This window comes from Streptomyces thermoalcalitolerans (assembly GCF_039525155.1).
In the GTDB taxonomy this organism is placed as follows: Bacteria; Actinomycetota; Actinomycetes; order Streptomycetales; family Streptomycetaceae; genus Streptomyces; species Streptomyces thermovulgaris.
In genome coordinates, this window is sequence record NZ_BAAAHG010000001.1 from 57,672 (window position 1) to 115,342 (window position 57,671).

The window sequence follows — 57,671 nt, forward strand, 5'->3', positions numbered from 1 at the left end:
CACGGTCGTGCGGGCCGGTGCGGGAGGAGTCCGGATCCCGCAACGGCACGGCTTCGGTATCCACTTCCCGTGTCCGGGGCAGAAGACACCGCACGACCGGCGCGGCGTGGATCACGGAAACGTGGATCACGGAAAAGATCACGGAAAAAGGGTCGGTGCGGCGGCCTGCCCGGCCCGGGAGGCCGGAAGAACCGAAAAGAAGAACCGAAAAGAAGAACCGAAGAACCTGCACAGGGGCGCCGTGGACCGACGACAAGGGGACGGGCCCCGAACGGGCCCGTCCCCAGGCGGCGGGTGCGGTCAGGTCCGGCCGCCGCCACCGCCGCCGAAGGATCCGCTGCTGCCGGGGGACCAGCGGAGCCGGTGCTGCTCGTGGCTGCGCCGGGTCCCACTGGCGTGCAGCTCGTACGGCATGAGCCGCACCCCGTCCTCGGGACGCACCTCGTCCGGTTCCCGGATCTCCCTGATCTCATGAACGGCCCCGGTGACCGGCAGGTGCGGCTGCTCGGCCTCGGTCGGCCGGCTCGACTCCCGGCGCATCACACCGATACCGGCCAGGACGGCCGCCACCAGGCCTCCCGCGATCACGAGCCCGCCGACGAAGGCTCCGAAGGTCCCCCAGAACCCCGGAGCCGCGATCAGTACGGCAGAGGAGGCTGTGCTCATGTCTTCCACCCGCCTCACTGAGAGAGCAGAGAGTGCCCGCGGCGACACCAATGCCGCCTATGTCCACTATTGTCCCCCACAAGGGGGACATCTCAAAGTGGTGCACCGGACACCCACCGCGCCCAAGGGCAGGCAGGACGACGCCCTCGGGCGCGGCGGGCTGCTCATCCGGCGCCCCGCGCGTCACGGGCGCGGGCCCCTCCGCATCCGGGTCACGCACCGGCACCGCCGGCCGGCGCGTTCGCCGCGTGCCGGTCCTTTGCCGGTCCTCCGGCGGCCCTCCGTCAGTCCTCGGCGGGGATCAGGCGCAGGGAGATGGAGTTGATGCAGTACCGCTGATCGGTCGGGGTCGGATAACCCTCGCCCTCGAAGACATGCCCGAGGTGCGACCCGCAGCGGGCGCACCGGACCTCGGTGCGCACCATTCCGTGGGAGCGGTCCTCCAGGAGTTCCACGGCGTCGCTGTCCTTCGGGTCGTAGAAGGACGGCCAGCCGCAGTGGGACTCGAACTTGGTGTCCGAGGTGAACAGTTCGGCGCCGCAGGCCCGGCAGGTGTACACCCCCTTGGTCCTGGTGTCGGTGTACTCACCGGTGAAGGCGGGCTCCGTACCGCCCTGGCGCAGCACCGCGTACTCGGCCGGGGTCAGCTCCGCGCGCCACTGTTCGTCCGGCTTCTCGACCTCGTACGGCATGAGCCCTCAGCCCCTCACTTCGACAGACGGTCCAGGATACGCGGCCCGAGGTCGGTGACATCGCCCGCGCCCATGGTGAGAACGAGGTCGCCGGCCTTCGCCATTCCCGCGATCACCTCCGGCACCTCGGCCTTGTCGTGCACGGCCGTGACGTCGGCTCCCGCCGTCCGGGCCGCCTCGACGACCAGTTCGCTGGTGACGCCGGGGAGCGGGTCCTCGCGGGCCGGGTAGATGTCCAGGACGACCGAGGCGTCGGCCAGGGCGAGGGCCTGGCCCATCTCCTTGCCCAGCTCCTGGGTGCGGGAGAACAGATGCGGCTGGAAGACGACCAGGATCCGGGCGTCGCCGACGGCCTGGCGCATCGCCTCCAGGTCGGCGGTCATCTCGGTGGGGTGATGGGCGTAGGAGTCGATCACCTGGACCCCGGCGGCCTCGCCCTTGAGCTGCAGGCGCCGCTTGACCCCGGTGTACGCGGCGAGCGCGGGGGCGAGCTCGGCGGCCGGGATGCCGAGGGCGGTGCCGGCGGTCAGCGCGGCGACGGCGTTGTGCGCGTAGTGGCGGCCGGGGACGGAGACCGTGAAGGTCAGCTCGGTGCCGTCCAGCACCACGGTGACCTCGCTCTTCAGCCCCCGCGGCACGATGGACAGGATCCGTACGTCGGCGTCCTCGGCCTCGCCGTACGTCACCGTGCGCACGGAACCGGCCAGGCGCCGGGTGAGCTCGCGTGCCCCCTCGTGGTCGGCGGAGATCACCAGCGTGCCGCCGGGGACGATACGGCCCGCGAAGGTCTCGAAGGACTCGTGGATCTCCTCCATCGAGGCGTAGTTGGCGTGGTGGTCGAGCTCGACGTTGAGGACGACGGCGACCTCGGGCGCGTATTTGTGGAAGCTGCGGTCCGACTCGTCCGCCTCGGCGACGAAGATCTCGCCCTCGCCGTGCAGGGCGTTGGAGCCGGGGGCGTCCAGGTCGCCGCCGATGGCGTACGACGGCTTCAGGCCCAGCTCGGTGAGGGACACCGCCAGCATGGAGGTGGTGGTGGTCTTGCCGTGGGTGCCGGCCACGGCCAGCGGCCGCAGGCCCTCCATCAGGGCGGCCAGGGCGTCGGAGCGGTGGACGACCGGAATGCCCAGTTCGGCCGCACGGGCCAGCTCCGGGTTGTCCTCGCGGATCGCGGAGGAGACGACGACGCAGCTCGCGTCCTCGGCGAGGTGCTCGGCGGCGTGCCCGATGTGCACGGTGGCGCCCAGGGCGCGCAGTGCCTCGACGGTCGCCGACTCCTTGGCGTCGCTGCCGGCCACCTTGGCACCGCGCTGCGCGAGGATCTTGGCGATGCCCGACATCCCGGCGCCGCCGATGCCGATGAAGTGCGGTCGTTCCATGGCGGTGGGAAGGCCGGGTGCCATACGTTCTACTCCCCAGGTGTGACGACGGGCGGTACGACGGTGCGTGCGCCGCTCGCGCGGGCGCCGCCCCAGCCTATGCCTTGCTGTGGGAGAAGAGTTTCAGGACCGGTACCCCGACCTTGTGACGGGCCCGCGAGGCCCAGTCGCGGTGGAAGAACTCCTCCACGTAGTGCGGATCGGTCAGGACGATGACCTCGTCGGCGTCGACCTCGGTGACCAGGGTCTTCAGGGCGTCCATCGGATGGTCCTCGATCAGCTGCCCCTCGGCCTCGGCACCGGCCGCGCGCAGCGCCCGGAGGGACACGTCCAGGGCCCGCGCCCCTTCGCTCCTCGCGGCCTCGCCCTCGGGGGTCTCGCCCTCGCGCGCCGCCTCGTCGAGCTCGCCCAGCGCGATGTCGTCGATGGCCCGCAGCAGCCGGTCCGCCTGTTTGCCGCGGGGCTGGAGCAGCACGTGGAAGAAGACCGGCTCCTCGCCGTGCAAGGTGGTGACGAACTCCACGTCGGCGGACGTCAGGGCCTTCTCGATCATCAATACGCTTGTGAACATCAGGCGCCCTTTCTCCTCCGAGGGCCCACAGCCCCTCCGTCTGCCTCCACGGGCCGTGTCCGCCCCCCGCCGAAACCATCCTGCCCTGCGATCGCGCAGGTATCGCGATATTTCCCCCACCCGCGATGCGCGGACCGGCGCCCGGTCCCGCTTCACTGCTCCGGCCCCGCTCCGGGCGGCCACCGCCCGGGCCGCCCGCGGGCCCGCCCCGTCACTCCCGCCGGTACCGGCTGAACAGGAAACCGTCCTCCTCCAGCAGGGAGACCAGGGTGAAACGCCGGGGAACCGTGACGGCGGGACCTCCTGCGATGCGCTGGGCGTCGCCGGCGGTGAGCATCGGGGAGACGGTCAGGCACAGTTCGTCGAGGACGCCGGCCGCCACCATCTGGCCGAGCAGACGGGGGCCGCCCTCGGTGAGCAGACGGGTGTGGCCGAGTTCGGCGAGGGCCCGGACCGCGCGGGCGGGGTCGATGCCCGCGCCGTCGCCGGCGATCACCACCCGTGCGCCCGCCTCCTCCGCCGCCGCGATCCGCTCGGGGGGCGCCGCGGCACCCGTGAGGACCAGCGTGGGCACCAGGGGCGAGGTGAACAGCGGCAGCGAGAAGTCCAGCTCCAGGCTCGCGCTGACCACCGCGATCGCCGGGGCCGGCTCCTGCCCGGCCGCCTTCCGCAGCTCCGCGAACTCCGCCCGCGCCCGCGCCGGGCGGTACCCCTCCCGGCGCACCGTCTCCGCTCCGACCACCACGACGTCGGCCAGGGCCCGCAGCGTGCCGAAGATCCGCATGTCGGCGGCGCTGGAGATGGGCTGCGAACGGCCCTCGTGCTGGGCGGCCCCGTCCAGCGTGGTCACCATGTTGGCGCGCAGCCACGGCTCCCGGCCCGCGCTCCCGCGCTCGGGGTAGGCGTAGGCGGCCGCCAGCTCGGCGAGAGTCCACTCCCGGTCCTCGAGGGCGCCGGGCACGCTCGCACCACCGGCCCCGGGGGTCCGGGCCGCTGTCTCGTCGATCACAGGGAACAGGCGTCGCATGCCGTGCAGTGTTCCACGCCGCTTACCATGGGGGATCGTGTCCTCCTCCACAGCCCCTTCCGGGCTCAGCTCCCCCACCGGCACGGCTCCGCTGTCCCTGTGCGCCCGTGAGCCGCACGTCCCGGCCGACCGGCTGGTCGCCGAGATGGTGCCGCCGCCGCGCTTCGACGCGGTGCGCTTCGCGACGTACCTCCCCGACCCGAAGCAGCCCAGCCAGGCCGAGGCCGTGCGGGTCCTGGAGGACTTCGCCGCCGGTCTCGGCGACGCGTCCCCGGCCGGCTCCGCCAGGCGCGGCTTCCTCGGTTTCGGCAGGGGCCGGGGCAACGGCAGGAGGAGGGCCGCGAAGGGCGGGGGCTCCTCCGGTCCCCGCGGCATCTACCTCGACGGCGGCTACGGCGTCGGCAAGACCCATCTGCTGGCCTCCCTGTGGCACGCCACCGACGCCGAACCCTCCCGCAAGGCGTTCGGCACGTTCGTGGAGCTGACCAACCTCGTCGGCGCCCTCGGCTTCCAAAAGACGGTCGAGACCCTCTCCGGCCACCGGCTGCTGTGCATCGACGAGTTCGAGCTGGACGACCCCGGTGACACCGTGCTGGTCTCCACGCTGCTCGGCCGGCTCGTCGACGAGGGCGTCGCGCTCGCCGCGACCTCCAACACGCTGCCGGGCAAGCTCGGCGAGGGCCGCTTCGCCGCCGCGGACTTCCTGCGCGAGATCCAGGGCCTGGCCGCGCACTTCCGCACGCTGCGCATCGACGGCGAGGACTACCGCCACCGCGGCCTGCCCGAGGCACCGGCGCCGTACTCCGACGAGCAGGTGACCGCGGCGGCGCACGCCACCGCCAACGTCTCCCTCGACGACTTCTCCCAGCTCCTCGAGCACCTGGCCAGGGTGCACCCCAGCCGCTACGGCGCCCTGACCGACGGCGTGGCGGCCGTGTGCCTGACCGGGGTGCGGCCGGTGCCCGACCAGTCGACCGCGCTGCGGCTCGTGGTGCTCGCGGACCGGCTCTACGACCGCGAGGTGCCCGTGCTGGCCTCGGGGCTGCCCTTCGACCGGCTGTTCAGCGAGGAGATGCTGAAGGGCGGCTACCGCAAGAAGTACTTCCGCGCGATATCCCGCCTCACCGCCCTCGCCCGGGACGCCAAGGGACTCGTCGAGGCGGATTGACCCCGAGCGGGGACGGGGTGCCTCGCAGCGGTACGACGCAGACGCAGGTGTCGCGTGATCCTCCGGACCGGCCCGGGTCCGCCCACGCGGCTCCTGCGCGGCAACACGCCCGTGCGTCCGGGCACCGACCGGCGACCGGCGGACGGCGGACGGCCGACTGGGCACGACGGGCGGCCGGACCTGTGCGTCCGGTCCTGTGCGATGCACACCGGCATGGCGCTCGCGTCCTCTCCGCGCACCGACCCCTCTCGCTCCTCCCCCGCTCTTCTCCCTTCTCCCTCCTTTTCTCCCTCCTCTCCGCGCACCGGCTTCTTCGCCGCACTGCACGCCCCACAAACCGAACATTTTTTCTCTATCGGTCTTATCGTGGAAGAAGGCGCACAAGGCGCAGACAGCCGTCCGTCCGAGGAGTCGGCATGATGCAGGAACTGGTGACCGCCGCGATCGCCGTGGGCTGCGCGGGCCTCGTGTATCTCGCCTCGGCGGTGCGGATCATCAAGCAGTACGAACGCGGAGTGGTGTTCCGGTTCGGACGGCTGCTCGGTGCACCGCGTCTGCCGGGCCTGACGTTGATCATCCCGGTCATAGACCGGCTCCACAAGCTCAACATGCAGATCGTCACGCTGCCGGTCCCCTCGCAGGAGGGCATCACCCGGGACAACGTGACCGTACGCGTGGACGCGGTCGTCTACTTCAAGGTGGTCGACCCGACGAGCGCGCTCATCCGGGTGGAGGACTACCGGTTCGCGGTCTCGCAGATGGCCCAGACGTCGCTGCGTTCGATCATCGGCAAGAGCGACCTGGACGACCTGCTGTCCAACCGCGAGAAGCTCAACCAGGGGCTGGAGCTGATGATCGACAGCCCGGCCGTCGGGTGGGGCGTGCAGATCGACCGTGTGGAGATCAAGGACGTGTCCCTGCCGGACACGATGAAGCGGTCCATGGCCCGGCAAGCGGAGGCCGACCGGGACCGGCGGGCCCGCATCATCAACGCGGACGCGGAGCTCCAGGCGTCCAAGAAGCTGGCCGAGGCGGCGCAGCAGATGGCCCACACACCCTCCGCGCTGCAACTGCGGCTGCTGCAGACGATCACGACGGTCGCCGCGGAGAAGAACTCCACGCTCGTCCTGCCCTTCCCCGTGGAGCTCCTCCGCTTCCTGGAAAGGGCCCAGCAGCATCCGAAGCCGGAGCCGGAGCCGCAGGGGTCCTTCGACCAGGCTCCGCCCGCCCCGCTCACTCCCCTCCGCACCACCGCCGACGCGGCCACTGCCGCCACGGCCGCTCCCGAACCTCCCGTCCCGGAGAGCGTCGGGGCCCCACCGCAGGCGGCTCAGCCCTAAGTGTGCTGTTCGGACAGGTTGGTGAAGGTCCCCGATCCGTTCGGCGCCCCGACCGGCCGCCGCGCCTGATCCGTCGTACCCGCCCCGCCGCACCCGACGTGCCGCCCGGCGGTCCTACGCTGGATCCATGGGCGACGACGGCACCGGCAAGACCGACGGCATCGACGAGACCGGCGGCTACTGCCTGATCGGCGCACCCAGGCCGCCCCGGGCGGCAGGGGAGGACGGCCCGCCGTACGCGGAGTGCGTGCTGTGCCGCGAGCCGACCGAGTACCCGGAGTCGTACAAGGGGATCACGCTCTGCCCCGTCTGCGAGTGGCAGGAGGCGCAGCGCACGGCCTGCTCGGGCTGAGCGGGCCGGGACCGATCATGCGCCTGGCAGACTGGGGGCCGTGAGCACCGACGAGACCATCACGGCTGCTTTCTCCGAGGACAGCCCGTTCCGGCCCGGTCCCGGCGCGCAGGAGCAGACGCGGCAGTTCGTGCTGCCCCTGGTGGTGCGGATCGAGCGGACCGCCCCTCCGGCCCGTACCGACGCGCTGCAGACCGCGGCCCGCGCGGTGCTGGTGCTGCTCAGCGACGAACGCTCCGTCGGGGACGGTCCGTGGGCGCAGGCCGTACGGGACTGGCAGGACACCCGGATCCGCAAGGTGGTCCGGCGGGCACGCGGCGCCGAGTGGCGGCGCGCGGAGGCCCTGCCCGGCATCACGGTCACCGGGGAGACGGCCGAGGTACGGGTCTACCCGCCCGTACCGCTCGACGGCTGGCCCAAGGACCTGGCCAGGCTCCAGGTCTCCGGCACCGACCTCGACGACCCGGAACCCCCTGCCGGGCCGGACCCGGATCTTCCCGTCCTGTGGCTCAACCCCCACCTGGAGATGTCCGCGGGCAAGGCGATGGCCCAGGTGGGCCACGGCGCCCAACTGACCTGGTGGGAGCTGTCGGACGCGCAGCGCGCCGCCTGGCGCGACGCCGGCTTCCCCCTCGCCGTCCGCACCGCCGACCCCGCCCGCTGGGACGCCCTGGCCTCCGCGGGGCTGCCGTTGGTGCGCGACGCGGGTTACACGGAGATCGCCCCGGGGTCCTGCACGGTGGTCGCCGACCATCCGGCGCTGCGCCGGGGGCGCGCCCGGCCCTGACGTCAGGCGGTCGGCGTCCCCTGGTGGAAGTACAGGCGCCAGCCCGACCGCGTCAGCCGCCACAGGGAGCTCCGCAGGGCCCGGCGCCCCTGGTGGTCGGTGCGGTACGTCAGGTGGACGACGCCCGGTGCGAGGACCTTCCCCGACATCTCGCCGACCTCGACCGGAGCCTCCGGCGACACCGCCCCGGAGCTCGTCACCGTGAGGATCGACTGCGCGTCCCAGGTGCGGCCCGAGGCTCCGATCTCGGTGAACTCCGGGTCCAGCAGCTCCGCGACCAGGGCCGGGGACGCGCGCACCTCGGGGTCGAGAAGCCGCAGTTCGCCGTCGACGGCCGCCCGCACGGCCTTGTCGTTCTCGTTGTTCTCGTCGTTCTCGTGGTGCCCGTCGCTCTCGTTCTTCTCATCCGCCATACGCGGACCCTATGGACCTCCCCCTGCCTCCGCCCAGCGAATATCGCCGGATCCCGCCCCCCTCGAATGCCGCACCTCAAATGTTGCTCTGAACGTGCGGGGCCCGGGGTTCGCGGCCGGGCGCCGGGGCCATACCCCCTTCACATACCCGGACACGGAGGCAGGAAGGGGCGAGGGGACCGTGGAGCGGCTCGGGGTGGGGATCGGGTGGCGGCCGGAAATCGCGGAGGCCGTGGAGAGGATGCCGGGTGTCGACTGGGTCGAGATCGTGTCCGAGAACGTGTGCCCCGGCCATCTGCCCGAGTCGCTGCGGCGCCTGCGGGAGCGGGGGACGACCGTCGTGCCGCACGGTGTCTCGCTCGGCCTCGGCGGGGCCGAGCGGCCCGACGAGCGCCGGCTGAAGGCACTCGCCGAACGGGCGGAGGCGCTCGGCTCGCCGCTGGTGAGCGAGCACATCGCGTTTGTGCGGGCCGGTGGCGCGCCGACCGGCTCGCCCCGGCTGGAGGCGGGGCATCTGCTGCCCGTGCCGCGCACCCGTGACGCCCTCGACGTGCTGTGCGAGAACGTCCGCATCGCGCAGGAGGCACTGCCCGTGCCGCTCGCCCTCGAGAACATCGCCGCGCTGCTGACGTGGCCCGACGAGGAACTGACCGAGGGGCAGTTCCTGTACGAGCTGGCCGACCGCACAGGGGTGCGGCTGCTGATCGACGTGGCCAATCTGCACACCAACCACGTCAACCGGGGCGAGGACCCGGCCAGGGCGCTGGCCGAACTCCCCCTGGAGGCCATCGCGTACGTCCATGTGGCGGGCGGCTTCGAACGGGACGGGGTCTGGCACGACAGCCATGCCCACCCGGTTCCGCAGCCGGTCCTCGGCATCCTGGCCGACCTCGCCTCCCGGGTGTCCCCGCCGGGAGTGCTGCTGGAACGCGACGAGAACTTCCCCGAGCCCGCCGAGCTGGAGCGGGAGCTGGGCGCGATCCGGAAGGTGGTGGAGCCGGGTCGTCCGCCCGCCGTGCGGGAGCCGTACGAGGCCGTCCGCGCACCGGGGGCGGCCGACGCGCACGCCACCGGGCCCGCCCGGCAGCGGCTCGCCCTCGCGCAGACCGCTCTGCTGTCGGCGCTCGTCGCCGGGACGCCCGTGCCGGAGGGGTTCGACCGGGCGCGGATGGGGGTGCAGGCGCGGGCGCTGGCGGCCAAGCGGGCGGATGTCGTGGCCAAGGTGGCGCCGGAGCTGCCGGTGCTGCTCGGCGCGGGCTACCGGGCCGCGTTCCTCGCGTATGCGCGGACCCGTCCGATGAGCGGCGGCCACCGGCAGGACGCCCTGGACTTCGTGGCGTCCCTGCTGCGCGCCGGGCGACCGGACGACCCGGCGGTCCGGCGGGCGCTGCGGGAGTGGTGGCTCGAGCGGTCGGGGCCGGCCCCGCGGTCCGGCGGACCCGCGGCGCGGGTGGCCCGCGCCGCCCGGAAAGTGCTGCTGCGGCGCTGAGGGCAGGACTCCCCCGTGCGTGATCCCGCCGGACCGCCGGACGGTGCGTGATCCCGCCGGCGGCGTCCGGCACGGCGGTGCCGGTCCATGCCGGTCCCTGGAAGTGCGGCGGCACACCTGAGACGCCGTGCCGGCGGCTGAAACCGTGCCGACGGCCGTCCCCCGGTGCCGGGAAGCGACCGGGACATGGGCGCGCACGGCACCGCGGGCGGGCCGGCCCCGGGCGTCGGCCGGTGCCCGGGCGCCCCGGGCGCCGGGCCGTTCCAGGGGCGGCTCCCGGGGCGGCAGGCGGTCCGCGCCCCGCTCCGAGAGCCGTGACGGACGGCCCGCCGCCGGAAGGCGCTCAGGCCGACGAGGTGCTCAGGCCAGCCCCGCGACCAGCTCCGCGATGTCCTTGCGGCGGCCGGTGAAGAAGGGGATCTCCTCGCGCACGTGCAGACGGGCCTTCGCGCCGCGCAGGTGACGCATGAGGTCGACGATGCGGTGCAGCTCGTCGGCCTCGAAGGCGAGGAGCCACTCGTAGTCGCCGAGGGCGAAGGACGCGACCGTGTTGGCGCGCACGTCCGGGAAGCCGCGGGCCATCTGGCCGTGCTCGGCGAGCATGTGGCGGCGCTCCTCCTCGGGCAGCAGGTACCAGTCGTAGGAGCGGACGAACGGGTAGACGCAGACGTAGGCGCGCGGCGTCTCGTCGGCGAGGAACGCCGGGATGTGCGAGCGGTTGAACTCGGCGGGACGGTGCAGCGCCATGTTCGACCACACCGGCGTGAGGGCACGGCCGAGCCTGGTGCGACGGAAGAGGTTGTACGCCTCCTGCAGCTGGTCGCTGGTGTCGGCGTGCCACCAGATCATCAGGTCGGCGTCGGCACGCATGCCCGAGACGTCGTACGTGCCGCGAATGGTCACGCCCTTGGCGTCGAGCTGGCCGAACAGCTCCTGGACCTCCTCCGCGTAACCCGCACGGTCCTCGGGCAGGACGTCCTTCAGCTTGAAGACGGACCACAGGGTGTAGCGGATGACCTCGTTGAGGTCCTTGGCCAGCTTGCCCTTGTTCGGAATCCTGGCGGGCTCGGGGGTGGGGGCGTCAGCACTCATGGGGCTATTCTCCCGCTTCGCCCTGCGGACCCCGCACCGGGGTCCCGGTGGGGTCCTGCACCTCGTGAAGAACACCGCCGATCCGGTCCACGGCGGCGTACGCGCTCGCGATGCACGCCGGGATGCCCACGCCGTCGTACACCGCGCCGCACACCGCGAGGCCCGGGAGCTTGCCGATGTGCTCGTGGATGCGGGCCACGCGCGCGTGGTGGCCGACGGGGTACTGGGGCAGGCCGTCGGTCCAGCGGGTGACGCGGGTCTCCAGGGGCACCGCGTCCAGGCCGGTGGCCTCGCGCAGATCGTGCCGGGAGACCTCCACGAGCTCGGCGTCCTCCCGCTCCAGGATCTCCGTCTCGCCGTACCGTCCCACGGAGGTGCGCAGCACCACCACGTCCGGGTCCTCCTCGGCGAGCCAGCCCCACTTCTGGGAGGCGAAGGTGGACGCCTTGACGGTCCGGCCGTCGACGGGGGGCACGAGGAAACCGCTGCCCGGGGGCAGGGTGACGTCGGCGCGGCGGTAGGCGAGGGTGATCAGGGCCATGGAGGCGTACTCGACGGTCCGCAGCTCGGCGGCGGCCTCGGGGGACTCGGCGCGCAGCAGGTCGGCGGCGGCCGGCGCGGGCACGGCGAGGATCACGGCGTCGGCCCGCAGCACGCGGTCCCCGGCGACCACGCGCCAGGACGAGTGGTCCTGCCTGCGCAGCTCCGTCACGGGCGTACCGGTGAGGATCTCTCCGCCGCGGGCGCGCACGGACTGGGCGACCGCGAGCGGCAGCCGGCCCATCCCGCCCTCGATCCCCAGGAACACCGGCCCGGTCCGCGGTGCGGCGGCGGCCGCGGCCTGGAGTTCGCGGACCCCTTCCAGCAGCGAGTCGTGGGTCTGCGCGACCCGGAAGAGCTGCGGGACGGCCGAGCGCATCGAGATGCGGTAGGCGTCACCGGCGTAGACCCCGCCGAGCAGCGGCTCGACCAGGCGGTCGACCACCTCGCGGCCCAGGCGTGCCGCCACGTACTCGCCGACCGCCACGTCCTCGCCGACCTCCGTGCGGGGCAGTTCGGTGTCGCGCTCGATGCGGGCGAGGCCCTCCTCGGACAGCACACCGGCCAGCGCGGAGGCCGTGCCGGGAACGCCCATGACGTGCCCCGTGGGCATGGGGCGCAGGGCCCCGCGGGTCCAGATCGAGGCGGCCGCGGTGGCCGGCGGCTGGAGCTGGTCGGCGAGACCCGTCTCGCGGGCGAGGGTCACGGCCTCGGGCCGGCGGGCCAGCATCGACTCGGCACCCAGGTCGACCCGCACGCCCGCGATCTCCCCGGGCAGCAGCTTGCCGCCCACCCGGTCCGCGGCCTCCAGTACGGTCACGCGCGCTCCGCGCTGCAGCAATCGGTGTGCGGCGGCCAGCCCCGCGATACCGGCCCCGATGACGACGACATGGCCTGTGTCCCTACCCGTTGCGCTCATGCGCCCACTCTCTCAGACCCCCGTCGGCGCTCCGTCCGCACCCCGGTGTCCGGTACGAGTCCCGACCGTGACCGCATCGGAATCCTTTCCGGCGAACGTTCCGCGCGGCTCGTGCGTCGAAGAGGCAACCAGTTGTCACAACCGGGGGGTACGCCCTGATGCGCGCACGCTGTTCCGCTCGCAGACTCGCTCGCAGATCCGCCGGCACCGCTCGCCCTGCTCCCGCCCTGGCCGGGCTTCTGCTCGCCGCCGCGCTCGCGCTCACCGGATGCAGCGCGAGTGACAGCGGCGGCGGTCTCACCAGCAAGGCCACCGCGGGCGCCGCCCAGAACGACGCCCGCGAGGCCGCTCCGGGTGCGGGCGCGGCCGGCGACCAGGGTGCGGCCTCCGGCGCGCGGGCCACCGCCCCGCCCCGGCTCACCACGAGCCACATCATCCGCACCGCGTCGCTGACCGTGCGGGTCAAGGATGTGCCGAAGGCCCTGGAGACGGCCCGCACCGTCGTGGAGAACGCCGGGGGCTACATCGGCAACGAGACCACCACCCGCGACGAGGCGGGCCACGCACGCACGCGCGTGGTGCTGCGTGTGCCCGCCGACCGGTACGACGAGGTCCTGGCCGACCTGGAGGGCACCGGCACGCTGCTCGACCGCACGGCGAAGGCGCGGGACGTCACCGATCGGGTCGTCGACGTCGAGAGCCGGATCAAGTCCCAGCGGGCGAGCGTGGCCCGGGTGCGCGCCCTGATGGACCGGGCGACCCGGCTGAGCGACGTGGTCGCCCTGGAGGGGGAGCTGAGCCGCCGCGAGTCCGACCTGGAGGCGCTGCTGGCCCAGCAGGCGTCCCTGAAGGACCGTACGAGCATGGCCACGATCACTCTGTCGCTGTCCGAGAAGCCGGCGCCCAAGGCCGACGACGAGCCGGGGTTCGCGGACGCGCTGGCGGGCGGCTGGCAGGTGTTCGTCACCCTGCTGCGCTGGATCGTCCTGGCCATCGGCGCGGTGCTCCCGTTCGCCATGACGGCGGCGCTGGTCGCCGTGGTGTGGCGGTGGGGCATACGGCCCCGGCTGCCGCGCCGCCCCGCCCCCGTTCCTGCCCCCGCTCCTGGCCCCGTTCCTGCCCCCGGCCCCGCCCCCGCTCCCGCCGCGTCCGAACCGCCCGGAAAGCCGTCCGGAGAACCGGGCAGGCACACCTGACGGCCTGTGCCCGTAGCGTGGTCCCATGGGGACAAGCGCCAGGGAACGACTGGTCGTGATCGGCGCGGACGCCGCGGGGATGTCCGCGGCGTCGCAGGCACGCAGGATGCGCGGACCCGGCGAACTGGAGATCGTGGCGTTCGAACGCGGCCACTTCACCTCGTTCTCGGCGTGCGGCATCCCGTACTGGGTGAGCGGCGACGTCGACGGACGGGACCGGCTGATCGCCCGCACGCCCGAGGAGCACCGCGCGCGGGACATCGATCTGCGGCTGCGCACCGAGGTGACGGAGATCGACGTGGCCGCGGGCCGCGTCCGCGCGCGGGACGTCGACTCCGGCACCGAGTCCTGGACGTCGTACGACAAACTCGTGATCGCGACCGGGGCCCGTCCCGTCCGCCCCGGCCGGCCCGGCTTCGACGCGCCCGGCGTGCACGGTGTGCAGACCCTGGACGACGGCGAGGCCCTGCTCGACAGCCTCACGCGCGTGCGGGGCCGCCGGGCGGTGGTGGTCGGCGCCGGGTACATCGGCGTGGAGATGGCCGAGGCGCTGCTCAGGCGCGGCTACGAGGTGACGGTCGTCAACCGCGGCAAGGAGCCCATGTCCACGCTCGATCCGGACATGGGCCGCCTGGTGCACCGGGCCATGGAGGAGATGGGCATCACCATGGTCGACGACGCCGAGGTGACCGAGGTGCTCACCGGCGAGGGGGACACCTCCCCGCCCGGGGCGGGCCGGGGGTCCGGGGAAGGCCGGGTGCGGGCGGTGGCCACCGAGGACGCCGAGTATCCGGCGGACGTGGTCGTGCTGGGCATCGGCGTACGTCCCGAGACGACGCTCGCGCGGGCGGCCGGGCTGCCGCTCGGTGCGCACGGCGGGCTGCTCACCGACCGGGCGATGCGGGTGCGCGGCCACGAGAACATCTGGGCCGGCGGGGACTGCGTGGAGGTCCTGGACCTGGTCTCCGGGCAGCAGCGCCACATCCCGCTGGGCACCCACGCCAACAAGCACGGCCAGATCATCGGCACCGACGTCGGCGGCGGCTACGCGACCTTTCCCGGTGTGGTCGGCACGGCGGTGAGCAAGGGTGCGATCTGGAGATCGGGCGCACCGGGCTGCGGGAGAAGGACGCCCGCCGGGTGGGCCTGCGGTTCGAGACGGTCACCGTCGAGTCGACCAGCCGCGCGGGCTACTACCCCGGTGCCTCTCCCATGACGGTCAAGATGCTGGCGGAGCGCCGCACCGGCCGTCTGCTGGGCGTGCAGATCGTCGGCCGCGAGGGCGCGGCGAAGCGGGTCGACATCGCCGCGGTCGCCCTCACGGCCGGTCTGACGGCGGAGCAGATGACGGCGCTGGACCTCGGCTACGCCCCGCCGTTCTCGCCGGTGTGGGATCCGGTGCTGGTGGCGGCGAGAAAGGCGGCGGCCAAGGTCCGCGGCAGCGCTCCCTAGAGTTTCCTGGGGTGTTCCGTCCGGCCTCGGCGGAAAGGAGACCGGGCTGCCGGACGGCGGCCGTCGCCGTCACCCCTGCGGCCCGCCTTCCCCGGGCCGCAGGGGCTCAAGGAGTCATACGGACACGCGGACGGCGGTGTTCACCGATTCGGCGAGCACGTGAAGGGCAGTACTTTCCTGTGGTCATCCCCGTCCATGATGTGAACCCCACGCGGCGTACTCCCTGGGTGACGTACGCCCTGATCGTCGCGAACGTCGTCGCGTTCCTGTCCATGCCCGGAATCGCCGGCTCCGTGACGGGCGGCAGCACGCTGGCGGAGCTGTGCCGACTGGAAGCGTTCACGGAGCAGTACGCACTGGTGCCCAGAGAGCTGATCCACGGTCAGCTGCCGCCGCTGGTCCCGACCGGCGAGGCGGGCCTGGGGCTGCGCGGACCGGGCTGTGTGCTGGGGCCGCCGGCCTACGACAAGTGGCCCGTGCTGTCGGTCCTCACCTCGATGTTCCTGCACGGCAGCTGGCTGCACCTGCTGGGCAACCTGCTGTTCCTGTTCATCTTCGGCAACAACGTCGAGGACCGCATGGGCCATGTGGGGTTCCTGCTGTTCTACGTGGTCTGCGGCTACGCGGCCGGATACGGGTTCGCTCTTCTGAACTCCTCCTCCACCACCCCTCTGATCGGCGCCTCGGGAGCCATCGCCGGCGTCCTGGGCGCCTACCTGGTGCTGTATCCCAGGGCCCGGGTCTGGGTCCTGGTCCCCTTCCTGGTCTTCCTGCCGCTGCGGCTGCCGGCCTGGGTGGTCCTGGGCCTCTGGTTCGTGCTGCAGGCGCTCTACTCCGCCGGCGAGGCCGTCACCGAGGCGGGCACCGTGGCGTACACCGCGCACGTCATCGGCTTCGTCACGGGCATGCTGATCGCCTGGCCCCTCAAACCGGGCACTCCCCCGCCCCCCGAACCCGGCGGCATCCTCTTCGGCCGGCAGGCACGACGCCCCTCCTGGTAGAGCCGTCCACCGAAGGCCGGACAGCGCAAGGAAAACCGGGAAGGCCCGGGCAGGGGATCCGGACCGACGGGGCAGTGCCCAAAAGCCCGACCGGTTTCCCGGCGAACCGGGTTCCTGGTGAGGCGGGCCCTCCGCCCCCGCCGGAATCAAGATCGATTGTCAGTGGTGGATGAGACGGTGGGGACATCGAGTCGGAACCGAGGGGGGCCGCCATGTCCGGAAACCAGAACTACATCAACCACGTCGCTCTCGTGCTGGACGCCAGTTCGTCCATGGCGCACCTGAGCCGCAAGGTCGTCGAAGTCGCCGACCAGCAGATCGCCTACCTTGCCCGCCGGTCGAAGGAGCTGGACCAGGAGACCCGTGTCACGGTGTACGTCTTCGCGGACACGGTGGAGTGCGTCATCTACGACAAGGACGTGCTGCGGATGCCGTCGCTGAAGCAGCTGTACCGCACCGGTGGGATGACGGCTCTGCTGGCGGCCGCGCTGAAGTCGCAGCGGGAGCTGGCGCAGACGGCCCAGCTGTACGGCGACCACAGCTTCCTGACGTTCATACTCACCGACGGGCAGGAGAACGCCAGCCACCGCTGCCCGGACGCCCCTGCCAGCAGTCAGCGGAAACTGGTCGAGGCCGTGGCCGAGATGATCAGGACGCAGGAGGACAACTGGACGCTGGCCGTCCTGGTGCCGGACCAGATGGGCAGGCGCGAGGCCATGCAGTGCGGTTTCCCGAAGGACAACATCGCCATCTGGGACGCCACGAGCACCCAGGGTCTGGAGGAGGCCGGGCAGGTCATCCAGCAGGCCACCGAGAAGTTCATGGTGGGCCGCGCCCAGGGCATCCGGGGATCGCGGGCGGTGTTCTCCACGGGTGCGGACGCGGTCAACAAGGACACCATCAAGGCGGCCGGCCTCACCGCGCTGGACCCGTCGACGTACCAGCTCATCCCGGTGCCGCGGGAAGCGGCGATCCGGGACTGGGTCGTCGAGTGCGGGCACACCTACCGCACCGGCAGTGCGTTCTACCAGCTGAGCAAGTCGGAGACGATCCAGCCGCAGAAGCAGATCGCGGTGCTGGAGAAGAAGACGGACCGGGTGTACACGGGCCCCGAGGCCCGCTCCCTGCTCGGCCTGCCGGACGTGGCGGTCCGGGTCAAGCCGGACCACAACGACGACTTCACGATCTTCGTGCAGAGCACCAGCGTGAACCGGAAGCTCGTGCCGAACACCCGGCTGCTGCTCATGCTCTGACACCGCACCGGCTCTTCCGGCCTCGGACCCGAGGTGCCGCGGCGGCCCGCCTCGCCCCGCACACGGTTGCGGGCCGAGCGGGCCGCGGTCCCGTCGTGCGATGCCCTGTCACAGGCTCGTCAGGATCTGGGGCGAGAGGTCCTTGATGAGGGTGTTGGTCCAGCGCATCTGCCGCAGTGTCTGCGGATGGCATGCCGAGACCATGGCGAGCAGCCCGTCGTCCCGGGTGGCCTGCCCGGCGAGGGCGAGCAGGAACGCGGTCAGGAAGAAGAGACCGAGGCCGTTGTGGCGGAGGAAGCGGCGCACACGACGCCGTGCCGGTGCGGTGTCCCCGCCATGCTCCGGTGCGGGGGTCATCGGCGCATCAGCCCCACGGTCATGAAGTACGCCAGGCCGACCACGATCACGAGCAGTGTTCCGACGAACAGCGTTCTCACGGTCTTCTCACCCGCCCTTGAGCTCGCACTGGTACGGGCGCTGCGGCCGGGGCCGGCACCCGGCGGCGGTGACCTTCCATCCCGTGGGGAAGTGCGCCAGGAAGACGGTGTCGTGGTCCAGCACCACCCGGGCCTGTCCGCCGTAGACGTCCACGCGCCGTACGGCGCCCGCCGCCGGAAGGTCCTGCTCGCCGATCGCCTGAGCGCAGCGGCGCTTGGCCGACTGCTCCACTTCCTCCCTGGTGGAGGGAGCGAGGGCGGTGCACAGCCGTTCATGCTGTCCGGCGACCAGGGCGCGTTCGAATCGCGTCACCTGTGCGATGACGCCGTCGCGCCGTTCGGACGGCGTTCCGCAGGCGCCAGCCACGGCGAGAGTCACCGCTGCCACGACGCAGGGCCGTACCACTGTTCTGACACCCCGTCTCCCGTGCATCCCGCCCTCCCTGCGGCACCGGGCGGAATCGGGCCGTTCCGTCCACTGTGCGAGAAGTGGTCGCTCATTCATGAGACATGGGCTTCTTGGCGGCTGCAACCGGTCCGGGGCCGTTGAGGCTCCGTCCGGGGGCCGAGGAGGTCATGCGCAGCCGCACCCGGTGGGGTGCGCTCTCCCGAGGGGATCCGGGCTTTCCGCCTTTCCGAAGGGGGCGGGCACCCGTCCGGCGCATGCACCGCACGTACTCGTCTGAGCCGCGCACGGAAACGCTCGTGGCCGAGATGTTCCCCCAAGAGACGGAGCCAGGGGTCCGGCCAGGGAGCTCATGGGCGTCGGTGACGGGTCCGTTCCTCCCCGCCGCCGGGCGCCTCGCCGCCTGCGCCGGTCCGGCGTCCGCGGCCCGTGGGTCCGGGGTTCCTCTCCGTGGTGAAATCCTGTCCCGCGGAAAAGCAAGCCCTGAACCGGCCTTCTTTCTCTCCGTGTTCGCGTCCCCGGCCGATCCTGCCCTCATGGCCCATGGCGAACGAGGGAAAGCCGTGGACAAACGACGCGAACAGCCCTTGATGCATCTCGTCCCGTCACCGGACGGACGCACTGTCGGCCACGCTCCGCGCGACAGTGTCCTCGCCTGAATCACACCTGATCCCCCGGATCATCCGAACCGGGGTGAACCAGGGTGAACCCATCGCTCCGCCTCTGCCGAATCAGCCGGAGGCGCCCCTGGCTCACACCCATGGCCAGGGTGAATGGGCATCAGACCCCGAACGGCGGCTCATGTCGCGCGTTGTGCGACCTGACGGGTGATCGGCACACCGGCCTGTCCTGTTCTGTGCTGTACCTGACAGCAGGATCTCGCCAAGCTTTATCCGCCCCGAAGACCCCATCGGGGCGTCCCCTCACCCACGAAGGTTGCGCGCATGAAACGTGTTGCCTTGCCGTTCGCGGCTGCCGTCGTGTCAGTCCCTCTCGTCCTGCTCCCTGCCGCATCCGCTTGGGCAGCTCCCGCGGACAAGTCACAGGTGCTCAGCTCCTGGACCCAGACGAGCGCTTCCAGCTTCAACGCCTGGAACGCCGCCCGCCAGAACCAGGGCGCATGGGCCGCGTACGGTTTCGACTGGTCGACGGACTACTGCACTTCCTCGCCCGACAACCCCTTCGGCTTCCCCTTCCAGCTCGCCTGTGCCCGCCACGACTTCGGTTACCGCAACTACAAGGCGGAAGGCACCTTCTCCGCCCACAAGGCCCGGCTCGACTCGGCGTTCTACGAAGACCTGAAACGCGTCTGCGCGAACTACTCGGGCGCGACCCGCACCGCTTGCAACAGCACGGCATGGACGTACTACCAAGCGGTCAGCGTCTTCGGCGTGTCGGCGACCGACGTGGGAACCGGGAAGCAGCCGGCTGCCTGATGTGCCCCTCCTGGAAGTCTGACAGGTGACGTCCCCTCTGTGAGCGGGTACTGCCGTTCTCTCCGCGATCACCATACGCCCACCGGCAGTCCCCCACATCCACCGGGCATGATTTCCAGTCAGGCCGTGCGTGCCCCGCGGGGCGGTGGGACGGCTCGCCGTCATCACCTCATCACCGCCCCGCGGGGCCATGCCGCTTCCGTGCGGCCCCGCGCCGTTCCGGGGCCGTGGCGCCCGGGCCGGGCGGACACCACATGTCCTCGCCCCGCGCGCACGCACGCCGCACCCGCCGGCCGCTGTCCGTCCGGTGCGGCATCTGCTTCAGGAAACTGTCCGATTCCCCACGCCTCCTGAGCCGGAGGCAGCAGGCGCCCCGGCCGGTCCACTCATCGCTCCGGGCGCACCACGCCGCTCCGAGCGCACCACGCGCCCCGCCCGGCCCTCCGGCGCGCACGGCCCCGGGTCCCGTACCGCCTTCCCCGCCGTGCCTGCCACCGTGACGCTTACTCTGCACCGGAACGTGCCCACCCGATGCCGGCCCACGGCGGTGCACCGCCCCGAGCCGGAGCGGCCCCGGCCTCGACCGGCTCGACCAGGACGGAGCGATGAGGACCAGGACACTGATGTGCGCGGCCGTACTGACCGCGCTGGTGGTCTCCCTGCTGACCGGATGCTCCGGCGGCGGCCGGGACGAGGGCGGGTCCCCGCGGCCCGGCGCCGGCGGCACGGGACTGTGGCGGCCACGCCCCGGTCTGGCCTGGCAGTGGCAGCTCGACGGCAGGGTCGATCCCTCGGTCGACGTGCCCGTCTACGACATCGACGGCTTCGAGAACACCGCGGCGGACGTGGCCCGTCTGCACCGGGCCGGCCGCAGGGTGATCTGTTACATCAACGTCGGCGCCTGGGAGGACTTCCGGCCCGACAAGGACGCCTTCCCCCGCTCGGTGCTCGGCGCGGCCAACGGCTGGCAGGGCGAGCGCTGGCTCGACATCCGCCGTGTCTCCGTGCTGCGCCCGATCATGGAGCGGCGGTTCGACATGTGCCGGGACAAGGGCTTCGACGCGGTGGAGCCCGACCTGATGGAGGGGTACTCCCATCGCACCGGGTTCCCGCTCACCGCACACGACCAGCTCCGCTACAACCGCATGATCGCCGAGATCGCCCACGAGCGCGGGCTGTCGGTCGGCCTCAAGAACGACCTTCCGCAGATCCCGCAGCTCGTGGACGACTTCGACTTCGCCGTCAACGAGGAGTGCGCGCAGTACGGCGAGTGCGAGCGGCTCACCCCGTTCGTGGCGGCCGGCAAGGCGGTCTTCCATGCGGAGTACGCGGTGCCGGCCGACGCGTTCTGTCCGCAATCGCGCAGGCTGAGGCTGTCGTCGATGCGGAAGAAGCCGGACCTGGGGGTGTGGCGCGAGGCCTGCTGAGCGGGTGGCTCAGCGGGCCGTCTGCGTGTGGACGTACTCGACGAGGCGGGTGAGCGCGTCCGGGTCGGTGTTGGGCATGACGCCGTGGCCGAGGTTGAAGACGTGCCCCTCGAGCTTCGCGCCTGCGTCCAGCACCTCGCGGGCCTTGGCCTCCAGGGCCCGCCGGGGGGCGAAGAGCGCGGCCGGGTCCAGGTTGCCCTGAAGCGCCTTGCCGGGGCCGACGCGGCGGGCGGCCTCGTCCAGCGGGACGCGCCAGTCGACGCCGACGACATCCGCGCCGGCCTCTCCCATCAGCCCGAGCAGCTCGCCGGTGCCGACACCGAAGTGGATGCGCGGGACGCCGTACCCGGCGACGGCCCGGAAGACCTTCGCGGAGGCGGGCAGCACCGACCGGCGGTAGTCGGCCGGGGACAGCGCGCCGGCCCAGGAGTCGAAGAGCTGCACGGCGCTCGCCCCCGCCTCGATCTGCACCTTCAGGAAGGCGGCCGTGATGTCGCTGAGGCGGTCCAGCAGGTCGGCCCACAGCTCGGGGTCGCCGTACATCATCGCCTTGGTGTTCTCGTACGTCCGTGACGGGCCGCCCTCGATGAGGTAGCTCGCCAGGGTGAACGGTGCGCCGGCGAAGCCGATCAGCGGGGTCGGGCCGAGCTCGCGGACGAGCAGGCCGACCGCCTCGGTGACGTAGGAGACGTCCTCGGGGGTCAGGTCCCGCAGCCGCCGGAGGTCCGCGCGGGTGCGCACCGGCTGCTCGACGACCGGGCCGACGCCGGGCTTGATGTCCAGGTCGATGCCGATGGCCTTCAGGGGCACCACGATGTCGCTGAAGTAGATCGCCGCGTCGACGTCGTGGCGGCGGACCGGCTGCAGGGTGATCTCGGCGACCAGCTCGGGCCGCATGCAGGACTCGAGCATCGGGATGCCCTCGCGGACCTTGCGGTACTCCGGCAGGGAGCGCCCGGCCTGCCGCATGAACCACACAGGGGTGTACGGCACGGGTTCGCGCCTGCACGCCCTGAGGAAGGCGGAGTCGTAGGTGGCTGTCTGCGGCTGCCGGCTTGCGGGCGTGTCGTTGGCACTCACACGGCCAGTCTCGCATGCCCCGACCGGACCAGGGTCCCCGGTGTGCGGTCCCCGGGCGGCACCGTCGCAGGCAGCGGGGTGTCTTGCCCTGCACAAAGGCGCGATTCCCCTTAATCTTCCCGGCATGGCTGCGGCTCAGGGACGACTGTCGGACGGCGCTGGCGGAATGGACGACGCGAAGGACGGGCACGGGAATGCGGGCAGGGCGGCTCAGGCACCGCTGACCTTCCTGGCCGCGGTCGACGCGCTGCGGTCCGCGCGGCTGCGACCGCAGGTGGAGATCGAGCAGGTCCCCCCGCCGCAGCGGCTCGCCCCGTTCGCGTACGCGCTGGAGGCCACGGTCGTCGACGGCGAGCAGGAGCTCGCCGACGGCCGCCTCGTCCTGCTGTACGACCCGGCCGGACACGAGGCCTGGCGGGGCACGTTCCGGCTGGTGACGCTGGTGCGCGCGGAGCTGGAGCCGGAGATGGCGGCCGACCCGCTGCTGCCGGACGTGTGCTGGTCCTGGCTGACCGGGGCGCTGCAGACGCGCGGGCTGACGTACGGCGAGCCGAGCGGCACCGTCACGCGCGCGAGCTCGCACTACTTCGGCGGGCTGTCGGCACGTCCCGCCGCCTCGCAGATCGAGATCCGCGCCTCCTGGACGCCCCGGGAGGGTCTGGGCGGGGTGCCGGACACCGCCGCCCACCTCGCCTCCTGGTGCGATCTGCTGGCGCAGGTGGCCGGGCTGCCGCCGGCCGGGCCGGGCGACGCGTCGGTGGTGACGCTGCCGCAGCGGCGCGGCCCGCAGTCGCACTGAGGCCGCAGTCGCACCGAGGTCCTGCGGAGTCCGGTCCACGGCACGGCCCCCAGCCGCACGAGGTCCGCTCCACGGCACGGCCCTCGGCCGCGCACAGTCCGCTCCACCGGCCGGACGTAGTCCGCCCACGGCGGGGTCCGTACCACACCGCGGCCGACCACGCACCCGCACGTACACCTGTCCGAGTGTCTCGTTGTTTTCTTGCCGTGTCTTTGTCGATACGGCCACTTTCGAGCACACACCGACCCTGAACAGCCCAAAGTGGACCGATTTGACCTTCGGATGGTCGCCAGCCTGTCCGAATTACACGCCGCAACAGTCACCGGATCGTGATCATTCTCTAAAGGACACCGGGTTTGGTGCCGAAGACGACTGTGACCTTGCAAGCACGGTTCGTCCCGGCTTGATCCCCACAAGCCGGCCCCGTCCCCCCACCCCAGGAGGCCTGGTGTCCGTTCTCCTCGAGCAGCCCGCAAGCCTGGTCGCCTACCGTCCGAACAAGCCGACCGCCATGGTCGTCGTGGCCGACCCGCGCGTCCGCTCCACCGTCACCCGTCATCTGTGGGCGCTCGGAGTCCGTGACGTCATCGAGGCGTCGTCCATCGCGGAGGCCCGTCCCCGTATCGGCAATCCGCGTGACATCTGCGTCGCCGACGTCCACCTGCCCGACGGTTCGGGGCTCACCCTGCTGTCCGAGACCCGCGCCGCCGGGTGGCCCAACGGCCTGGCCCTGTCCGCCGCCGACGACATCGGCGCCGTCCGCAACGCTCTCGCCGGAGGCGTCAAGGGCTACGTCGTCACCGGTACCCGCACCAACGTCGGGCTCCCCATGCGGCCGGGTGCCGCCCCCATCGGCGCCGCCGCCCGTCTGCACCGTCGCCCCCCGGGTGCCCCGAGCCACCCGGGCGGCTACCGCGAGCTGTCCGGCCGCGAGGTCGAGGTGCTGCGGCTGGTGGCGGAGGGCCAGTCGAACAAGGCGATCGGCGTCTCGATGGGTCTGTCCGCGCTGACCGTCAAGAGCCACCTCGCCCGCATCGCCCGCAAGCTCGGCACCGGTGACCGGGCCGGCATGGTCGCCGTGGCGCTGCGGACCGGCATCATCCACTGATTCCTCACCGGCATCCGCCCACCGGCCGGGCCGCTCCCCGTCCCTCTGTCCCCTGTGCCCACCCTTCCTCTTGTCCCCTCGCCCCCAGTCCCTCCTTGTCCCCCACTCGGTCCCACCCAGACTCCGGCCGTCTCTCCCATGTCCGCCGAGAACCGGATGTGACCTCGGCTGACCGGTTCACGGCCCTCCGGCGCCCGCCGACGGAACGTTCCGTCGGCGGGCGCCGTCCATCCACGGATACCCTTGACAGGTGACCGACGCCCAAGAGACCGCAGCAGCCAGTTCACTGCGCATCACCGGGGGCGCCCCTCCGGGCGATGGCGGCTCCTTGGACACCAAGGCGCCGATCCCGCTGCTCGAGCCCCGCGGGGGCATACCGCCCGTGGTCGCCGACGCGGACGCGCTCGCCCGGGTGACCGCCGCCTTCGCCGCCGGCTCCGGCCCCGTCGCCATCGACGCCGAACGAGCGTCCGGCTACCGCTACGGCCAGCGCGCCTATCTGGTGCAGCTGCGCCGCGAGGGCGCCGGCACCGCACTGATCGACCCCGCCGCCTGCCCCGACCTGTCCGGCCTCGGCCAGGCCCTGTCCGGCGTGGAGTGGGTGCTGCACGCCGCCACCCAGGATCTGCCCTGCCTGCGCGAGATAGGCATGGTGCCCACCACCCTGTTCGACACCGAGCTGGCCGGCCGGCTCGCCGGGTTCCCGCGGGTCGGGCTCGGCGCGATGGTCGAGAGCGTGCTCGGGTTCACCCTGGAGAAGGGCCACTCCGCCGTCGACTGGTCCACCCGCCCGCTGCCCGAGCCCTGGCTGCGGTACGCGGCGCTCGACGTGGAACTCCTCGTCGACCTGCGTGACGCGCTGGAGAAGGAGCTCGACCGGCAGGGCAAGCTCGAGTGGGCCCTGCAGGAGTTCGCCGCCATCGCCTCGGCCCCGCCGCCCGAGCCCCGCAAGGACCCCTGGCGGCGCACCTCCGGGGTGCACAAGGTACGGCGCAGACGGCAGCTCGCCGTCGTGCGGGAGCTGTGGCAGACCCGGGACCGCATCGCCCGGCGACGAGACGTTTCACCGGGCAAGGTGCTGTCGGACGCGGCCATCGTGCAGGCCGCGCTCTCCCTTCCGGCCGACGTGCACGCCCTCGCCGCGCTGAACGGCTTCGGATACCGCATGGGACGGCGGCAGCTGGAGCAGTGGCAGGCCGCGATCGACCGGGCCAGAGATCTCGACGACTCCGAGCTGCCCCAGCCCGGACAGCCGGTGACCGGGCCCCCGCCGCCCCGGACCTGGGCCGACAAGAATCCCGCGGCGGCGGCCCGGCTGTCCGCCGCGAAGAGCGCGGTGTCCGCGCTGGCCGAGCGGCTCAGTCTGCCGCAGGAGAACCTCATCGCCCCGGACACGGTGCGGCGGCTCTGCTGGGAGCCGCCGAGGAAGGCCGACCTCGACTCGGTCGGCGCCGCGCTCACCGCGTACGGGGCGCGCCCCTGGCAGGTGGAACAGGTGGCACCGGTGCTGGTGGACGCGCTGTCGGTCAAGGACGCCCCGTCGTCGTAGGGCGCCGCGCCGCAGCGCGGATACGAGCAGCACACCGCGGCCGGCCGCACGGTGCCCCCATGCCCGTGCCGGGCGCCCCGCCCACCGTGCCCGTGCCGGGCGCCCCGCCCACCGTGCCCGTGCCGGGCGCCCCGCCCGGTCGCTCCCCTCGACCGGTGAGGTCATGGGGTCATGGCGCCATGCCGTCGTCAGGGCGCCATCCCGCCGTGCCGTCACAGGGCGCCTTGCCGTCACGAGGTCACAGAGCTTGAAGTCACGGGGCCGCGAAAGCCACGAAGGCATGAAGCGCCATGAAGTCATGAGGTCATGAGGTCATGAGGTCATGGACGGCCGGGAGGATCCGGGCCCGCCTCCCGCGCCGGCTCCTGCACCCGTGCGCGTGCATCAGTGCGCGCGGTTCGAGAACTCCTCCGATGGTGTGACCTTCACCGCTGTAGGCGTGGGGGCTGGGCAGCGACATTACCGGCGAGTAGCATAGGTCTGAGCGCGCGCTCAGCGCAGCGCGGCAGTGCCATCCCGCACCCTGGAGGAGAGCCATCGTGCCTCGTACCGTCAGGGACGTCGTCTTCGTCGACGGCGTCCGCACCCCGTTCGGCAAGGCAGGCCCGAAGGGCATCTACCACGAGACCCGCGCCGACGACCTTGTCGTGAAGACGATCCGGGAGCTGCTGCGCCGCAACCCCGGTCTCGACCCGAAGAAGGTCGACGAGGTCGCCATCGCCGCGACCACGCAGATCGGCGACCAGGGCCTGACCATCGGCCGCACCGCCGGCATCCTCGCGGGCCTGCCCACCTCGGTCCCCGGCTACGCGATCGACCGCATGTGCGCGGGTGCGATGACCGCCGTGACCACGGTCTCCGGCTCCATCGCCTTCGGTGCGTACGACGTCGCCATCGCCGGCGGTGTCGAGCACATGGGCCGCCACCCGATGGGCGAGGGCGTGGACCCCAACCCGCGGTTCGTCAGCGAGAAGCTGGTCGACCAGTCCGCCCTGTTCATGGGCATGACCGCGGAGAACCTGCACGACCGCTACCCGCAGATCACCAAGCGGCGTGCGGACGAGTACGCGGTGCGCTCGCAGGAGAAGGCCGCCAAGGCGTACGCCAACAACAAGATCCAGCCGGACCTGGTCCCCATCGCGGTCCGCCGGACGAACCCCGAGGGCGGCGAGACCGGCTGGGGCCTGGTCACGGCCGACGAGCCGATGCGCCCGGGGACGACCCTGGAGGGGCTGGCCAACCTCAAGACGCCGTTCCGCGTGCACGGCCGGGTCACCGCCGGCAACGCGGCCGGTCTGAACGACGGTGCCACCGCCTCGATCATCGCGAGCGAGGAGTTCGCCCGCGAGCACGGCCTGCCGGTCAAGATGCGCCTGGTCTCCTACGCCTTCGCGGGTGTGGAGCCGGAGGTCATGGGCTACGGCCCGATCCCGGCCACCGACAAGGCGCTGGCCAAGGCGGGGCTCGGGATCGGCGACATCGGTCTGTTCGAGATCAATGAGGCCTTCGCCGTCCAGGTGCTGGCCTTCCTCGACCACTACGGCATCGCGGACGACGACGAGCGCGTCAACCAGTACGGCGGTGCGATCGCCTTCGGTCACCCGCTCGCCTCCTCGGGCGTCCGCCTGATGACGCAGCTGGCCCGCCAGTTCGAGGAGCAGCCGCAGGTCCGTTACGGCCTGACCACCATGTGCGTCGGCTTCGGCATGGGCGCCACGGTCATCTGGGAGAACCCGCACTTCGACGGAGGCGACAAGTGAGCACCACCGCTGAGCTGTTGAAGGCCGCGGCCGAGCTGTTCCCGGACGAGGTCGTCACGCAGGCGCACGTACGCCACTTCGACCTTCCGCTGGGCGCGGGCCGTTTCGCCCTCATCACCCTGGACAACGGCCTGGACCACACCAAGCCGACCACCTTCGGCCCGCAGTCGCTGGCGAACCTCGACGCCGCCCTCGACCAGGTCGAGAAGGAGGCCGCGGACGGTGAGATCGTCGGCGTGGGCATCACCGGCAAGCCGTTCATCTTCGCGGTCGGTGCCGACCTCAAGGGCGTGGAGCTGCTAAGGCAGCGCGAGCACGCGCTGGCCATCGGCCGGGGCGGCCACGAGGTCTTCAAGCGGCTGTCGAAGCTGGCCGTCCCCTCCTTCGCCTACTACAACGGCGCGGCGATGGGCGGCGGTGTCGAGGTCGGTCTGCACTGCACCTACCGCACGGTGTCCGCGGCCGTCCCCGCCTTCTCCCTCCCCGAGGTCTTCCTCGGCCTGGTCCCGGGCTGGGGCGGCTGCACGCTGCTGCCGAACCTGATCGGCGCGGACAAGGCCGTCTCCGTCATCATCGAGAACAGCCTCAACCAGAACAAGCAGCTCAAGGGCAAGCAGGTCCACGAACTCGGCATCGCCGACGCGCTGTTCGAGGGCGCGGACTTCCTGGAGCAGTCGCTGGTCTGGACGGCGTCCGTCCTCAAGGGCGAGATCGAGGTCGAGCGTCCGGTGATCGACCGCGGCGAGGCCTGGGACCAGGCCGTCGAGCGCGGCCGGGCCATCGCCGACTCCAAGGTGCATGGCGCGGCCCCGGCCGCCTACCGCGCCCTGGACATCATCGCCGCCGCCAGGAACGGCGACCTGCAGCAGGGCTTCGACGCCGAGGACGAGGCCCTCGCGGACCTGATCATGGGTGGCGAGCTGCGTGCCGGCCTCTATGCGTTCAACCTCGTCCAGAAGCGTGCCAAGCGCCCGGTGGGTGCGCCCGACAAGGACCTGGCGCGCCCGGTGACGAAGGTCGGCGTGGTCGGCGCGGGCCTGATGGCCTCCCAGCTCGCCCTGCTCTTCGTGCGCCGGCTGGAGGTGCCGGTCGTCCTGACCGACATCGACCAGGAGCGCATCGACAAGGGTGTGGGCTACGTCCACTCCGAGATCGACAAGCTGCTCGGCAAGGGCCGTATCGACCAGGACAAGGCCAACCGTCTCAAGGCGCTGGTCACCGGTGTGCTGGACAAGGCCGAGGGCTTCGCGGACGCGGACTTCGTCATCGAGGCCGTGTTCGAGGAGATGGGTGTCAAGCAGCAGGTCTTCGCCGAGGTCGAGGCGGTCGTCCCGGAGCACGCGATCCTGGCGACGAACACCTCCTCCCTGTCGGTGACGGAGATGGCCTCGAAGCTGAAGCACCCCGAGCGGGTCGTCGGCTTCCACTTCTTCAACCCGGTCGCGGTCCTGCCGCTGCTGGAGATCGTCCGCGGCGAGCGGACGGACGACGCCTCGCTGGCGACCGCCTTCGCGGTGGCCAAGAAGCTGAAGAAGACCGCGGTGCTGGTCAAGGACGCTCCGGCGTTCGTGGTCAACCGCATCCTGACCCGCTTCATGGGCGAGATCCAGAACACCATCGACGAGGGCACCCCGGTCGAGGTGGCGGAGAAGGCGGTGGAGCCGCTGGGCCTGCCGATGTCGCCGCTGGTCCTTCTCGAGCTGGTCGGCCCGGCCATCGGCCTGCACGTCTCGGAGACCCTGCACAAGGCGTTCCCGGACCGCTTCAAGGTCTCCCCGAACCTCAAGGCGGTCGTCGACGCCGGCAAGCGCGGCTTCTACGTCTACGAGGACGGCCGGCCCACGCTGGACCCGGAGGTCGCCGCGCTGCTGAAGCAGGGCGACACGGTCCTGACGGAGGAGCAGGTCCGCACCCGGGTCCTGGAGGCGGTGGCCCAGGAGATCGGCCTGATGCTCGACGAGGGCGTCGTCGCCGAGGCCCAGGACATCGACCTCTGCCTGATCACCGGCGCCGGCTGGCCCTTCCACCTGGGCGGCATCACGCCGTACCTGGACCGCGAGGGAATCAGCGAGCGGGTGAACGGCAAGCGGTTCCTCGAGCCCGGGGTGGCGTCGGTCCCGGCGTGACGCCCGCACCGCGCTGAACCCGTGCTGAACCCGTACCGAGAGGGCCCCCGCCACGGCGGGGGCCCTTCGCCGTGCTCTGGGCCGTCCGCCGGCCCGCCCGGAGGAGGACCCGGCCGGGGCCGGGCGGGATCGGGCAGGATCGGGGGCACGGCACGGCCCGCCGGGCCGTCGCTTCGTCCGTCCCCGGGACGGCCTCGTCTTCATGGATGTACGGGCGAGGCGGCCCGTTCGGGGAGCCCGCAGAACGTGCGGGGCCGTGCCGCCGTCGCCGAGATCACGGGTCGCCGGAGCCGCGGCCCGGGGAAGGTCCGAGCCCATGCCCGAGAACCGGGACACCGCTGCCCTGCCTCTGCTCGTCGTGGACGGCGCGAACGTCGTCGGCTCCGTCCCGGACGGCTGGTGGCGCGACCGCCGCGGGGCCGCGGAGCGCCTGCGGGACCGGCTGGTGGCGTACGCCGAGTCCGGTCTGCCGGGCCGTCCCGGGCCGCTGGACGTCGTCCTGGTCGTGGAGGGAGCGGCCCGCGGGGTGGAGCCGGTGCCGGGAGTACGGGTCGAGTCGGCCCCCGGCAGCGGCGACGACCACATCGTCGGACTCGTCGAGCGCGCCGGTGACCGTCCCGTCCTGGTCGTCACCGCCGACCGCGAGCTGCGCCGTCGCGTGACGGAGCGGGGAGCCGAGGTCACCGGCCCGCGGACGGTGCACGGCTGAGGACCGGCCGGAGAGACCGGACGCCCCTGGCCCGCGGACGGACGGCGCTCCCCTCCCGCGACCGCGGTCCCGCACCCCCGCCGCGGTGGCGGGGAGCCCGCCTGGCAGGGCCTACCCGTCCGTCTTCGGCGCCGTCTTCTCCGGTGGGCTCCCGGCATGCGCGAGGCGGCTGTGGGTGCGGCCGTAGAGGGCGTAGACGGCGATGCCGATCGCCATCCAGATGCCGAAGCGGAGCCAGGTCTCGGCGGGCAGGTTCAGCATCAGCCACAGGGAGGCGAGCACCGAGAGAGCCGGAAGGAGCGGGACCAGCGGGGTCCGGAAGGCACGGTGCAGGTCGGGGCGGCTCCTGCGGAGGATGATCACGCTGAGCGCGACGATGACGAAGGCGAACAGCGTGCCGATGTTCACCAGCTCGGCCAGCTCGCTCAGACTGGTGAAGCCCGCGACGACGGCGATCACCACACCGAGCAGGATGGTCGGGCGGTAGGGAGTGCCGAACCGCGGGTGGGTGCGCGAGAAGAAGCGGGGCAGCAGGCCGTCGCGGCTCATCGCGAAGAAGACGCGGCTCTGCCCCAGGAGCAGGATCATGCACACCGTGGTCAGGCCGACCGCGGCACCGAAGCTGATCAGACCCGCGAACCACGGGTGCCCGGTGGCCTTGAACGCGTCGGCGAGCGGGGCGTCCACGGACAGCTCGCTGTACTTCTGCATACCGGTGACGACGACCGCCACGGCGACGTACAGCAGGGTGCAGATGACCAGGGAGCCGAGGATGCCGCGCGGCACGTCGCGCTGCGGGTTGCGGGTCTCCTCGGCGGCGGTGGCCACGACGTCGAAGCCGATGAAGGCGAAGAAGACGACGGAGGCGGCGGTGAAGATGCCCATGACGCCGAAGTTCGAGGGCGCCCAGCCGAACAGCAGCTGGATGAGCGGCGCGTCGAGGGTGCCGCCCGCCGCCGTCGGCTGCTCGGGCGGGATGAACGGCTCGTAGTTGACGCCGTTGACGAAGAACGCGCCCGCGATGATCACGACGAGCACGACGCCCACCTTGATGGCGACGACGACCGAGGTGAACCGCGCGGAGAGCTTCATGCCGACGACGAGGATGGCGGTGAGGGCCAGGACGAGAAGGGCGGCCAGCAGATCGAAGCCGAAGCCGGTGGCGGTCTCCCTTCCGGCGAGGTACTCGGGCAGCTGCCAGCCCACGTTGTCGAGCAGGGAGTGGATGTAGCCGGACCAGCCGACGGCGACCACCGCCGTGCCGAGCGCGAGTTCCAGCACCAGGTCCCAGCCGATGATCCAGGCGGGCAGTTCGCCGAGCGAGGCGTAGGAGAAGGTGTAGGCGGAGCCGGCCACCGGGACCGTGGAGGCGAACTCGGCGTAGGAGAGCGCGGCGAGCGCGCAGACCGCACCGGCCAGGACGAAGGACAGGGACACGGCGGGGCCGGCGATGTCCCGGGCGGCCGCACCGGTGAGGACGAAGATCCCGGTGCCGATGATGACGCCGACGCCGAAGACGGTCAGGTCGAGGGCGGAGAGGGACTTCCGTAGCGCGTGTTCCGGTTCCTCGGTGTCCTGGATGGACTGCTCTACGTTCTTCGTCCTCAGGAGCGTGCTGGTCACGGCCTACCTCCCCGGTTGTCGTCCTCGACCCGATCGAGGGGCTGGGGATGCGTGTTGCCCCGGCACTGGCAGATTCACGCAGCAGGGCCGGTTCCGCCACCTGTAAGGGCTGTAAGGTCGCGGAACCGGCCCGATCGGCCCTGACTTCGGGCTGTGAGCCGGACGGCTCAGTCGCGCGCGGACTGCATCGTGTCGGCCTCGGCGGCCGGGCGGTCGAACCGCCCGTCGAGCCGGGAGACCAGCTCCGTGACCTGGCGCGCGATGTCCGGCGCGGTCAGGCCGATCTCCGCGAGCACCTCGGCGCGGGAGGCGTGCTCCAGGAAGCGCGGCGGGATGCCGAAGTCGCGCAGCGGTACGTCGACGTCGGCGTCCCGCAGGGCCTGGGCGATGGCCGAGCCGACACCGCCGACGCGGCAGTTGTCCTCGACGGTGATCACCACGCGGTGCCGGGCGGCGAGCGGGGCCATGGCCTCGTCGACGGGCTTGACCCAGCGCGGGTCGACGACGGTGGTGGTGATGCCCTGCTTGTCGAGGAGTTCGGCCGCCTCCAGGCACATCGGGGCGAGGGCGCCGATGGAGACGAGCAGGACGTCCGGGGTGTCGGTGCCGGGCTCGCGCAGGACGTCCATGCCGCCGATGCGGCCCACGGCGGGGACGGCGGGGCCGACGGCGCCCTTGGAGAAGCGGACCACGGTCGGGGCGTCGTCCACCTCGACGGCCTCGCGCAGCTGGGCGCGGACCTGGTCGGCGTCACGCGGCGCTGCCATGCGCAGGCCGGGGACGACCTGGAGGATCGACATGTCCCACATGCCGTTGTGGGAGGCGCCGTCGGTGCCGGTGATGCCGGCCCGGTCCAGGACGAAGGTGACACCGCACTTGTGCAGGGCCACGTCCATCAGCACCTGGTCGAAGGCACGGTTGAGGAAGGTGGCGTAGACGGCGAAGACGGGGTGCAGGCCGCTGTAGGCGAGGCCGGCGGCGGAGACGGCGCCGTGCTGCTCGGCGATGCCGACGTCGTAGACCCGGTCGGGGAAGGCCTTGGCGAACTTGTCCAGGCCGACCGGATGGAGCATGGCCGCGGTGATGGCGACGATGTCCTTGCGCTCCTTGCCGAGCTTGACCATCTCGTCGCCGAAGACACTGGTCCAGTCGGCGCCGGAGGTGGCGATCGGCAGCCCGGTGTCGGGGTGGATCTTGCCGACGGCGTGGAAGCGGTCGGCCTCGTCCAGGAGGGCGGGCTGGTAGCCGCGGCCCTTCTCGGTGATGCAGTGCACGATGACCGGGCCGCTGAACTGCTTGGCGCGGGACAGCGCCGACTCCAGGGCCTCGATGTTGTGGCCGTCGATGGGACCGACGTACTTCAGGCCCAGGTCCTCGAACATGCCCTGCGGGGCGATGAAGTCCTTCAGGCCCTTCTTGGCCCCGTGCAGGGTGTCGTACAGCGGCCGGCCGACGACCGGGGTGCGCTCCAGCAGCTCGCGGGTCCGGGCGAGGAAGCGCTCGTAGCCGTCGGTGGTGCGCAGGGTGGCGAGGTGGTTGGCGAGACCGCCGATGGTCGGGGCGTAGGAGCGCTCGTTGTCGTTGACGACGATGACGAGGGGGCGGTCCTTGGCGTCGGCGATGTTGTTCAGCGCCTCCCAGGCCATGCCGCCGGTCAGCGCGCCGTCGCCGATGACCGCGACGACGTGGGTGTCCCGCTTGAGCAGCTGGTTGGCCTTGGCGATGCCGTCGGCCCAGCCCAGCACGGTGGAGGCGTGGCTGTTCTCGATGACGTCGTGCTCGGACTCGGCCTGCGAGGGGTAGCCGGACAGGCCGCCCTTCATCTTCAGTCTGGAGAAGTCCTGGCGGCCGGTGAGCAGTTTGTGCACATAGGACTGGTGGCCGGTGTCCCACAGCACCTTGTCCCGCGGCGAGTCGAAGACGCGGTGCAGAGCGATGGTCAGCTCCACCACGCCGAGGTTGGGGCCGAGGTGACCGCCGGTCCTGGAGACGGATTCGACGAGGAAGCTCCGGATTTCCTCTGCCAGCTGGTTCAGCTCCTCCAGGCTGAGCCGGTCCAGATCGCGCGGTCCCCTGATACGGGTCAGCAGCGGCACCCGTGCCTCCTTGCAGTAGAGCCGATCGAGCTGTTGGCGGGCGGGTCGAGTCTAATGTTCCGTCCGGGCGGCCGGTGCCCCGGCCGGGGATCCCGCGTCACACGGACCGTGTCACACGGACGGCCGTACCCGGGGGCGTCCTCCGTCATGACACGTCATGCCATGACACGTCATGTCATGACACGACCGTGCCCGGCACCGTCGCGGGTGCCGGGCACGGCTTCGGGCCGGGCGCGGTTACGCGCGGCCCGCCGTCTTCTGGGTCCTGCGGGTGACCGCGTCGATGACGACGGTCGTCAGCAGCACACCACCGGTGATCATGTACTGGACCGGGGCGGCGATGCCCTCCAGGGCGAGGCCGTACTGGATCGAGACGATCACGAGCACACCGAGGAGCGCGTCCCAGGTGCGGCCGCGGCCACCGAACAGGGAGGTACCGCCGATCACGGCCGCGGCGATGACGTTCATCAGGAACTCACCGGTACCCGCGCCCTGGTTGGCGGAGGCGATCTTCGAGGCGACGAAGAGACCGCCGATCGCGGCGAAGGTGCCGGCGATCGCGAAGACCGAGATCCGGACCATCGTCACGTTGATACCGGCACGCCGGGAGGCCTCGACGCTGCCGCCGAGCGCGTACACCTTGCGTCCGTAGGCCGTGCGGCGCAGCACGAAGTCGGTGATCACCAGCACCGCGAGGAAGAGCACCACGGCCAGGGGCAGGCCCTTGTACTGGTTGTAGACGGCCGCCACGGCGAAGGCGACGACGGCCAGGAGCACGGTGCGCAGCACGAGGTCGCTGAGCGGGCGGGAGGGGATCCCGGCCGCCTCCCGGCGGCGGTTGCCCAGGTAGCCGGAGAGGAAGTACGCGGCGACGGCCACGGTGGCCAGGCCGTAGGCGGCGGCGATGTCGCTGAAGTAGTAGGTGGTGAGCTTGGCGACCAGGCCTTCGCTGTTGAGGTTGATGGTGCCGTTGTCGCCGAGGATCTGGAGCATGAAGCCCTGCCAGAACAGCAGGCCGGCCAGCGTCACGGCGAAGGCGGGCACACCGACGCGGGCGAAGAAGAAGCCGTGGATGACGCCCGCCGCCGTGCCGGTCAGGACGGCCAGCACCAGGGCCAGCGCCTCGTTCATCCCGTGCGAGACGCTCAGCACCGCGAAGGTGGCGCCCGCGACACCGGAGACCGAGCCGACCGACAGGTCGATCTCACCGAGCAGCAGGACGAACACGATGCCGACGGCGATCATGCCCGTGCCGACCATGGCGACGGAGATGTCGGAGAGGTTGCCCGCGGTGAGGAAGTTGGAGTTCAGGCTCTGGAAGATGGCCCAGATGACCACCAGGCCGACGACGACCGGGATGGAGCCGAGGTCACCGGCCTTCAGCTTGCGCTTGAACTCGGTGATGTAGCCCGCGAAGCCCTGCTCACGCACCAGCAGCCGGGGGTCCACCGCGGTCGCCGCGCCGGCAGCCGCCTCGGGATTCCCCGCGACCTGGTCGGGGGCAGCGGAGGTCTTGTTGATGCTCACTTCTTGCTCCCACTGGTGCGCGCCGCACGACGGGTCACGGCGTTGTCCGTGGCGCCGGTGATGGCGGAGATGATCTCTTCCTGGGAGGTCGACTTGACCTCGAAGACACCGTTGTTGCGCCCCAGCCGCAGGACAGCCACCCGGTCGGCGACGGCCTTGACGTCGGCCATGTTGTGGCTGATGAGGATCACGGCGTGGCCGCGCTCGCGCAGCCGCTCGACCAGGTCGAGGACCTGCGCGGTCTGCTCGACGCCGAGGGCGGCGGTGGGCTCGTCGAGGATGACCAGCTTGGGATCGCCGAGCATGGAACGGGCGATGGCCACGACCTGGCGCTGACCACCGGAGAGCGAGGCGATCGGGATACGGACGCTGGGGATGCGGATGGACAGCGTGTCCAGCAGCTCGCGCGAGCGGCGCTCCATCTCGACCTCGTCCAGGACACCGCGTCTGCGGATCTCCCGGCCCAGGAAGAGGTTGCCGACGACATCGATGTTGTCGCACAGCGCGAGGTCCTGGTACACCGTCGCGATGCCCAGGTTCTGGGCGTCGTTCGGCTTGTTGATCTGAACGGGCTTGCCCTCCCACTCGATGACGCCCTCATCGATGGGGTGCACGCCTGCGATCGTCTTGATCAGCGTGGATTTTCCGGCGCCGTTGTCGCCCACCAGGGCGACCACTTCGCCGGCGTGGACCTCAAGCTCTACGTCGGTGAGCGCCTGGACGGCACCGAATCGCTTGGAGACCCCGCGCAACGCCAGCACGGGCGTAGCGGACACGTGAACCATCTCCTTCGCCGCCTGACCCGGCGGAAGGTTGTGCAGAAGTTTGGGGGGTGATGTTCCGTCCGGCGCCCCGTACGAGCTTGCGGGGCTTGGAATGCGCGGGGCGCCGGAGGGAATCCGGGGGCGCGTCCCCTCAGGGGAATTCACGGGTGAACTCCCCTGAGGGAAAAGCACTCGTCTTGCTTACTTCAGGCCGATCTTCTCGCAGGCCTTCTTGTACTGCGCCGTGCAGATCTCGTCGATGGTGTAGACGCCGTCCTTGACCACAGTGTCCTTGATGTTGTCCTGGGTCAGCGAGGTCACCGGGACCAGGACCGCGGGGATGCCCTTGTTGGTGGGGCTGTCGACCTTGTCCTTGGCGATGGAGTCCAGCGACTTGCCCTGGGCGAGCGCGACAGCCATCTCGGCGGCGGCGTCGGCCTCGGGAGCGTACGGCTTGTAGACGCTCATGTACTGCTCACCGGCGACGATGCGCTGCACACCCGCGAGTTCGGCGTCCTGGCCGGTGACCGGGACCTTGATGCCCGCGGCCTTGAGGGCGGTGATGATACCGCCGGCCATGCCGTCGTTGGCGGAGTAGACACCGATGATGTTCTTCTTGCCGAGGGCGGAGATGGCGCCTTCCATGTTCTTGTTGGCGTTCTCCGGCTTCCACTCGTTGGTGTCGTACTCCTTGCCGACGTTCACCTTGCCGTCGAGCACCTCGTGGGCGCCCTGCTTGAACTGCGCGGCGTTCGGGTCGGTGGAGGAGCCGTTCATCATGACGATCTTGCCGGACTTGGCCTTGTCGCCCAGCGCCTTCAGCAGCGCCTCGCCCTGGGTCCGGCCGACCGTCACGTTGTCGAACGAGGTGTAGGCGTCGATCGGGCCCTGCGCCAGTCGGTCGTAGGCGACGACCGGGATGCCGGCGTCCTTGGCCTTCTGCACCGAGTTCTTGATGGCCGCGGCGTCCACCGCGTCCAGGATCAGGACGTCCACCTTGTTGGTGATCATCGTCTCAACCTGCTGGTTCTGCAGGCTGGCGTCCTGCTTGGCGTTGGCGTAGACGACCTCGCCCTTGTTGTTCGTCAGCTCCTTGATCTTCTTTTCGATCAGCGGGCGGTCGAACTTCTCGTAACGAGCGGTCTGGTTCTCCGGCAGGAGCAGGCCGACCTTGATGTTGTCGCCCTTCTTCTCGCTGCCGGACGACTTGGCGGAGCCCCCGGACTCCTTGGCGCTGCCACAGGCGGCGAGCGAGACGGCCATGGCACCAGCGGCGACAATGACAGCCGCGCGACGCATACGCGTGTTCACTTCTTCAAAACCTCCCTGACGAGGCCGCGTCGTTGCGGCCGAGGTGGCTGGAAGTCAACTCGGCCATACGTGCGACGTCAAGAAGTAAATACTTAACGAGATGGCAACGGTGCCTTGCGTTCTCTACGTGAAGGCAGGCTCCGCTGACCGCAGACTTCCATCCAAAAGGGTCGAATCGCCCATTTCGCTGAGCGCCAGGGCGAGTGCCCCCAGGACCTCCGCACGACCCCCGAGAGCCCCTGTGCACACAGAGAGACGGCGGGCCGCGCTGGGGATGGCGTACCGGGCGACGGACTCTCTGATCGGCCCCAGGACCAGCTCGCCGGCCTCCGCGAGATCGCCGCCGAGGACGACCCGGCTCGGATTGAGCAGATTGCAGAGGTTGGCGACCCCGCTGCCGACATGACGCCCCACATCGGCGATCACCCGCCGGCAGCCCGGATCCCCGTCCCGTGCCAGCCGCACGACGTCCTCCAAGGTCAAGTCGGCGCCGTGGCTGGACTGGAGCAGCGGGAGCACATAGCGTGCGGCAGCGAACGTTTCCAGACAGCCCCGGTTCCCGCAGCGGCAGACCGGCCCCGACTCATCGAGAGTGATATGTCCTATTTCACCCGCAGTGCCACCGGGGCCGCGATAGATCTTGCCGTCGATCACCAGGCCGGCGCCCACACCGCTGGCGATCTTGATGTACGCCAGGTCGCGCACACCCCGGCCACTGCCCCAGACCAGTTCGCCCAGGGCGCCGAGGTTGGCGTCGTTGTCCACGTGCACCGGCACGCCGAGACGCCCCCGCAGCTCCTCGGCGGGCTTGACGCCCGTCCAGCCCGGCAGTATCGCCGTGGAGCCCAGGGTGCCGGACTCGACGTCGATCGGACCGGGCACGCCCACGCCCACGCCCGTGATCTTCGCGCGGTCGATGCCCGCCGTCTTGAGCAGCCGGTTGACCAGCTCCTCCGCCCGGTCGAAGCCCTGGCTGGAGGAGGCGTCCACATCCAGGGGCTCGGACTCCTCGGCGAGCACCTGATGGGCGAGGTTGCCGATCGCGACCCGCAGATGCGCATGCCCGAAGTCGACGCCGATCACGATGCCGGCGTCCCCGCTCAGCGACACGCTGCGGGCCCGGCGTCCCCCCGCGGATGTGGGCGTGACCTGGACCGTTCCCCCTTCTTTGAGCTCGCGCACGATATTGGAGACGGTCGCCGCGGACAATCCCGTGGTCCTCGCGATCTCCGCCTGCGTGAGCGATCCCGCCAACCGCACGGCACGTACGACCCGCTCCAGGTTGGCTCGATGCAGTGATGACTGCGACCCTGGAGTCTGCACGACGACCTCCCGAGCGCGGGGCCGCTCCGGTGAGGCCCCGACTATGTCCAACTAGTGAACTCTAAGCTGAGCTGTTCGGGTTGCCTCCCGTCAAGAGGTTGAACCGTTATACAGAACCTTGGACATACCGCTTAAGGCGTGGTATGGGCGCGGGCGCGTGACGCGGAGGTGCGGCCCGGGCCCGTGTCCCGCGGTCCGGGGCCCTGCTCGGACACGGGACCGCCCCGCCCGGGAGGGCCCGGCGGGGCGTGCGAAAGCAAAGACGGCGTGCTCGGGGGCGTGCGGGAGCGAAGACGAGCGCCCGGTACTACTTCAGGGCTCCGGCCGTCAGACCCTGCACCACCTGACGCTGGAAGACGATGTACGCGGCCAGCACCGGCAGCATGGCCATGACCAGGCCGGCGAAGAGCCCCGACCAGTCGCCCTTGTACCCCTGGTTGACGGCCAGCTGGACGAGGCCCTGGGTGAGCACGTGCTTGTCCGGGTCGGTGTTCAGCACCGTCGGCAGCATGTACTGGTTCCACTGCCCGAGAAAGTTGAAGATCCCCACGCTGACCAGGCCGGGCCGGGCCATCGGCAGCATGATCTGGAAGAACGTCCGGGTGTGCGAGGCACCGTCCACAAAGGCGGCCTCCGCCACCGTGGTCGGCAGGCTCCGGAAGAACGCGGTCAGGAAGAACACCGTGAACGGCAGCGAATAGGCGATGTAGACCAGGATCAGCCCGTGGATGGTGTTCAGCAGCGCGATGTTGTCCACGACGTAGAACAACGGGACCAGCGCGAGCATGACCGGGAAACCCATGCCGCCGACGAAGAGGTAGTAGATGAACCGGTTTCCCGGGAAGTCGAACCGGGCCAGCACATAGGCCGCCATCGAGCCGAGCACCAGGGTGCCGACGAGCGAGCCGCCCACCACCAGCACGGTGTTGAGGAAGTAGTCGCTCATCCTGGCGTCGGTCCAGGCCCGCGCCCAGTTCTCGAAGTGCAGTCTGTCCGGCAGCGACCAGGGCGAGCGGAAGATGGAGCCGTCGTCCTTGAAGGACGTCATCACCGCCCACACCAGCGGCATGACCACCATGATCGCCCAGATGACCAGAATGCCGTGCGAGAAGACGTTGAGGACCGCGCCTTCCTGCTTCGTCCGCCTCGGTTCTCCGGCGGGCGGCGCACTGGTCTTCCGGACGCCGGCACCGGATTCGGCCGGAAGGGGGGCGGGGGTCTCGGTCGTTTTCATGATCAGTACTCCAGCCGCTCGCGCCGTCCCAGCCGCATCACGATCGCGGCGAAAGCCAGCGTGACGACGAGCAGGGCCACACCGACCGCGGTGGCGTAGGCGGCCTGACCGTCACGGAACGCCTTCTGGTACACGTACAGGACCATGACGGTGGTCGAGTAGTCGGGACCGCCCGGTCCGGTTGTCATGATCTGTACGACCGCGAACGACTCCGCGCCGAGGGCGAGAATGCCCATGTAGACCCAGCCGGACTGCACGGTGTCCCACAGCAGCGGCAGGGTGATCCGGAAGAAGGTGGTGAACCGGTCGGCTCCGTCGAGGAGCGCGGCCTCGTACAGCTCCACCGGAATGGAGGCCATGCCGGCGGAGAAGAGGACCACGAAGAAGCCGACCGTGGACCAGACGATCACCGCCATCACGCACCACAGGGCGAGGTCCGGGTCGCCCAGCCACAGCGGCTGGACGCCGTCGAGCCCGATCCCGCGCAGCACGGAGTTGATCGCGCCGCTGCTCGGGTTGTACGCGAAGGCGAACAGCAGGGCCACGATCGCGATGGACAGCACCTGCGGGAAGAAGTAGACGATCTTGTAGAACGAGGAGCCGCGGACACCGGAGATCACCGGTCCGCCCCGGCGCCGCCGCCCGCCCGCATTGATCATGAAGGCGAGGAACAGCGCCAGGCCGAGCGTCACCAGCGGCAGCAGCAGGGCGAACAGCAGGCTGTGCTGCAACGACTTCCAGAAGATCTCGTCGTCGAGCATCCTCCGGTAGTTGTCGAGGCCGACCATCGCGAGGTCGGGGCTCAGGCCGGTCCAGTCCGTGAACGAGTAGTAGATGGACTGGAGGAACGGCCAGATGACGAAGAGCGCGTACAGCCCCAGAGGAACCGTCAGGAATCCCACGATGAACGGGTACTTGCCGTGCTGCATTGCCACCTATCCCGATCTCTGGACGGGGGGTGCCGCCGGTGACGGACCCTCATGACGGTTTCACCGGTGCTTCACTGGTGCTTGTAGTGCTTGATCGACGTGTCCTTCGCGGTCTCGTCGGCGAAGCCCTGGATTCTCTTGATGGCCTCGGCCGGGGTGAGACGGCCGGCCATCATCTCGCCCAGCCCCGCCACACCGATCTTCTCCTTTTGCAGCTGCACATACCAGTCCTGCAGCCGCGGGTTCACCACGTTGGAGCCTGCCTTCTCCAGCGCCGCGACCGCGGACTTCAGCCCGGAGGTGAGGGGGATGCCGTCGGTGCCGCCGTTGTACGCGGTCAGCGACTTCACCTTGGTGGTGAAGTTCTTCGAGGACGCCTCGCTGAGCATGATGCGCAGCTGCTCCATGCCGCCCGCGGGGTTCCTGGCCTTGGCCGGGACGATGAAGGGCTCGCCGCCGGAGGCCCAGATGGTGCCGAAGGGCATCTTGTCGGAGCCGTCCAGGCCGCTGGGCGCGGAGACGGTGAGGCCGAAGTCCTCCGGGATGACGTTGGAGGACTCGTTCTCCACCCAGGAGCCGTTCGGGAGGAACAGCGCCTTGCCCTGGGCCCAGGCGGTCTGCGACTGGATGTGGTCCAGGCCCGGGGTGCCCCTGAGGATGTAGCCCTTGCGGTAGAGCTCGTAGTAGGCCTCGAAGCAGTCCTTGATCGCCGGGTGCTTCCAGGCGTTCGGCTCGAGGTTGTCGATGGCGTCGAGGACCTCGCGGCCGCCGACCTTGCCGATCATCGGGTAGAGCGAGAAGGGGATGTAGTACGGGTACTTGCCCGCGTACGTCCAGCCGGCCATGCCCTTCTTCTTGGCCTTCTCGCAGACCCTGAGCATCTCGTCCCAGGTCTCCGGGTACTTCTCGTCGAGCGAGTCCAGGGCCTTCTGCGAGTACCACACGCCGTACACCGTGTAGGCGTAGTACAGGATCCAGACCGGCTTGCCGTCGAACTGACCCATCTCCACGATGCCCGGACGCAGCGTGTCGCGGACCTTCTTGCCCGGGTCGTCGTACGACGGCGCGTCCAGCAGCGGGGTGAGGTCCGTGAGCTGGTTCTTGCCGACGAGGACGCCCATGTCCATCTGCTCGGCGCCGGAGTTGTCGATGAGGTCCGGCGGAGTGCCCTGGTTGAAGCGCGGCTGGAGCGTGGACTGGATCTTCTGGGTGGCGGAGAACTTCACCTCGGCCTTGGGGAAGTTCTTCTCGTAGATCTTCACGGCGTCCTCGGCGTACTCCTTGCCGAAGCCGCCGTCGAACAGGACGAATTCCATCGGCGCGGTGCCATTGACGCCGAGCGGGTTCTTCGCGGTCTTCTCACCGGCCTCGGCCTTGTTCTGGCCGCCGCCGCCCCCGCTGGCGCAGCCGGACAGAAAACCCACCGCGGGAACACTGATCAGACCGAGTGCGGCGGACCGCTTGATCAGATCCCGGCGGCCGACTCCTGTGGGGTTCTCGGCGGACGTGGATCCCATGCTCAAGTCCTCGCTTTCTCCGGGACTCAGGCGGTGAACCGGATCCTCCCCGGCACCGCGATCGGGTCAAGCTGGGTCGTGCGGGAGTTGCTCTGTGCGTCATCCACCGGGACCGGCGGGAAAGCAAGGAGGACGGCGCGTTTCGCGCGTCAGACCACCTTTCCGGGTCCTTTCGGGTCCGCTTGACAGCTATTCGGACAGTCATCTGCCAGTCATCCGGCAGTCGTCTGACGACCATTCGGACAGCCTGCGGATACCGACAGGTATAGTCCACTTCCGGCCAGCCGAGCAAGATCGAATACAGGGTTCCCCTCAGGTCTTTTCCGAGTTGAGACATCGGCCGGAATATGAACCCTTCATGGCCTCACTGAGCAGAAATATCCACGGCTTTGCACTCGAACTCCATCATCAACACCCTTGACATTGCTGGGCAGTTGACTCCCTACTGGTCTTTGCGCACTGAGTTGACAACGTTGTCCTACGCAGAGGCAGCAGGGAGGGGCATCGCGCATGCAGCGCAGATCACGGCACAGATGGGGTCCGGCGGTCGTCCTTACGACCGCCTTCGTCATGGCGGTCGGCTCACAGGGGGCGGCGGTCGCCCTGCCCGCCGGCCCCCCGGCCGCCGACCGGGAGTTCGCCTCCTCGTTCGAGGCCGGTGAGCCGGCACCCGACTGGCTGAACACGGTCGACACCGCCAAGGACGGCAGCAAGCGCGCCTCGGGCGTGGACGGCGGCTACAGCAGCGGCATACCGGGCAATGTGAACGACCATGTCGTCGACGTCCGGGCCAACGGGGAGAACACGGGCGCCGGGGAGGTGAAGGAGAACCTCGTCGACGGCGAGCCCGGCACCAAGTGGCTGGTCTTCGAGCCCACCGGCTGGGTCGAGTTCGACTTCGACAAGCCGCAGAAAATCGTCCGGTACGCCCTCACCTCGGCCAACGACTTCGACGGACGCGACCCGAAGGACTGGACCCTGAAGGGCTCCACCGACGGCAAGGACTGGAAGACCCTCGACACCCGCTCGGGCGAGAACTTCTCCGAACGGTTCCAGACGAAGACGTACGAGCTGGCCGAGCCGGCCGAGTACCGGCACTTCCGGCTCGACATCACCCGGAACAACGGCGCCTCGAACATCCTCCAGCTGGCCGATGTGCAGTTCTCCACCGGCGACGGCGACGGCCCCGTACCGAAGGACATGCTCTCCCTCGTCGACCGCGGCCCGAGCGGTTCCCCGACCGCCAAGTCGGGTGCCGGCTACACGGGCAAGCGGGCCCTGAGATACGCCGGCCGCCACACGGCCGAGGGCCGGGCGTACTCGTACAACAAGATCTTCGATGTCCATGTCAAGGTCGCCCGTGACACCCGGCTGTCGTACCGCGTCTACCCGTCGATGGCCGACGGCGCCCTCGACTACGCCGCCACCCACGTCGCCGTGGACCTCGCCTTCACCGACGGCACCTACCTCAGCCGCCTGGGCGCCGTCGACCAGCACGGCTTCCCCCTGAGCCCGCAGGGGCAGGGCGCATCCAAGCGGCTGTACGTCAACCAGTGGAACAACGTCGTGTCGCGGATCGGCTCGGTCGCGGCCGGCAAGACGATCGACCGGATCCTCATCGCCTACGACTCCCCCGCCGGCCCGGCGAAGTTCCGCGGCTGGCTGGACGACGTGGTCATCGACCGGGCCGCACCCGAGAAGCCCAAGGCGCACCTGTCGGACTACGTCCTGACCACCCGCGGCACCAACTCCAGCGGCAGCTTCTCGCGCGGCAACACCTTCCCCGCGACCGCCGTCCCGCACGGCTTCAACTTCTGGACGCCGGTGACCAACGCGTCCTCGCTGAGCTGGCTGTACGAGTACGCGCGCGCGAACAACGACGACAACCTGCCGACGATCCAGGCGTTCAGCGCGAGCCACGAACCCAGCCCCTGGATGGGTGACCGGCAGACCTTCCAGGTGATGCCGTCCGCCGCCTCCGGCACCCCGGACACCGGCCGCACCGCCCGCGCCCTGGCCTTCCGTCACGAGAACGAGACCGCACGGCCGTACTACTACGGGGTGCGGTTCGAGAACGGCATCACGGCGGAGATGACGCCGACCGACCACGCGGCCGTCCTGCGCTTCACCTACCCGGGAGAGGACGCGAGCGTCCTGTTCGACAACGTCACCGAGCAGGCGGGCCTGACCCTGGACAAGGAGCGCGGCGTCGTCACCGGCTACTCGGACGTGAAGTCCGGGCTGTCGACGGGGGCGACCCGGCTGTTCGTCTACGGCGTGTTCGACAAGCCGGTGAAGGACGGCTCGTCGAGCGGCGTCAAGGGCTATCTGCGCTTCGACGCCGGCAAGGACCGCACCGTCACCCTGCGGCTGGCCACCTCCCTGATCAGCGTCGACCAGGCGAAGGACAACCTGCGTCAGGAGATCCCGGACGGCACCTCCTTCGAGACCGTCAGGAAGCGCGCCCAGCGCGCCTGGGACGAGGTGCTCGGCAGGGTCGAGGTCGAGGGCGCCACGCCGGACCAGCTGACCACGCTCTACTCCAGCCTGTACCGGCTGTACCTGTACCCCAACTCGGGCTTCGAGAAGGTGGACGGGAAGTACCGGTACGCCTCCCCGTTCTCGCCGATGCGCGGCGAGGACACCCCGACGCACACCGGCGCGAAGATCGTCGACGGCAAGGTGTACGTCAACAACGGCTTCTGGGACACCTACCGCACCACCTGGCCGGCGTACTCCCTGCTGACGCCGAAGCAGGCGGGCGAGATGGTGGACGGCTTCGTGCAGCAGTACAAGGACGGCGGCTGGACCTCCCGCTGGTCCTCCCCCGGCTACGCCGACCTGATGACGGGCACCTCCTCGGACGTGGCCTTCGCGGACGCCTACCTCAAGGGCGTGCCGATGGACGCGAAGGCGGCGTACGAGGCCGCGCTGAAGAACGCGACGGTCGTGCCCCCGTCCTCGGGCGTGGGCCGCAAGGGCATGGCCACCTCCCCCTTCCTCGGCTACACCAGCACGGCCACGCACGAGGGCCTGTCCTGGGCGATGGAGGGCTACATCAACGACTACGGCATCGCGAGGATGGCCGAGGCCCTCCACAGGAAGACGGGCCAGAAGCGCTACAAGGAGGAGGCGGAGTACTTCCTCGACCGGGCCCGGGACTATGTGAACCTCTTCGACGCGAAGGCCGGCTTCTTCCAGGGCCGTGACGCCAAGGGCAACTGGCGTGTGGACTCCGCGAAGTACGACCCGCGCGTCTGGGGCCACGACTACACGGAGACCAACGGCTGGGGCTACGCCTTCACCGTCCCGCAGGACAGCCGGGGCCTGGCGAACCTGTACGGCGGCCGGAAGGGCCTCGCGGACAAGCTCGACACCTACTTCGCCACGCCGGAGACGGCCTCCCCGGAGTTCGTCGGCTCCTACGGCGGTGTCATCCACGAGATGACCGAGGCGCGGGACGTGCGGATGGGCCAGTACGGCCACTCCAACCAGGTCGCGCACCATGTGCTCTACATGTACGCCGCGGCCGGACAGCCCTGGAAGGCGCAGGCGAAGATCCGTGAGGTGCTCTCCCGGCTCTACGTCGGCAGCGAGATCGGCCAGGGCTACCACGGCGACGAGGACAACGGCGAGCAGTCGGCCTGGTACCTCTTCTCCGCGCTCGGCTTCTACCCGCTGGTGATGGGCAGCGGCGAGTACACCATCGGCTCCCCGCTGTTCACCAAGGCGACGATCCACCTGGACAACGGCCGGGACCTCGTCGTCAAGGCGCCGGAAAACAGCGCGAAGAACGTCTATGTGCAGGGGGTGCGGTTCAACGGCAAGCCGTGGAACTCCACGTCCCTCCCCCACTCCCTCCTCGCCAAGGGCGGGGTGCTGCACTTCGACATGGGTCCGCGGCCGTCGTCGTGGGGCACGGGCAAAAACGCCGCGCCCGTGTCGATCACGACCGACGACCAGGTGCCGGCCCCGCGGGCGGACGTGCTGAAGGGTGACGGCGCGCTGTTCGACGACACCTCGTCGACGGACGCGACCGTGACGACGGTGGACCTGCCGGTGGCCGAGGCCACCACGGCGGTCCAGTACACCCTGACCTCGTCCACCGACCGCACCAGGGCCCCGGCCGGCTGGAGGCTGGAGGCCTCCGCCGACGGCAGCACCTGGAAGACGGTGGACCGGCGCTCCGGCGAGTCCTTCGCCTGGGACCGGCAGACCCGCCCCTTCACCATCGCCTCGCCGGGCACGTACCAGAAGTACCGCCTGGTCCTGGACGGTGCCTCGACCCTGGCGGAGGTGGAGCTGCTGGCGTCGCCCGCCCGCCGCTGAGGCGACGGCACGGCATCACGCCGTGTCCCGCCGTGCCGCCCCGCCTCCCGGGCGCGGGCGTGAGGCCGGGAGCCCGCCCCCGGCTCCCGGCCTCACGCGAGCAGGGGTGCCTCTGCCGGTCCGCGCGTCCGGTCCGCCCCGCCGAGGCGCCCGCACCGGGCACAACCGCCGGTGGTGCACGCCTGATCGGCGTGCACCACCGGCGTGCTCTGTGCGGGAGGGCGTTCGGCCTCTCCCGGCGTCAGGTCTCCCGCGGGGGTTCCGGGAGCGCGATGGTGCCCTGCGCCACGGCGCACAGGGTCTCCACCCCGTCGTCGTCCACGGCCGACAGGTCGCAGCGGCACACGACCCGGGAACGGCCGGCCCGCACGACCCGCGCACGGGCCCGCAGCAGCGCGCCCTCGGCGGGGCGCAGATAGTCGATGGTGAACCCGGCGGTGAGCAGCCGGGCACCGGCGACCGTGCCCGCGGCGAAGGTCAGCGCGTTGTCCGCCGCGTAGGCGAGCACGCCGCCGTGCAGAAAGCCGTTCTGCTGCCGCAGGTCGTCGCGGATGTCCAGCTCCAGCGTCGCCTCGCCCTCCTCGAAGGTCACCAGGCGGGCGCCGAGCAGTTTGCTGAAGGGCTGGGCCGCCAGCACCTTCCGGGCAAGGGCCAGGTCAGGAACGTCCGTCACACCCCACCTCGTTCTCCAGGGTCGTTCTCCGGGCCGACAGGTTCCGTGGCGTACCGCGGGTGCCACGGCATGTCGCCCTACGATCCCCCGACTGCCCTCGCCGAGTACACAGGAGCCGGCTCATCGGGACGGTGACGGCTTCGCCGGGACGGAGGCAGGCCGGACGTGATGGGAGGGCGGGCAGAACCAGGGGCAGGGCCGGGCGGAAACCTGGTGCGTCCGCCGGGGCCGTGCGATTGTCACAGACATGACATCTCGGCTCCCGTGCTGCCGCTCGCGGGCGGACGGGGCGGGAGCAGCTCGCATCCGGTGTGTTCCGGTCCACCGATTGGGAGCGCTCCCACCTCGTCTGACAGTGAAAATTAGCGCGGACGGCGACGGCTGTAAACCATCTCCGAAAAGCGGAGGGCCGCACCCCCGTCGCCGGGGATGCGGCCCCACCGCCTGGACGATCCGTTACTTGCGGATCAGGCTGCGCAGCACGTACTGCATGATGCCGCCGTTGCGGTAGTAGTCGGCCTCACCAGGGGTGTCGATGCGGACGACCGCGTCGAACTCGACACCGGTGTCGGTGGTGACCTTCACCGTGCGCGGCGTACGGCCCTCGTTGAGCTCGGTGATGCCGGTGATGGAGAAGGTCTCCTCGCCGGTCAGGCCGAGGCTCTCGGCGGACTGGCCCTCCGGGAACTGCAGCGGCAGCACGCCCATGCCGATGAGGTTCGAGCGGTGGATGCGCTCGTAGGACTCGGCGATGACGGCCTTGACGCCGAGCAGCGCGGTGCCCTTCGCCGCCCAGTCGCGGGACGAGCCGGAGCCGTACTCCTTGCCCGCCAGGACGACCAGCGGGATGCCCCGCTCGATGTAGTTGCGCGAGGCGTCGTAGATGAAGGTGACCGGGCCGCCCTCCTGCGTGAAGTCACGGGTGTAGCCGCCCTCGGTGCCCGGCGCGATCTGGTTGCGCAGGCGGATGTTGGCGAACGTGCCGCGGATCATCACCTCGTGGTTGCCGCGGCGGGAACCGTAGGAGTTGAAGTCGCGGCGCTCGACGCCGTGCTCGAGGAGGTACTTGCCCGCCGGGGTGTCGGCCTTGATGGCACCGGCCGGGGAGATGTGGTCGGTGGTGACCGAGTCGCCCAGCTTGGCGAGGACCCGGGCGCCGGTGATGTCCTCGACCGGCTCCGGCTCCAGGCTCATGCCCTCGAAGTACGGGGGCTTGCGGACGTAGGTGGACTCCGGGTCCCACTCGAAGGTGTCGCCGGTCGGGACGGGCAGGGCCTGCCACTGGGCGTCGCCGGCGAAGACGTCGGAGTAGCTCTGGCCGAACATCTCCTGGCCGATCGCGGAGGACACGACCTCCTGGATCTCCTGCTCGGAGGGCCAGATGTCCTTCAGGTAGACGGGGTTGCCGTCCTTGTCGTGGCCCAGCGGCTCGGTGGTGATGTCCACCTTCATCGAGCCGGCGATGGCGTAGGCGACGACCAGCGGCGGGGACGCCAGGTAGTTCATCTTGACGTCGGGGTTGATCCGGCCCTCGAAGTTGCGGTTGCCGGACAGCACCGAGACGACGGCGAGGTCGTTGTCGTTGACGGCCTGGGAGACCTCCTCCGGCAGCGGGCCGGAGTTGCCGATGCAGGTGGTGCAGCCGTAGCCGACGAGGTTGAAGCCCAGCTTGTCGAGGTACGGGGTGAGGCCGGCCCGGTCGTAGTAGTCCATGACGACCTTGGAGCCCGGGGCGAGGGTGGTCTTGACCCACGGCTTGCGGGTCAGGCCCTTCTCCACGGCCTTCTTCGCCACGAGCGCGGCGCCGACCATGACGTACGGGTTGGAGGTGTTGGTGCAGGAGGTGATCGCGGCCACGACGACGGCGCCGTGGTCGAGCTCGTACTCCGTCCCGTCGGGGGCCTTGACCGGCACCTTGCAGGTCGGGACGCCGTTGGAGATGGCCGGGGCGTCGGAGGCCGGGAAGGACTCCTTGCTGGCCTCGTCGACGTCGCCGGCGTCCTTGACGTAGGCACGCACGTCCTGGCTGAACTGCGCCTTGGCGTCGGCCAGGACGATACGGTCCTGCGGACGCTTGGGGCCGGCGATCGAGGGCACGACGGTGGACAGGTCCAGCTCGAGCTTCTCGGAGAAGTCCGGCTCGAAGTCCGGGTCGAGCCACAGACCCTGCTCCTTGGCGTACGCCTCGACGAGCGCGATCTGCTTCTCGGAACGGCCGGTCAGCCGCAGGTAGTTGATGGTCTCCTCGTCGATCGGGAAGATCGCCGCGGTGGAGCCGAACTCCGGCGACATGTTGCCGATCGTGGCGCGGTTGGCCAGCGGCACGGAGGAGACGCCCGCGCCGTAGAACTCGACGAACTTGCCGACCACACCGTGCTTGCGCAGCATCTCGGTGATGGTCAGCACCAGGTCGGTGGCGGTGGTGCCGGTGGGCAGCTCACCGGTGAGCTTGAAGCCGACGACCCGCGGGATGAGCATGGAGACCGGCTGGCCGAGCATGGCGGCCTCGGCCTCGATGCCGCCGACGCCCCAGCCGAGGACGCCGAGGCCGTTGACCATGGTGGTGTGCGAGTCGGTACCGACCAGGGTGTCCGGGTACGCCTTGCCGTCACGGACCATGACGACACGGGCCAGGTACTCGATGTTGACCTGGTGGACGATACCGGTGCCGGGCGGGACGACCTTGAACTCGTCGAACGCGGTCTGGCCCCAGCGCAGGAACTGGTAACGCTCCTTGTTGCGGCCGTACTCCAGCTCGACGTTCTGCTTGAAGGCGTCCGGGGTGCCGAACTTGTCGGCGATGACGGAGTGGTCGATGACCAGCTCGGCCGGGGCCAGCGGGTTGATCTTCGCCGGGTCGCCGCCGAGCTCCTTGACGGCCTCGCGCATGGTGGCGAGGTCCACGACGCAGGGCACACCGGTGAAGTCCTGCATGATCACGCGGGCGGGCGTGAACTGGATCTCCTGCGACGGCTGGGCCTTCGCGTCCCAGTTGCCGAGGGCACGGATGTGGTCGGCGGTGATGTTCGCGCCGTCCTCGGTACGGAGCAGGTTCTCCAGCAGCACCTTCAGGCTGTAAGGCAGTCGGGCCGAGCCCTCGACCTTGTCGATCCGGAAGATCTCGTACGACTCGTCGCCCACCTGCAGCGTGCTGCGGGCGTCGAAGCTGTTCGCCGACACGACAGTCTCCTTCATTGATGTGCGCGTACCACCGTGAATCGTGCCGCCACGCCTGCTTGGCCGTTCCGGTAAGGGTGGACTAAGTTAGGCTTGCCTTACTGGAGTGGCGACTCCGGTGCACCTCGGCAGATATCTCGATGTCGAGATAACTCTAGTACACGGGCGGCGGATGGTCATGCCCCGACCCGGTGCGAGTGATCTCTCGCAGAGAAAGTCGAGCACGGCCTCGGGAGTCCGGCGAGCGAAGCCGGCCATGCGACGTCGTCGATGGCGAGCCACGGCGCACGGGCCACAGCGGTGGGTGTCGCCCCGGTGAACGCCTTGACCTCGCGGTGGAGGTGGGACTGGTCGGTGTAGCCGCTCACCGCCGCGACCCGGGCGGCGGGCTCGCCGGCCGCGAGAAGGCGGGCCGCGTGGTCGAAGCGCACCAGCTGGGCGGCGCGCTTGGGAGTGAGCCCGATCCGGGAGCGGAAGCGGGACCACAGGCGCTTGCGGCTCCATCCCACCTCGTCCGCCAGGCCGTCGACCCGCACCTGCCCCCGGCCGGCGCGTATCCGCGACCAGGCGGCGGCGATCTCCGGATCGAGCGGCGGGGCGGCCTCCAGGCGCCGGCACAGGATGTCCGCCGCGATCGCGAACCGTTCGTCCCACGAGGTGGCGGCGCACAGCCTGTCCTCGGTCCGCCCGGCGTCACGGCCCCAGACAGCGTCCAGCGGGACCACCTCCCCGACGAGCTCGTCCGCCGCCCCGAGCACCGCGGCCGCCACGACCGGCGACAACCGGATCTGCAGGCACTGCCCCGCCTCGGTCGTCCGGCTGCCGATCCGCAGGTCGCCCGGGAGCAGCCCGACGACCGCGCTGCCGCGTTCACGCCGGCCGTGGGCGTCGTAGACGAGGCCCTCTCCCCCGTTCAGGTCCACGAGCAGGGTGACCGACGGGTGCGCGACCATCGCGATGTCCAAGGGTGCCGGGACGCGCTGGCCGAACCCGGCCATGGCGATCCCGGGCAGCCGCTCCGACGGCTGCGGGATCGCGACCTCCACCAACGTCCAGTCAGGCGGTGACTCCGTGCTCAGCACAGCACCAGGGTAGGGACCGGTGTCACCTGCCCGCAGCCGTGAACTCCAGCAGCAGCCTGCCGGTCGTCTCCGGTGCTTCGAGCATGGGGAGGTGTCCGACGTCGGGCAGGTGCTCGACGCGCGCTTTCGGCACCGCCTCGTACCGGTGCGCCGAGGACGGATCCCAGCGAGGGTCGCCGGCGCCGAAGATCACCAGGACCGGGACGTCCAGGGCGGTGAGGCGCTCGGGCAGGCTCCGCTCGGCGATGTACGCGGTGTTGCGGCACAGCACCGTCCTGAACGTGCGGTAGCCGATGGCACGGGCCTCGGCGACCAGGTCGTCCGGGACGTTCACCGGGCGGGTGCACACCGCGGTCACGCCCCTGCGGAGCATGGCGTCCGAGCGGATCCGCCACAGGAGCGGGCCCAGCGGCGGGGCCGTCAGCACTCGCAGGGCGGCGGGCTGCGAAAGGAGCGCGTCGGGGCTCGGGCCGCTGCTGATCAGCGCGAGCGAACCGACCAGGTCGGGGCGTCGTTCGGCGAGCGCGGTGGCGATGTAGCCGCCGCTGGAGTGCCCGACCGCGGTGACGGGGCCGAGGCCGAGGTCGTCGAGCACCGCGGCCAGGCGGCCCGCCTGCTCGGGCACGTCGTACGACGGCGCGGGCGAGGACCGTCCGTGCCCCGGCAGGTCGATCCGGACGACGTGGTGCCGACCGGCGAGGGCCGGCACCACCGGGTGCCAGGAGGCGCCCGAGAATCCCGATCCGTGGATGAGCACCAGCGGCGGCGCCTGGCGCGGGCCGTCGCGGACCACATGCATCCCGTGCAGACGCGTGACGTCGTCATGTCCCATGCACGGGACGATGCCTGCACCGGACGCCGCGTGTCTTGTACGAATGTCGCCGGGACGCCGGTGCCCCGGTCGGCCACCAGTCGAGCTCGGCGCTCATCTCGGCCGGGGCCAGGGCCTCGGCATGGCCGTGGTCGCCGCAGAGGGACTGCCGCCGGCGGGCGAACACCCGCGCGGTGCGGTCCACCGACTCGCCCTCCCGGACGGCGAAGTCCACCCGCACCCGGGCGAGCGTGCGGGCACCGCCCTCGGTCGTGCACACGCTGGCGCTGCGCACATGCCCGGCGCGGCGCGGCCGTCGGCCCGCCCGGTGCCGCACGAGGTCAGCGCACAGCGGCAGACGAGGGCCGCGACGACGCCGAGCCGCCGCATGGGAGTGGTCATGGATGTCCCCCTTGCGAAGGGTCAGAGGGGGAATGACCGGTCCGGGGTTCCATGAGGCGCATCCTCGCCACACAAGATCATGACATCAGGAGATTTGCCCGTATTTGTTGACCAGCCCGGGTGTTCGCACTGTGCACCACCCTTGACATGACGTCATCAATGTCACCCGAATGGACCCCCTCAAGAAGCGCCATCTCATATCTGAGATAACCTCAGCCTCATGGCAGACGACTACCTCGTACGCATCGGCAAGCTCATCCGCGACGCCCGGCAACACCGAGGCTGGACGCAGGCGCAGTTGGCCGAGGCGCTCGGCACCAGCCAGAGCGCGGTCAATCGCATCGAGCGCGGCAACCAGAACATCAGCCTTGAGATGATTGCCCGCATCGGGGAAGCCCTGGACAGTGAGATCGTGTCACTGGGCTACGCGGGCCCGATGCACCTGCGCGTGGTGGGAGGGCGCCGTCTGTCGGGCGCCATCGACGTGAAGACGAGCAAGAACGCGTGCGTGGCCCTGCTGTGCGCGTCACTGCTCAACCAGGGGCGCACGGTCCTGCGGCGCGTGGCCAGGATCGAGGAGGTGTACCGCCTCCTGGAGGTGCTGAACTCCATCGGTGTACGCACCCGCTGGATCAACGACGGCACCGACCTGGAGATCGTGCCGCCGGCCGAGCTGAACATGGACGCGATCGACGCCGAGGCCGCGGTGCGCACCCGGTCCATCATCATGTTCTTCGGGCCGCTGCTGCACCGCATGGACCACTTCAAACTGCCGTACGCGGGCGGCTGCGACCTCGGCACGCGCACCATCGAGCCGCACATGATCGCGCTGCGCCGGTTCGGGCTGGACATCACCGCCACCGAGGGCCAGTACCACGCCGTGGTGGACCGCTCCGTCCGTCCGAACCGCCCGATCGTCCTGACCGAGCGCGGCGACACCGTGACCGAGAACGCGCTGCTGGCCGCCGCCCGCCACGACGGCGTGACCGTCATCCGCAACGCCTCCTCCAACTACATGGTCCAGGACCTGTGCTTCTTCCTGGAGGCGCTGGGCGTGCGGATCGAGGGCATCGGCACCACCACGCTCACCGTGCACGGCGTGCCGGTCATCGACACCGACGTGGACTACTCCCCCTCCGAGGACCCGGTGGAGGCGATGAGCCTGCTGGCCGCCGCGGTGGTCACCGAGTCCGAGCTGACGGTGCGCCGGGTGCCGATCGAGTTCCTGGAGATCGAGCTGGCGGTCCTGGAGGAGATGGGTCTCGACCACGACCGCTCGGCCGAATACGTCGCCGACAACGGCCGCACCCGCCTGGTGGACCTCACCGTGCGCCCCTCCAAGCTGGAGGCGCCGATCGACAAGATCCACCCGATGCCGTTCCCCGGCCTGAACATCGACAACGTCCCCTTCTTCGCGGCGATCGCGGCCTCCGCGCAGGGCAAGACGCTGATCCACGACTGGGTGTACGACAACCGCGCGATCTATCTGACGGACCTCAACCGTCTGGGCGGCCGTCTGCAACTCCTCGACCCGCACCGGGTGCTGGTCGAGGGCCCCACCCGCTGGCGCGCCGCCGAGATGATGTGCCCGCCGGCCCTGCGCCCCGCCGTCGTCGTCCTGCTGGCCATGATGGCCGCCGAGGGCACGTCGGTGCTGCGCAACGTGTACGTCATCAACCGGGGTTACGAGGATCTCGCCGCGCGGCTGAACTCGATCGGGGCGCAGATCGAGATCTTCCGGGACATCTGACCGACGGCTGCCGCCGCGCTCTCTGCGACCCGCACGCATGCGGGTCCGAAAGGGGTGCGGCGGCGTCTTCGGGACTTCTCCGGGACTGCGGGCCGGGACCGGGCTGTTCTCCATCGTCGGGGAGCCACCCGAAGACGGCATCCAGGGCGGCGCAGCCGGCTGCACGGACCTGGTACGGCGCTCCGTCCGCCGTGGACGATGAAGGGCCGCTCCGGTGACGACGACCGCACGCCGATCGGCGCTCGGCCACGCCCGGCTGCGTCCGTCCAGGCCCTGCGCCGCCCACGTGCGCGGCGTGTCGCCCGCACAGCATGCCCTGAGGTCCCCGCACCTGCTGATCTCCCTCGCGGCTCGATTCCGACGGGAGCCCTCAGAGGGCCGAGGGGCTTGGGCCATTGGCCTCCGCCGCAGTGAATGCCGGATGCACTGCGGTACGCCGGGCGAAACAAGCACAGACACCGCCCGGCACCCGGCCGGCAGAAACCCCGGGCTTCCCCCGCCGGGCAGGCGTGTTTGCTGGTCCCGGCCTTCGGGGAGACCGGGACCGGATACGGTTCGACGGATACGGTTCGAACCGAAGCGGGGTGGGGCACGCCCGGCCGCGCCCGCTTCCGCAGTCCGGACGTCAAGGTCAGTCATCAGGGGGATGCCGACGTGCCGCAGGAGCCATGGGCCGAACTGGGGGGGGGGAGACCATCAGCGCGATGCGTGCCGAGCTGCAGAGCGCCGTGGAAGCGGGCAAGGAGGAGTCCCTGAAATTCAGGGCCGGTCCGGTGGAGCTCGAGTTCAGCGTGGAGGTCAGGAAGGACGCCGGAGCCAAGGCCAGGGTCTTCGTTCTTCCCTGGACGGCCGAGGCCCATGGTGCGGCAAACGTGGGCCGGACCCACCGGATCAAGCTCACCCTGCAGCCGGTCGACGGCAACGACGACGATCTGAGAATCTCCGCCGACTCCCCGCGGCGTCCGAAATAGCCCGGACGGTCCGCGCGGAGAACAACTCGTCGGGTGACCAGCAGGACGGGGCATGGACCACGCACGGGTCATGGAGATCTGGAATCCGGTCCTCGGGAAGTCGGGCAGCGGATACCTGATCGGTGACGACGTGGTGCTCACCGCGCACCACGTCGTGGACGGGGTCCGGATGGGCGGTGGTGTGGAGGTCCGGCAACTGGACCCGGAGGGCCGCACGGACTGGACGGCCGCCGAACTGGTGTGGCTGCCGGACGTGGCGGCCTCCGAGGTGTCGCCGGACGCGGACGGCGCGCTGCTGCGGATCACCGGGCCGCACTGGCGGCCGCCGATGACCTCGCCGGTGCGGTTCGGGCGCATCGTGGGCGAGGAACGCGTGCCCTGCCTCGGCCTTGGGTTCCCCGACGCGGTCATACGTCCCGACCGCGCACGGGACACCATGCCGATACGTGGCCATGTGGACCCGTTGCACGGCATGAAGTCGCGAACGGCCACGGTGCATGTCGACGTGGGTGTCGTGCCGGGCCGGTCGGGATGGAGCGGCAGCTCGGGGGCCGGGCTGCTGTGCGGGCCGTACCTGATCGCGGTCGTGACGAGGGAGAAGGGTTTCGCGCCCGGTGTGCTGGAGGCCGTCCCTGTCGGCGTCCTCGCCGAACTGCCGGGATTCGAGCAGACCTTGCGTGCCCATGGTGTCCGCTTCGTCATCGAGGACGTCGACGGGACGTCTCCGGAGCCCGACGAGCTCACCGGGCGGGCTCGTCCCTGTCCATGTCCTGGTTCATGTCCTGATTCATGTCCTGATTCATGTCCTGATTCATGTCCTGGTAGTAGGAGTGCAGAACCGTCGCCGTGCGTGCGTCGGCGGGATAGAACGTCTCAATGGTCAGTTCGGCCAAGGTGATGTCGGCGGGTGCCGCGAACACGGTCAGGGCGCTGAAGAGACTGAGCTCGCTTCCCAGCACCTTGATGCGCAGGGGAGTCACGATCTGCCGGCCGTCCGCGTGTTCCGGATCGGTGCTCCGTTCCGGGCCGGCCGTGCCCTGGGGATACCGGTAGGCGCTGACCTCGTCGTAAAGGGACACCAGGCACTCGTTGTTGGTGAACGCGGCGTCCCGGCGCAGCCTGCCGAGCAGATGCATGCGCCATTCGGCGAAGTTGAGGATTCTGGGGGGCCAGCCCCTCCGGGTGCAGGGCCAGCCGCATGACGTTGACCGGCGGCCTCAGCAACTCCGCGGAAACGCCGTCCAGGAGCGCCATGGCGGACCTGTTGGCCCGTCGCAGGTTCATGGCCGAGTCGAAGATCACAGCGGGGTACGGGTCGTGCCCCGCCAGCAGGCGGTTGATGGCCTCGCCGACCCGGGCCATCTGCGTCTCACTGATGGGCGTCTCCTCGTAGACAGGCGCGTAACCCGCGGCCATCAGCAGGGAGTTGCGCTGACGCAGGGGTACGTCGAGCTGCTCGGCGAGCCGGAGCACGAGTTCCCGGCTGGGCACCGCGCGCCCTGTCTCGATGAAGCTGAGATGGCGGCTGGACGTGTCTGCCTGAAGTGCGAGCGCAAGTTGACTCAGGTTGCGCCTCTTACGCCACTCCCGGAGCATCGGGCCGATTCCCTGAGGTCTCGTCTGCCTGCGCATTTGCTCATACTAGGCCGTCCGGTGATCCGCAGCCGGAAACCGAGCGGGAAGGCGCCCGCGACATGGCTGAAACGCCGCGCTCCGCGTACCCGGATCTCACCATTCCAGGACGGCTGGAAATGCCTTCGGGGTTTGGACGGGCCCAGTCCGTTCGAAGGGACGACGACGCGATACAGCGCCCGACGACCAGGTCGGTTCCGTGCCAGGAAGACATCAGCCCGCACTGCCGGAATCGAGCTCGAGCACGTCGCACGCCCCTGGCTGCGCCGACTGTGTCCGCGGCCCCTCTCCTCCTTCCAAGGACGCTGAATCCCTGAAGGAAGACCCGACCCGTGGGGGACACTGC

General features: G+C 70.6%; 46 protein-coding genes and 4 pseudogenes. 22 read left to right on the forward strand and 28 right to left on the reverse strand.

Features of this window, described 5'->3' with window-relative positions:
• Window positions 1-300: 300 nt before the first annotated feature.
• From ABD224_RS00250 to ABD224_RS00270, 5 genes are all read right to left on the reverse strand, one after another.
• Entirely contained in the window at window positions 301-666 is a 366-nt protein-coding gene (locus ABD224_RS00250) for a DUF6479 family protein (RefSeq protein ID WP_344045343.1), read from the reverse strand.
• 284 nt (window positions 667-950) lie between these two features.
• Window positions 951-1,358, reverse strand: a complete 408-nt coding sequence (gene msrB, locus ABD224_RS00255; protein WP_344045345.1) for a peptide-methionine (R)-S-oxide reductase MsrB — start codon at window positions 1,356-1,358, stop codon at window positions 951-953.
• 14 nt (window positions 1,359-1,372) lie between these two features.
• Window positions 1,373-2,761 (reverse strand): UDP-N-acetylmuramate--L-alanine ligase, encoded by a 1,389-nt coding sequence (gene murC, locus ABD224_RS00260; RefSeq protein WP_344045347.1) that lies wholly within the window; start codon window positions 2,759-2,761, stop codon window positions 1,373-1,375.
• A 73-nt stretch (window positions 2,762-2,834) separates the two neighbouring features.
• On the reverse strand, window positions 2,835-3,308 hold the full coding sequence (locus ABD224_RS00265) for an indole-3-glycerol phosphate synthase (RefSeq protein WP_344045349.1): 474 nt from the start codon (window positions 3,306-3,308) through the stop codon (window positions 2,835-2,837).
• 211 nt (window positions 3,309-3,519) lie between these two features.
• Window positions 3,520-4,335 (reverse strand): pyrimidine reductase family protein, encoded by an 816-nt coding sequence (locus tag ABD224_RS00270; protein WP_344045351.1) that lies wholly within the window; start codon window positions 4,333-4,335, stop codon window positions 3,520-3,522.
• 37 nt (window positions 4,336-4,372) lie between these two features.
• Between ABD224_RS00270 and zapE the strand changes: the two genes are divergently transcribed.
• From zapE to ABD224_RS00290, 4 genes are all read left to right on the forward strand, one after another.
• Window positions 4,373-5,503, forward strand: a complete 1,131-nt coding sequence (gene zapE / locus ABD224_RS00275; protein ID WP_344045353.1) for a cell division protein ZapE — start codon at window positions 4,373-4,375, stop codon at window positions 5,501-5,503.
• A gap of 416 nt (window positions 5,504-5,919) precedes the next feature.
• Window positions 5,920-6,843, forward strand: coding sequence for a slipin family protein (locus ABD224_RS00280; protein WP_344045355.1), 924 nt, complete (start codon window positions 5,920-5,922; stop codon window positions 6,841-6,843).
• A 127-nt stretch (window positions 6,844-6,970) separates the two neighbouring features.
• Window positions 6,971-7,195 (forward strand): hypothetical protein, encoded by a 225-nt coding sequence (locus tag ABD224_RS00285; protein ID WP_344045357.1) that lies wholly within the window; start codon window positions 6,971-6,973, stop codon window positions 7,193-7,195.
• Between the two features lie 40 nt (window positions 7,196-7,235).
• The gene (locus ABD224_RS00290; RefSeq protein WP_344045359.1) at window positions 7,236-7,982 is read left to right on the forward strand and encodes a peptidyl-tRNA hydrolase; all 747 of its coding nucleotides are present in this window, start codon (window positions 7,236-7,238) and stop codon (window positions 7,980-7,982) included.
• A 2-nt stretch (window positions 7,983-7,984) separates the two neighbouring features.
• Here the strand turns inward: ABD224_RS00290 and ABD224_RS00295 are convergent, their stop codons facing one another.
• Window positions 7,985-8,395 carry a nuclear transport factor 2 family protein gene (locus ABD224_RS00295; protein ID WP_344045361.1) on the reverse strand — a complete coding sequence of 137 codons (411 nt, stop codon included), beginning with the start codon at window positions 8,393-8,395 and terminating at the stop codon, window positions 7,985-7,987.
• A gap of 181 nt (window positions 8,396-8,576) precedes the next feature.
• Between ABD224_RS00295 and ABD224_RS00300 the strand changes: the two genes are divergently transcribed.
• Window positions 8,577-9,884: an MbnB/TglH/ChrH family RiPP precursor modification enzyme gene (locus ABD224_RS00300; RefSeq protein WP_344045363.1), complete on the forward strand. Its 1,308-nt coding sequence runs from the start codon at window positions 8,577-8,579 to the stop codon at window positions 9,882-9,884.
• A 360-nt stretch (window positions 9,885-10,244) separates the two neighbouring features.
• Here the strand turns inward: ABD224_RS00300 and hemQ are convergent, their stop codons facing one another.
• Together hemQ and hemG are read right to left on the reverse strand one after the other, a co-directional pair.
• A complete protein-coding gene (hemQ, locus tag ABD224_RS00305; RefSeq protein ID WP_344045365.1) occupies window positions 10,245-10,976 on the reverse strand; it encodes a hydrogen peroxide-dependent heme synthase in 732 nt (243 codons plus the stop codon).
• A gap of 4 nt (window positions 10,977-10,980) precedes the next feature.
• On the reverse strand, window positions 10,981-12,435 hold the full coding sequence (hemG, locus tag ABD224_RS00310; protein WP_344045367.1) for a protoporphyrinogen oxidase: 1,455 nt from the start codon (window positions 12,433-12,435) through the stop codon (window positions 10,981-10,983).
• 158 nt (window positions 12,436-12,593) lie between these two features.
• Between hemG and ABD224_RS00315 the strand changes: the two genes are divergently transcribed.
• From ABD224_RS00315 to ABD224_RS00330, 4 genes and pseudogenes are all read left to right on the forward strand, one after another.
• The gene (locus ABD224_RS00315; protein WP_344045369.1) at window positions 12,594-13,631 is read left to right on the forward strand and encodes a DUF4349 domain-containing protein; all 1,038 of its coding nucleotides are present in this window, start codon (window positions 12,594-12,596) and stop codon (window positions 13,629-13,631) included.
• A gap of 25 nt (window positions 13,632-13,656) precedes the next feature.
• A pseudogene (locus ABD224_RS00320) lies at window positions 13,657-15,083 on the forward strand (FAD-dependent oxidoreductase).
• 179 nt (window positions 15,084-15,262) lie between these two features.
• Window positions 15,263-16,084 carry a rhomboid family intramembrane serine protease gene (locus ABD224_RS00325; protein ID WP_344045371.1) on the forward strand — a complete coding sequence of 274 codons (822 nt, stop codon included), beginning with the start codon at window positions 15,263-15,265 and terminating at the stop codon, window positions 16,082-16,084.
• Between the two features lie 212 nt (window positions 16,085-16,296).
• Window positions 16,297-17,337, forward strand: coding sequence for a vWA domain-containing protein (locus ABD224_RS00330; protein WP_344045373.1), 1,041 nt, complete (start codon window positions 16,297-16,299; stop codon window positions 17,335-17,337).
• 108 nt (window positions 17,338-17,445) lie between these two features.
• Here the strand turns inward: ABD224_RS00330 and ABD224_RS00335 are convergent, their stop codons facing one another.
• Both ABD224_RS00335 and ABD224_RS00340 read right to left on the reverse strand, forming a co-directional pair.
• The gene (locus ABD224_RS00335) at window positions 17,446-17,694 is read right to left on the reverse strand and encodes a hypothetical protein (RefSeq protein ID WP_344045790.1); all 249 of its coding nucleotides are present in this window, start codon (window positions 17,692-17,694) and stop codon (window positions 17,446-17,448) included.
• A gap of 87 nt (window positions 17,695-17,781) precedes the next feature.
• Window positions 17,782-18,162: a hypothetical protein gene (locus ABD224_RS00340; protein WP_344045375.1), complete on the reverse strand. Its 381-nt coding sequence runs from the start codon at window positions 18,160-18,162 to the stop codon at window positions 17,782-17,784.
• Window positions 18,163-19,124: 962 nt separating this feature from the next.
• Here ABD224_RS00340 and ABD224_RS00345 point away from each other — a divergent pair.
• Both ABD224_RS00345 and ABD224_RS00350 read left to right on the forward strand, forming a co-directional pair.
• Window positions 19,125-19,616, forward strand: coding sequence for a phospholipase (locus ABD224_RS00345; protein WP_344045377.1), 492 nt, complete (start codon window positions 19,125-19,127; stop codon window positions 19,614-19,616).
• Between the two features lie 605 nt (window positions 19,617-20,221).
• A complete protein-coding gene (locus tag ABD224_RS00350) occupies window positions 20,222-21,043 on the forward strand; it encodes an endo alpha-1,4 polygalactosaminidase (RefSeq protein WP_344045379.1) in 822 nt (273 codons plus the stop codon).
• 9 nt (window positions 21,044-21,052) lie between these two features.
• Here ABD224_RS00350 and hemE read toward each other — a convergent pair whose 3' ends face one another.
• Complete coding sequence (hemE, locus tag ABD224_RS00355; protein ID WP_344045381.1) at window positions 21,053-22,123, reverse strand: uroporphyrinogen decarboxylase; 1,071 nt, start codon at window positions 22,121-22,123, stop codon at window positions 21,053-21,055.
• Between the two features lie 124 nt (window positions 22,124-22,247).
• Here hemE and ABD224_RS00360 point away from each other — a divergent pair, with 124 nt between their 5' ends.
• The 6 genes from ABD224_RS00360 (at window position 22,248) to ABD224_RS00385 (ending at window position 30,174) form a co-directional block, all read left to right on the forward strand.
• On the forward strand, window positions 22,248-22,922 hold the full coding sequence (locus ABD224_RS00360; protein ID WP_344045383.1) for a DUF3000 domain-containing protein: 675 nt from the start codon (window positions 22,248-22,250) through the stop codon (window positions 22,920-22,922).
• Window positions 22,923-23,370: 448 nt separating this feature from the next.
• Window positions 23,371-24,030, forward strand: coding sequence for a LuxR C-terminal-related transcriptional regulator (locus ABD224_RS00365; protein WP_344045385.1), 660 nt, complete (start codon window positions 23,371-23,373; stop codon window positions 24,028-24,030).
• A 250-nt stretch (window positions 24,031-24,280) separates the two neighbouring features.
• Window positions 24,281-25,579 (forward strand): ribonuclease D, encoded by a 1,299-nt coding sequence (locus ABD224_RS00370; RefSeq protein ID WP_344045387.1) that lies wholly within the window; start codon window positions 24,281-24,283, stop codon window positions 25,577-25,579.
• A gap of 539 nt (window positions 25,580-26,118) precedes the next feature.
• Entirely contained in the window at window positions 26,119-27,339 is a 1,221-nt protein-coding gene (locus ABD224_RS00375; protein WP_344045389.1) for a thiolase family protein, read from the forward strand.
• Window positions 27,336-29,465 (forward strand): 3-hydroxyacyl-CoA dehydrogenase NAD-binding domain-containing protein, encoded by a 2,130-nt coding sequence (locus ABD224_RS00380; RefSeq protein ID WP_344045391.1) that lies wholly within the window; start codon window positions 27,336-27,338, stop codon window positions 29,463-29,465. The genes ABD224_RS00375 and ABD224_RS00380 overlap by 4 nt, the downstream gene beginning before the upstream one ends.
• Before the next feature lie 316 nt (window positions 29,466-29,781).
• Window positions 29,782-30,174, forward strand: a complete 393-nt coding sequence (locus ABD224_RS00385) for a PIN domain-containing protein (RefSeq protein WP_344045394.1) — start codon at window positions 29,782-29,784, stop codon at window positions 30,172-30,174.
• 111 nt (window positions 30,175-30,285) lie between these two features.
• Here ABD224_RS00385 and ABD224_RS00390 read toward each other — a convergent pair whose 3' ends face one another.
• The 9 genes from ABD224_RS00390 to ngcE all read right to left on the reverse strand — a co-directional run bounded on the left by ABD224_RS00390 (window position 30,286) and on the right by ngcE (window position 42,498).
• Window positions 30,286-31,797 carry an amino acid permease gene (locus ABD224_RS00390; protein WP_344045396.1) on the reverse strand — a complete coding sequence of 504 codons (1,512 nt, stop codon included), beginning with the start codon at window positions 31,795-31,797 and terminating at the stop codon, window positions 30,286-30,288.
• 167 nt (window positions 31,798-31,964) lie between these two features.
• The gene (gene dxs / locus ABD224_RS00395; protein ID WP_344045398.1) at window positions 31,965-33,893 is read right to left on the reverse strand and encodes a 1-deoxy-D-xylulose-5-phosphate synthase; all 1,929 of its coding nucleotides are present in this window, start codon (window positions 33,891-33,893) and stop codon (window positions 31,965-31,967) included.
• Between the two features lie 237 nt (window positions 33,894-34,130).
• The gene (locus tag ABD224_RS00400) at window positions 34,131-35,420 is read right to left on the reverse strand and encodes a sugar ABC transporter permease (protein WP_344045400.1); all 1,290 of its coding nucleotides are present in this window, start codon (window positions 35,418-35,420) and stop codon (window positions 34,131-34,133) included.
• Window positions 35,417-36,205 (reverse strand): ATP-binding cassette domain-containing protein, encoded by a 789-nt coding sequence (locus tag ABD224_RS00405; RefSeq protein ID WP_344045402.1) that lies wholly within the window; start codon window positions 36,203-36,205, stop codon window positions 35,417-35,419. The genes ABD224_RS00400 and ABD224_RS00405 overlap by 4 nt, the downstream gene beginning before the upstream one ends.
• Before the next feature lie 180 nt (window positions 36,206-36,385).
• Window positions 36,386-37,483: a substrate-binding domain-containing protein gene (locus ABD224_RS00410; RefSeq protein ID WP_344045404.1), complete on the reverse strand. Its 1,098-nt coding sequence runs from the start codon at window positions 37,481-37,483 to the stop codon at window positions 36,386-36,388.
• Between the two features lie 135 nt (window positions 37,484-37,618).
• The gene (locus ABD224_RS00415) at window positions 37,619-38,818 is read right to left on the reverse strand and encodes an ROK family transcriptional regulator (RefSeq protein ID WP_344045406.1); all 1,200 of its coding nucleotides are present in this window, start codon (window positions 38,816-38,818) and stop codon (window positions 37,619-37,621) included.
• Between the two features lie 307 nt (window positions 38,819-39,125).
• The gene (locus tag ABD224_RS00420; RefSeq protein ID WP_344045408.1) at window positions 39,126-40,052 is read right to left on the reverse strand and encodes a carbohydrate ABC transporter permease; all 927 of its coding nucleotides are present in this window, start codon (window positions 40,050-40,052) and stop codon (window positions 39,126-39,128) included.
• A gap of 2 nt (window positions 40,053-40,054) precedes the next feature.
• Entirely contained in the window at window positions 40,055-40,981 is a 927-nt protein-coding gene (locus ABD224_RS00425) for a carbohydrate ABC transporter permease (RefSeq protein WP_344045773.1), read from the reverse strand.
• Between the two features lie 71 nt (window positions 40,982-41,052).
• Entirely contained in the window at window positions 41,053-42,498 is a 1,446-nt protein-coding gene (gene ngcE / locus ABD224_RS00430; RefSeq protein ID WP_344045410.1) for an N-acetylglucosamine/diacetylchitobiose ABC transporter substrate-binding protein, read from the reverse strand.
• A gap of 510 nt (window positions 42,499-43,008) precedes the next feature.
• Here ngcE and ABD224_RS00435 point away from each other — a divergent pair.
• Window positions 43,009-46,827, forward strand: a complete 3,819-nt coding sequence (locus tag ABD224_RS00435; RefSeq protein WP_344045412.1) for a GH92 family glycosyl hydrolase — start codon at window positions 43,009-43,011, stop codon at window positions 46,825-46,827.
• Window positions 46,828-47,068: 241 nt separating this feature from the next.
• Here the strand turns inward: ABD224_RS00435 and ABD224_RS00440 are convergent, their stop codons facing one another.
• The 5 genes from ABD224_RS00440 to ABD224_RS00460 all read right to left on the reverse strand — a co-directional run bounded on the left by ABD224_RS00440 (window position 47,069) and on the right by ABD224_RS00460 (window position 52,850).
• Entirely contained in the window at window positions 47,069-47,500 is a 432-nt protein-coding gene (locus tag ABD224_RS00440; protein ID WP_344045414.1) for a PaaI family thioesterase, read from the reverse strand.
• Window positions 47,501-47,956: 456 nt separating this feature from the next.
• On the reverse strand, window positions 47,957-50,695 hold the full coding sequence (acnA, locus tag ABD224_RS00445) for an aconitate hydratase AcnA (protein ID WP_344045416.1): 2,739 nt from the start codon (window positions 50,693-50,695) through the stop codon (window positions 47,957-47,959).
• 158 nt (window positions 50,696-50,853) lie between these two features.
• Window positions 50,854-51,759, reverse strand: a complete 906-nt coding sequence (locus tag ABD224_RS00450; RefSeq protein ID WP_344045418.1) for a helix-turn-helix domain-containing protein — start codon at window positions 51,757-51,759, stop codon at window positions 50,854-50,856.
• Window positions 51,760-51,781: 22 nt separating this feature from the next.
• A complete protein-coding gene (locus ABD224_RS00455; RefSeq protein ID WP_344045420.1) occupies window positions 51,782-52,591 on the reverse strand; it encodes an alpha/beta fold hydrolase in 810 nt (269 codons plus the stop codon).
• A complete protein-coding gene (locus ABD224_RS00460) occupies window positions 52,581-52,850 on the reverse strand; it encodes a hypothetical protein (RefSeq protein WP_344045422.1) in 270 nt (89 codons plus the stop codon). Before ABD224_RS00460 ends, ABD224_RS00455 begins: the two co-directional genes overlap by 11 nt.
• Before the next feature lie 342 nt (window positions 52,851-53,192).
• Here ABD224_RS00460 and ABD224_RS00465 point away from each other — a divergent pair, with 342 nt between their 5' ends.
• The 3 genes and pseudogenes from ABD224_RS00465 to ABD224_RS29405 all read left to right on the forward strand — a co-directional run.
• On the forward strand, window positions 53,193-54,722 hold the full coding sequence (locus ABD224_RS00465; RefSeq protein WP_344045424.1) for a helix-turn-helix domain-containing protein: 1,530 nt from the start codon (window positions 53,193-53,195) through the stop codon (window positions 54,720-54,722).
• A gap of 668 nt (window positions 54,723-55,390) precedes the next feature.
• Entirely contained in the window at window positions 55,391-55,693 is a 303-nt protein-coding gene (locus ABD224_RS00470) for a trypco2 family protein (protein ID WP_344045426.1), read from the forward strand.
• 70 nt (window positions 55,694-55,763) lie between these two features.
• A pseudogene (locus ABD224_RS29405) lies at window positions 55,764-56,273 on the forward strand (trypsin-like peptidase domain-containing protein); the annotation flags it as partial.
• Between the two features lie 160 nt (window positions 56,274-56,433).
• Here ABD224_RS29405 and ABD224_RS00475 read toward each other — a convergent pair.
• Both ABD224_RS00475 and ABD224_RS00480 read right to left on the reverse strand, forming a co-directional pair.
• A complete protein-coding gene (locus tag ABD224_RS00475) occupies window positions 56,434-56,829 on the reverse strand; it encodes a hypothetical protein (protein ID WP_344045428.1) in 396 nt (131 codons plus the stop codon).
• Window positions 56,830-56,878: 49 nt separating this feature from the next.
• Window positions 56,879-56,995, reverse strand: a pseudogene (locus tag ABD224_RS00480) (transcriptional regulator); the annotation flags it as partial.
• Between ABD224_RS00480 and ABD224_RS00485 the strand changes: the two are divergent.
• Entirely contained in the window at window positions 56,946-57,086 is a 141-nt protein-coding gene (locus tag ABD224_RS00485; protein WP_344045430.1) for a hypothetical protein, read from the forward strand. The pseudogene ABD224_RS00480 and the gene ABD224_RS00485 sit on opposite strands and share 50 nt — an antisense overlap.
• 89 nt (window positions 57,087-57,175) lie before the next feature.
• Here ABD224_RS00485 and ABD224_RS00490 read toward each other — a convergent pair.
• Window positions 57,176-57,325, reverse strand: a pseudogene (locus tag ABD224_RS00490) (helix-turn-helix domain-containing protein); the annotation flags it as partial.
• Window positions 57,326-57,671: the final 346 nt, after the last annotated feature.

Excerpts from the sequence above, each read along its gene's own strand:
- hemG (WP_344045367.1), bottom strand. The coding sequence starts at position 12,435 with ATGAGCGCAACGGGTAGGGACACAGGCCATGTCGTCGTCATCGGGGCC.
- ABD224_RS00455 (WP_344045420.1), bottom strand. The coding sequence starts at position 52,591 with ATGGGACATGACGACGTCACGCGTCTGCACGGGATGCATGTGGTCCGC.
- acnA (WP_344045416.1), bottom strand. The coding sequence starts at position 50,695 with ATGAAGGAGACTGTCGTGTCGGCGAACAGCTTCGACGCCCGCAGCACG.
- ABD224_RS00465 (WP_344045424.1), top strand. The coding sequence starts at position 53,193 with ATGGCAGACGACTACCTCGTACGCATCGGCAAGCTCATCCGCGACGCC.
- ABD224_RS00285 (WP_344045357.1), top strand. The coding sequence starts at position 6,971 with ATGGGCGACGACGGCACCGGCAAGACCGACGGCATCGACGAGACCGGC.
- murC (WP_344045347.1), bottom strand. The coding sequence starts at position 2,761 with ATGGCACCCGGCCTTCCCACCGCCATGGAACGACCGCACTTCATCGGC.
- ABD224_RS00270 (WP_344045351.1), bottom strand. The coding sequence starts at position 4,335 with ATGCGACGCCTGTTCCCTGTGATCGACGAGACAGCGGCCCGGACCCCC.
- ABD224_RS00435 (WP_344045412.1), top strand. The coding sequence starts at position 43,009 with ATGCAGCGCAGATCACGGCACAGATGGGGTCCGGCGGTCGTCCTTACG.
- ABD224_RS00485 (WP_344045430.1), top strand. The coding sequence starts at position 56,946 with ATGGCGGACCTGTTGGCCCGTCGCAGGTTCATGGCCGAGTCGAAGATC.
- ABD224_RS00470 (WP_344045426.1), top strand. The coding sequence starts at position 55,391 with ATGGGCCGAACTGGGGGGGGGGAGACCATCAGCGCGATGCGTGCCGAG.
- ABD224_RS00360 (WP_344045383.1), top strand. The coding sequence starts at position 22,248 with ATGGCTGCGGCTCAGGGACGACTGTCGGACGGCGCTGGCGGAATGGAC.
- ABD224_RS00405 (WP_344045402.1), bottom strand. The coding sequence starts at position 36,205 with ATGGTTCACGTGTCCGCTACGCCCGTGCTGGCGTTGCGCGGGGTCTCC.
- ABD224_RS00350 (WP_344045379.1), top strand. The coding sequence starts at position 20,222 with ATGAGGACCAGGACACTGATGTGCGCGGCCGTACTGACCGCGCTGGTG.
- ABD224_RS00345 (WP_344045377.1), top strand. The coding sequence starts at position 19,125 with ATGAAACGTGTTGCCTTGCCGTTCGCGGCTGCCGTCGTGTCAGTCCCT.
- ngcE (WP_344045410.1), bottom strand. The coding sequence starts at position 42,498 with ATGGGATCCACGTCCGCCGAGAACCCCACAGGAGTCGGCCGCCGGGAT.
- ABD224_RS00425 (WP_344045773.1), bottom strand. The coding sequence starts at position 40,981 with ATGCAGCACGGCAAGTACCCGTTCATCGTGGGATTCCTGACGGTTCCT.
- ABD224_RS00250 (WP_344045343.1), bottom strand. The coding sequence starts at position 666 with ATGAGCACAGCCTCCTCTGCCGTACTGATCGCGGCTCCGGGGTTCTGG.
- ABD224_RS00330 (WP_344045373.1), top strand. The coding sequence starts at position 16,297 with ATGTCCGGAAACCAGAACTACATCAACCACGTCGCTCTCGTGCTGGAC.
- ABD224_RS00280 (WP_344045355.1), top strand. The coding sequence starts at position 5,920 with ATGATGCAGGAACTGGTGACCGCCGCGATCGCCGTGGGCTGCGCGGGC.
- ABD224_RS00410 (WP_344045404.1), bottom strand. The coding sequence starts at position 37,483 with ATGCGTCGCGCGGCTGTCATTGTCGCCGCTGGTGCCATGGCCGTCTCG.
- ABD224_RS00475 (WP_344045428.1), bottom strand. The coding sequence starts at position 56,829 with ATGCATCTGCTCGGCAGGCTGCGCCGGGACGCCGCGTTCACCAACAAC.
- ABD224_RS00295 (WP_344045361.1), bottom strand. The coding sequence starts at position 8,395 with ATGGCGGATGAGAAGAACGAGAGCGACGGGCACCACGAGAACGACGAG.
- ABD224_RS00315 (WP_344045369.1), top strand. The coding sequence starts at position 12,594 with ATGCGCGCACGCTGTTCCGCTCGCAGACTCGCTCGCAGATCCGCCGGC.
- msrB (WP_344045345.1), bottom strand. The coding sequence starts at position 1,358 with ATGCCGTACGAGGTCGAGAAGCCGGACGAACAGTGGCGCGCGGAGCTG.
- ABD224_RS00420 (WP_344045408.1), bottom strand. The coding sequence starts at position 40,052 with ATGAAAACGACCGAGACCCCCGCCCCCCTTCCGGCCGAATCCGGTGCC.
- hemQ (WP_344045365.1), bottom strand. The coding sequence starts at position 10,976 with ATGAGTGCTGACGCCCCCACCCCCGAGCCCGCCAGGATTCCGAACAAG.
- ABD224_RS00385 (WP_344045394.1), top strand. The coding sequence starts at position 29,782 with ATGCCCGAGAACCGGGACACCGCTGCCCTGCCTCTGCTCGTCGTGGAC.
- ABD224_RS00265 (WP_344045349.1), bottom strand. The coding sequence starts at position 3,308 with ATGTTCACAAGCGTATTGATGATCGAGAAGGCCCTGACGTCCGCCGAC.
- ABD224_RS00335 (WP_344045790.1), bottom strand. The coding sequence starts at position 17,694 with ATGACCCCCGCACCGGAGCATGGCGGGGACACCGCACCGGCACGGCGT.